This window comes from Stakelama sediminis, assembly GCF_014199335.1.
Lineage (GTDB): Bacteria > Pseudomonadota > Alphaproteobacteria > Sphingomonadales > Sphingomonadaceae > Sphingomonas > Sphingomonas sediminis.
In genome coordinates, this window is record NZ_JACIJI010000002.1 from 461,374 (window position 1) to 517,087 (window position 55,714).

The 55,714-nt window shown below is 61.0% G+C and carries 56 protein-coding genes (2 of these 56 running past the window's edge); 29 read left to right on the plus strand and 27 right to left on the minus strand.

Going from position 1 to position 55,714, the window contains the following annotated elements:
- From FHR23_RS08685 to dapA, 5 genes are all read right to left on the minus strand, one after another.
- On the minus strand, positions 1-166 hold the 5' portion of the coding sequence (locus FHR23_RS08685; protein ID WP_425506356.1) for a hybrid sensor histidine kinase/response regulator. It extends 2,177 nt beyond the left edge of the window; the window shows 166 of its 2,343 coding nt (coding positions 1-166); its start codon is at positions 164-166; its stop codon lies beyond the left edge, outside the window.
- Positions 167-292: 126 nt separating this feature from the next.
- Positions 293-2,383: a M13 family metallopeptidase gene (locus FHR23_RS08690; RefSeq protein ID WP_184002914.1), complete on the minus strand. Its 2,091-nt coding sequence runs from the start codon at positions 2,381-2,383 to the stop codon at positions 293-295.
- 78 nt (positions 2,384-2,461) lie between these two features.
- Positions 2,462-3,025 carry a DUF2062 domain-containing protein gene (locus FHR23_RS08695; protein WP_343043075.1) on the minus strand — a complete coding sequence of 188 codons (564 nt, stop codon included), beginning with the start codon at positions 3,023-3,025 and terminating at the stop codon, positions 2,462-2,464.
- Entirely contained in the window at positions 3,012-3,494 is a 483-nt protein-coding gene (smpB, locus tag FHR23_RS08700; protein ID WP_184002918.1) for an SsrA-binding protein SmpB, read from the minus strand. Before smpB ends, FHR23_RS08695 begins: the two co-directional genes overlap by 14 nt.
- Before the next feature lie 74 nt (positions 3,495-3,568).
- Positions 3,569-4,447 (minus strand): 4-hydroxy-tetrahydrodipicolinate synthase, encoded by an 879-nt coding sequence (gene dapA / locus FHR23_RS08705; protein WP_184002920.1) that lies wholly within the window; start codon positions 4,445-4,447, stop codon positions 3,569-3,571.
- Positions 4,448-4,515: 68 nt separating this feature from the next.
- Here dapA and FHR23_RS08710 point away from each other — a divergent pair, with 68 nt between their 5' ends.
- The 9 genes from FHR23_RS08710 to FHR23_RS08755 all read left to right on the plus strand — a co-directional run bounded on the left by FHR23_RS08710 (position 4,516) and on the right by FHR23_RS08755 (position 13,899).
- Positions 4,516-6,495, plus strand: coding sequence for a lytic transglycosylase domain-containing protein (locus FHR23_RS08710; RefSeq protein ID WP_184003270.1), 1,980 nt, complete (start codon positions 4,516-4,518; stop codon positions 6,493-6,495).
- Between the two features lie 687 nt (positions 6,496-7,182).
- Positions 7,183-7,674: a transcription elongation factor GreB gene (gene greB / locus FHR23_RS08720; protein WP_184002924.1), complete on the plus strand. Its 492-nt coding sequence runs from the start codon at positions 7,183-7,185 to the stop codon at positions 7,672-7,674.
- Between the two features lie 86 nt (positions 7,675-7,760).
- A complete protein-coding gene (locus FHR23_RS08725) occupies positions 7,761-8,495 on the plus strand; it encodes an NYN domain-containing protein (RefSeq protein ID WP_184002926.1) in 735 nt (244 codons plus the stop codon).
- Between the two features lie 4 nt (positions 8,496-8,499).
- Positions 8,500-9,909, plus strand: a complete 1,410-nt coding sequence (astD, locus tag FHR23_RS08730) for a succinylglutamate-semialdehyde dehydrogenase (RefSeq protein WP_184002928.1) — start codon at positions 8,500-8,502, stop codon at positions 9,907-9,909.
- Positions 9,910-10,006: 97 nt separating this feature from the next.
- Positions 10,007-10,795 carry a uroporphyrinogen-III C-methyltransferase gene (cobA, locus tag FHR23_RS08735; RefSeq protein ID WP_184002930.1) on the plus strand — a complete coding sequence of 263 codons (789 nt, stop codon included), beginning with the start codon at positions 10,007-10,009 and terminating at the stop codon, positions 10,793-10,795.
- Positions 10,792-11,088, plus strand: coding sequence for a DUF2849 domain-containing protein (locus tag FHR23_RS08740; RefSeq protein WP_184002932.1), 297 nt, complete (start codon positions 10,792-10,794; stop codon positions 11,086-11,088). The genes cobA and FHR23_RS08740 overlap by 4 nt, the downstream gene beginning before the upstream one ends.
- 1 nt (position 11,089) lies before the next feature.
- A complete protein-coding gene (locus FHR23_RS08745; protein WP_184002934.1) occupies positions 11,090-12,721 on the plus strand; it encodes a nitrite/sulfite reductase in 1,632 nt (543 codons plus the stop codon).
- Positions 12,714-13,139: a DUF934 domain-containing protein gene (locus FHR23_RS08750; protein ID WP_184002936.1), complete on the plus strand. Its 426-nt coding sequence runs from the start codon at positions 12,714-12,716 to the stop codon at positions 13,137-13,139. Before FHR23_RS08745 ends, FHR23_RS08750 begins: the two co-directional genes overlap by 8 nt.
- Positions 13,132-13,899, plus strand: coding sequence for a phosphoadenylyl-sulfate reductase (locus FHR23_RS08755; protein ID WP_184002938.1), 768 nt, complete (start codon positions 13,132-13,134; stop codon positions 13,897-13,899). Before FHR23_RS08750 ends, FHR23_RS08755 begins: the two co-directional genes overlap by 8 nt.
- 13 nt (positions 13,900-13,912) lie before the next feature.
- Here FHR23_RS08755 and FHR23_RS08760 read toward each other — a convergent pair whose 3' ends face one another.
- Complete coding sequence (locus tag FHR23_RS08760; RefSeq protein ID WP_184002940.1) at positions 13,913-15,430, minus strand: replicative DNA helicase; 1,518 nt, start codon at positions 15,428-15,430, stop codon at positions 13,913-13,915.
- A 121-nt stretch (positions 15,431-15,551) separates the two neighbouring features.
- On the opposite strand from FHR23_RS08760, the gene FHR23_RS08765 reads away from it, so the two are divergent.
- Genes FHR23_RS08765 through dcd form a run of 4 tightly spaced genes read left to right on the plus strand, consistent with a single transcriptional unit; the run spans position 15,552 to position 17,791 of the window.
- Positions 15,552-16,034, plus strand: a complete 483-nt coding sequence (locus tag FHR23_RS08765; protein WP_184002942.1) for a UPF0262 family protein — start codon at positions 15,552-15,554, stop codon at positions 16,032-16,034.
- Positions 16,035-16,040: 6 nt separating this feature from the next.
- Positions 16,041-16,730, plus strand: a complete 690-nt coding sequence (locus FHR23_RS08770; protein WP_184002944.1) for a GH25 family lysozyme — start codon at positions 16,041-16,043, stop codon at positions 16,728-16,730.
- On the plus strand, positions 16,727-17,197 hold the full coding sequence (locus FHR23_RS08775; protein ID WP_184002946.1) for a cytidine deaminase: 471 nt from the start codon (positions 16,727-16,729) through the stop codon (positions 17,195-17,197). Before FHR23_RS08770 ends, FHR23_RS08775 begins: the two co-directional genes overlap by 4 nt.
- A 39-nt stretch (positions 17,198-17,236) precedes the next feature.
- The gene (gene dcd / locus FHR23_RS08780; protein WP_184002948.1) at positions 17,237-17,791 is read left to right on the plus strand and encodes a dCTP deaminase; all 555 of its coding nucleotides are present in this window, start codon (positions 17,237-17,239) and stop codon (positions 17,789-17,791) included.
- A 61-nt stretch (positions 17,792-17,852) separates the two neighbouring features.
- Here dcd and FHR23_RS08785 read toward each other — a convergent pair whose 3' ends face one another.
- The 5 genes from FHR23_RS08785 to FHR23_RS08805 form a co-directional block, all read right to left on the minus strand.
- Positions 17,853-18,236: a tetratricopeptide repeat protein gene (locus FHR23_RS08785; RefSeq protein ID WP_221227432.1), complete on the minus strand. Its 384-nt coding sequence runs from the start codon at positions 18,234-18,236 to the stop codon at positions 17,853-17,855.
- Positions 18,237-18,405: 169 nt separating this feature from the next.
- Positions 18,406-18,831: an ExbD/TolR family protein gene (locus FHR23_RS08790; RefSeq protein ID WP_184002952.1), complete on the minus strand. Its 426-nt coding sequence runs from the start codon at positions 18,829-18,831 to the stop codon at positions 18,406-18,408.
- A gap of 30 nt (positions 18,832-18,861) precedes the next feature.
- Positions 18,862-19,341 carry an ExbD/TolR family protein gene (locus FHR23_RS08795; RefSeq protein WP_184002954.1) on the minus strand — a complete coding sequence of 160 codons (480 nt, stop codon included), beginning with the start codon at positions 19,339-19,341 and terminating at the stop codon, positions 18,862-18,864.
- Positions 19,342-19,438: 97 nt separating this feature from the next.
- Positions 19,439-20,233, minus strand: a complete 795-nt coding sequence (locus tag FHR23_RS08800) for a MotA/TolQ/ExbB proton channel family protein (protein ID WP_184002956.1) — start codon at positions 20,231-20,233, stop codon at positions 19,439-19,441.
- A 53-nt stretch (positions 20,234-20,286) separates the two neighbouring features.
- On the minus strand, positions 20,287-20,955 hold the full coding sequence (locus FHR23_RS08805) for a TonB family protein (RefSeq protein WP_184002958.1): 669 nt from the start codon (positions 20,953-20,955) through the stop codon (positions 20,287-20,289).
- 236 nt (positions 20,956-21,191) lie between these two features.
- Here FHR23_RS08805 and FHR23_RS08810 point away from each other — a divergent pair, with 236 nt between their 5' ends.
- On the plus strand, positions 21,192-22,028 hold the full coding sequence (locus FHR23_RS08810) for a hypothetical protein (RefSeq protein ID WP_221227433.1): 837 nt from the start codon (positions 21,192-21,194) through the stop codon (positions 22,026-22,028).
- Positions 22,029-22,041: 13 nt separating this feature from the next.
- Here the strand turns inward: FHR23_RS08810 and FHR23_RS08815 are convergent, their stop codons facing one another.
- Positions 22,042-22,815, minus strand: coding sequence for a polyphosphate kinase 2 family protein (locus tag FHR23_RS08815; RefSeq protein WP_184002961.1), 774 nt, complete (start codon positions 22,813-22,815; stop codon positions 22,042-22,044).
- 7 nt (positions 22,816-22,822) lie between these two features.
- On the minus strand, positions 22,823-24,649 hold the full coding sequence (aspS, locus tag FHR23_RS08820; RefSeq protein WP_184002963.1) for an aspartate--tRNA ligase: 1,827 nt from the start codon (positions 24,647-24,649) through the stop codon (positions 22,823-22,825).
- A 177-nt stretch (positions 24,650-24,826) separates the two neighbouring features.
- Between aspS and rnd the strand changes: the two genes are divergently transcribed.
- Together rnd and FHR23_RS08830 are read left to right on the plus strand one after the other, a co-directional pair.
- The gene (rnd, locus tag FHR23_RS08825) at positions 24,827-26,017 is read left to right on the plus strand and encodes a ribonuclease D (protein WP_184002965.1); all 1,191 of its coding nucleotides are present in this window, start codon (positions 24,827-24,829) and stop codon (positions 26,015-26,017) included.
- Entirely contained in the window at positions 26,010-26,318 is a 309-nt protein-coding gene (locus FHR23_RS08830) for an I78 family peptidase inhibitor (RefSeq protein WP_184002967.1), read from the plus strand. Before rnd ends, FHR23_RS08830 begins: the two co-directional genes overlap by 8 nt.
- An 18-nt stretch (positions 26,319-26,336) precedes the next feature.
- On the opposite strand, the gene FHR23_RS08835 is transcribed toward FHR23_RS08830, so the two are convergent.
- Genes FHR23_RS08835 through FHR23_RS08850 form a run of 4 tightly spaced genes read right to left on the minus strand, consistent with a single transcriptional unit; the run spans position 26,337 to position 31,920 of the window.
- Positions 26,337-27,884 (minus strand): Ppx/GppA family phosphatase, encoded by a 1,548-nt coding sequence (locus FHR23_RS08835; protein ID WP_184002969.1) that lies wholly within the window; start codon positions 27,882-27,884, stop codon positions 26,337-26,339.
- Positions 27,865-30,054, minus strand: coding sequence for an RNA degradosome polyphosphate kinase (locus FHR23_RS08840; RefSeq protein WP_184002971.1), 2,190 nt, complete (start codon positions 30,052-30,054; stop codon positions 27,865-27,867). The genes FHR23_RS08835 and FHR23_RS08840 overlap by 20 nt, the downstream gene beginning before the upstream one ends.
- Positions 30,051-30,686, minus strand: coding sequence for a P-loop NTPase family protein (locus tag FHR23_RS08845; protein ID WP_184002973.1), 636 nt, complete (start codon positions 30,684-30,686; stop codon positions 30,051-30,053). Before FHR23_RS08845 ends, FHR23_RS08840 begins: the two co-directional genes overlap by 4 nt.
- Before the next feature lie 10 nt (positions 30,687-30,696).
- Positions 30,697-31,920, minus strand: coding sequence for a heavy-metal-associated domain-containing protein (locus FHR23_RS08850; RefSeq protein WP_184002975.1), 1,224 nt, complete (start codon positions 31,918-31,920; stop codon positions 30,697-30,699).
- A 61-nt stretch (positions 31,921-31,981) separates the two neighbouring features.
- Between FHR23_RS08850 and purM the strand changes: the two genes are divergently transcribed.
- From purM to FHR23_RS08870, 4 genes are read left to right on the plus strand one after another with little or no spacing between them, the layout of a single operon-like run.
- The gene (gene purM / locus FHR23_RS08855; RefSeq protein ID WP_184002977.1) at positions 31,982-33,088 is read left to right on the plus strand and encodes a phosphoribosylformylglycinamidine cyclo-ligase; all 1,107 of its coding nucleotides are present in this window, start codon (positions 31,982-31,984) and stop codon (positions 33,086-33,088) included.
- The gene (purN, locus tag FHR23_RS08860) at positions 33,081-33,653 is read left to right on the plus strand and encodes a phosphoribosylglycinamide formyltransferase (protein WP_184002979.1); all 573 of its coding nucleotides are present in this window, start codon (positions 33,081-33,083) and stop codon (positions 33,651-33,653) included. The genes purM and purN overlap by 8 nt, the downstream gene beginning before the upstream one ends.
- The gene (locus tag FHR23_RS08865) at positions 33,650-34,027 is read left to right on the plus strand and encodes an MmcQ/YjbR family DNA-binding protein (RefSeq protein ID WP_184002981.1); all 378 of its coding nucleotides are present in this window, start codon (positions 33,650-33,652) and stop codon (positions 34,025-34,027) included. Before purN ends, FHR23_RS08865 begins: the two co-directional genes overlap by 4 nt.
- Positions 34,024-34,722 (plus strand): hypothetical protein, encoded by a 699-nt coding sequence (locus FHR23_RS08870; RefSeq protein ID WP_184002983.1) that lies wholly within the window; start codon positions 34,024-34,026, stop codon positions 34,720-34,722. The genes FHR23_RS08865 and FHR23_RS08870 overlap by 4 nt, the downstream gene beginning before the upstream one ends.
- Here the strand turns inward: FHR23_RS08870 and ndk are convergent, their stop codons facing one another.
- The 3 genes from ndk to FHR23_RS08885 all read right to left on the minus strand — a co-directional run bounded on the left by ndk (position 34,723) and on the right by FHR23_RS08885 (position 37,193).
- Positions 34,723-35,145 (minus strand): nucleoside-diphosphate kinase, encoded by a 423-nt coding sequence (gene ndk / locus FHR23_RS08875; protein ID WP_184002985.1) that lies wholly within the window; start codon positions 35,143-35,145, stop codon positions 34,723-34,725.
- Positions 35,146-35,228: 83 nt separating this feature from the next.
- Entirely contained in the window at positions 35,229-35,669 is a 441-nt protein-coding gene (locus FHR23_RS08880) for a DNA polymerase III subunit chi (protein WP_184003273.1), read from the minus strand.
- A gap of 48 nt (positions 35,670-35,717) precedes the next feature.
- Positions 35,718-37,193, minus strand: a complete 1,476-nt coding sequence (locus FHR23_RS08885; RefSeq protein ID WP_184002987.1) for a leucyl aminopeptidase — start codon at positions 37,191-37,193, stop codon at positions 35,718-35,720.
- Positions 37,194-37,353: 160 nt separating this feature from the next.
- Here FHR23_RS08885 and FHR23_RS08890 point away from each other — a divergent pair, with 160 nt between their 5' ends.
- The 4 genes from FHR23_RS08890 (at position 37,354) to rsmA (ending at position 42,906) form a co-directional block, all read left to right on the plus strand.
- A complete protein-coding gene (locus tag FHR23_RS08890; RefSeq protein ID WP_184002989.1) occupies positions 37,354-39,606 on the plus strand; it encodes an LPS assembly protein LptD in 2,253 nt (750 codons plus the stop codon).
- Positions 39,607-39,709: 103 nt separating this feature from the next.
- Entirely contained in the window at positions 39,710-41,056 is a 1,347-nt protein-coding gene (locus FHR23_RS08895) for a peptidylprolyl isomerase (RefSeq protein WP_184002991.1), read from the plus strand.
- A gap of 3 nt (positions 41,057-41,059) precedes the next feature.
- Positions 41,060-42,076, plus strand: a complete 1,017-nt coding sequence (gene pdxA, locus FHR23_RS08900; protein ID WP_184002993.1) for a 4-hydroxythreonine-4-phosphate dehydrogenase PdxA — start codon at positions 41,060-41,062, stop codon at positions 42,074-42,076.
- Positions 42,073-42,906: a 16S rRNA (adenine(1518)-N(6)/adenine(1519)-N(6))-dimethyltransferase RsmA gene (gene rsmA, locus FHR23_RS08905; protein ID WP_184002995.1), complete on the plus strand. Its 834-nt coding sequence runs from the start codon at positions 42,073-42,075 to the stop codon at positions 42,904-42,906. The genes pdxA and rsmA overlap by 4 nt, the downstream gene beginning before the upstream one ends.
- On the opposite strand, the gene FHR23_RS08910 is transcribed toward rsmA, so the two are convergent.
- From FHR23_RS08910 to guaB, 3 genes are read right to left on the minus strand one after another with little or no spacing between them, the layout of a single operon-like run.
- A complete protein-coding gene (locus FHR23_RS08910) occupies positions 42,903-43,418 on the minus strand; it encodes a tetratricopeptide repeat protein (protein WP_343043079.1) in 516 nt (171 codons plus the stop codon). The genes rsmA and FHR23_RS08910 overlap by 4 nt on opposite strands.
- A gap of 26 nt (positions 43,419-43,444) precedes the next feature.
- Entirely contained in the window at positions 43,445-44,629 is a 1,185-nt protein-coding gene (locus tag FHR23_RS08915; protein WP_184002997.1) for an RsmB/NOP family class I SAM-dependent RNA methyltransferase, read from the minus strand.
- 6 nt (positions 44,630-44,635) lie between these two features.
- Entirely contained in the window at positions 44,636-46,093 is a 1,458-nt protein-coding gene (guaB, locus tag FHR23_RS08920) for an IMP dehydrogenase (RefSeq protein ID WP_184003277.1), read from the minus strand.
- Positions 46,094-46,267: 174 nt separating this feature from the next.
- Between guaB and FHR23_RS08925 the strand changes: the two genes are divergently transcribed.
- The gene (locus FHR23_RS08925) at positions 46,268-47,710 is read left to right on the plus strand and encodes an ArnT family glycosyltransferase (RefSeq protein WP_184002999.1); all 1,443 of its coding nucleotides are present in this window, start codon (positions 46,268-46,270) and stop codon (positions 47,708-47,710) included.
- Here the strand turns inward: FHR23_RS08925 and FHR23_RS08930 are convergent.
- The gene (locus FHR23_RS08930) at positions 47,683-48,522 is read right to left on the minus strand and encodes an HpcH/HpaI aldolase/citrate lyase family protein (protein WP_184003000.1); all 840 of its coding nucleotides are present in this window, start codon (positions 48,520-48,522) and stop codon (positions 47,683-47,685) included. The genes FHR23_RS08925 and FHR23_RS08930 overlap by 28 nt on opposite strands.
- A gap of 49 nt (positions 48,523-48,571) precedes the next feature.
- Between FHR23_RS08930 and FHR23_RS08935 the strand changes: the two genes are divergently transcribed.
- The 3 genes from FHR23_RS08935 to FHR23_RS08945 are packed head-to-tail and all read left to right on the plus strand — an operon-like array spanning position 48,572 to position 51,871.
- Complete coding sequence (locus FHR23_RS08935) at positions 48,572-49,552, plus strand: SPFH domain-containing protein (RefSeq protein ID WP_184003002.1); 981 nt, start codon at positions 48,572-48,574, stop codon at positions 49,550-49,552.
- 3 nt (positions 49,553-49,555) lie between these two features.
- Positions 49,556-50,011: an NfeD family protein gene (locus tag FHR23_RS08940; protein WP_184003004.1), complete on the plus strand. Its 456-nt coding sequence runs from the start codon at positions 49,556-49,558 to the stop codon at positions 50,009-50,011.
- A 33-nt stretch (positions 50,012-50,044) separates the two neighbouring features.
- Positions 50,045-51,871, plus strand: a complete 1,827-nt coding sequence (locus FHR23_RS08945) for a DUF885 domain-containing protein (protein WP_184003006.1) — start codon at positions 50,045-50,047, stop codon at positions 51,869-51,871.
- 33 nt (positions 51,872-51,904) lie between these two features.
- On the opposite strand, the gene FHR23_RS08950 is transcribed toward FHR23_RS08945, so the two are convergent.
- The 3 genes from FHR23_RS08950 to FHR23_RS08960 form a co-directional block, all read right to left on the minus strand.
- Complete coding sequence (locus FHR23_RS08950) at positions 51,905-53,110, minus strand: mechanosensitive ion channel family protein (protein WP_184003008.1); 1,206 nt, start codon at positions 53,108-53,110, stop codon at positions 51,905-51,907.
- Positions 53,111-53,184: 74 nt separating this feature from the next.
- Positions 53,185-53,496: a hypothetical protein gene (locus tag FHR23_RS08955; protein ID WP_246359788.1), complete on the minus strand. Its 312-nt coding sequence runs from the start codon at positions 53,494-53,496 to the stop codon at positions 53,185-53,187.
- A 100-nt stretch (positions 53,497-53,596) separates the two neighbouring features.
- Entirely contained in the window at positions 53,597-55,207 is a 1,611-nt protein-coding gene (locus FHR23_RS08960) for a phosphoenolpyruvate carboxykinase (protein ID WP_184003011.1), read from the minus strand.
- A gap of 205 nt (positions 55,208-55,412) precedes the next feature.
- Here FHR23_RS08960 and FHR23_RS08965 point away from each other — a divergent pair, with 205 nt between their 5' ends.
- On the plus strand, positions 55,413-55,714 hold the 5' end (the start) of the coding sequence (locus tag FHR23_RS08965) for a response regulator transcription factor (RefSeq protein WP_184003279.1). Its footprint extends 406 nt past the window's final position; the window shows 302 of its 708 coding nt (coding positions 1-302); the start codon lies at positions 55,413-55,415; its stop codon lies off the right edge, out of view.

Sequence of the window (55,714 nt, forward strand, 5' to 3'; positions counted from 1 at the left end):
CGGGCGGCGTCACCTCACCGGACAACCTCTGCCAGCCGTACAGGCTTGCCGTTACCAGCGCTCCCGCAGCGACAAAGCCAAGACCGACATACAGGTCACGTACCAGCAAGAGTATGATAACCGATGCCGCCAGCCCGCAAATCAGCGGGATCAGCAACGGAGCCATGGCCCGAAGGCGCGATTCAGATTCAGGGTCGGGTGCGATCGATGCCATAGAATCGCGTGATGTGCGCCCGCACGGACGGGGTCAAGAAAAAGGGCGGACGATCAACGACCATCCGCCCTATTCCTGTTACCAGATGTGTACCCGCTTGTTCGGAGCAAGGTACATCTTCTCACCCGGCTTCACATGATAGGCAGCATACCAGGGGGCGAGGTTACGCACGACCCATACCCGCTCACGCGAGGGCGAATGCGGGTCGGTCAGCAACCGCCGTTCCAGCGTCGCTTCACGATATTTGCGCCGCCAGACCTGCGCCCAGCCAAGATAGAAGCGCTGATCGGCAGTGTAACCGTCGATCACCTTCGGCTTCTTACCGTGCAGCGAGGCGATATAGGCGTCGTGCGCCACGGTCAGCCCGGCAAGATCGGCAATATTTTCGCCCAGCGTCAGCTTGCCGTTCACATGCTTGCCCGGCAGCGGCTCATAGGCGTCGTACTGCGCGACGAGCTGCGCCGTCCGCTCCTTGAACGCCTTGACGTCGGCGGGCGTCCACCAGGTCGTCAGCCGGCCATGCGCATCATATTTCGATCCCTGATCGTCAAAATGATGGCTCATTTCATGGCCGATCACCGCACCGATACCACCATAATTGATCGCAGGGTCGGCATGGGGGTCAAAGAAGGGCGGTTGCAGGATCGCTGCCGGGAATACGATCTCGACCATGCCCGGATTGGCATAGGCGTTCACCGTCATCGGGGTCATGCCCCATTCCCAGCGATACAGCCCCTTGCCGAGCTTGCTCATATTATAGTCATGCCGCCACTGATTGGCGCGAAGTTCGTTGCCGAACGCATCACCCGACCTGATGACCAGCGACGAATAATCGTGCCACTTGTCCGGATAGCCGATCTTCGGCGTGAACGCGGCAAGCTTCTGGAGCGCCTTGACCTTGGTCTGCGGCGACATCCAGTCGAGTTTTTTGATACGCCGTCCCATCGCCGCGATGATGTTCTTCACCATCTTGTCGGCAGCCGCCTTTGCTTCCGGCGGGAAATAGCGCGCGACATATTGTTTCGAGACATCGTCGGCGAGTGCCGAGGACACGAAATCCACACCGCGTTTCCAGCGCGCCTGCTGTTCCGGCGTGCCGGACAATTTCGTGCCGTAGAACGCGAAATGCTCGGTATCGAACGGTGTCGGCAGTACGTCCGAATAATCGTCCAGCGACCGCACCAGCAACTGGTCCTTCAGCACGTCGAGCGGGGTCGCCGCGATCAGCTTCGCCTCCCCCGTAATCGCACTGGGCTGGGCGACGATGACGTCCTTCACGTCGCCTGCGCCCGCTGCCTTGTAATAGGCTGCAAAATCGAATCCCGGTGCCGACTGCTCCAGTTGGGCGAGCGTCATTTTATTGTATGTCTTGTCGGAATCGCGACTTTCGACGCGGGTCCAGTGCGCTTCGGCAAAGCCGGTTTCAAGCTGAAGGATCGCTTTGGCGCGAGCTTCGGCATTGCCCTCACCCGCGAGCGCCAGCATCTTCGCCATGTGCGTGACATAGGCATCGCGGATGTCGGCGAATTTCGGATCCTGCGACAAATAATATTCACGGTCGGGAAGGCCGGTGCCGCCCTGACGCAGGTTCATCGCGTAATAATCGGGATTCTTGTCATCCTGACCGACATAGGTACCGAACGGAATGCTGATCCCGTTGCGGTCGGCGGTAGCGACAAGGGCGGCATAACCGTCCTTGCTATTTAGTGCCTTGATCGTATTCAGCCATGACTGGATCGGAGCCAGTCCTTTGCCGTCGATCGCACGCTGGTCGAGGAAGGTGGCATAGGCGGTTCCGATTTTTGAATTCGGGTTCTTTTCCGCTTCCTGCAGGATCGTCCGCGTCCGCGCCTGCGACAGATCGCTCAGCTTGCTGAACAAACCATAGCTGGATTTGTCGGCCGGAATGACGGCATTCTGCATCCAGGTGCCATTGGCATATTTGTAGAAGCCGTTGCCCGGAAGAACCGCCTTGTCCATGCCGGATTCGTCAAATCCGAAGGCGCCGATCTCCGGCTTTTCGTTCGCAGCCACCGGCGTTGGTGCCGGAGCAGTCACCGTTTTGGGCGCTGCCGTCATGGCAGTGTCGGTGGTCGAAGCGGTAGTAGTGCAACCTGCGGCCAGGGCAGACCCGGCAAGCAGGGAAACAGCAATCAGTGAACGCCGCATGGTGTTCCTTTGCGATATCGAATTAAAACAGATGTCCCCCCAAGGGTTGGGACTGTCTTAACTCCATCACACGCACAGTCAAACCGCTTTGCGACGCCGCTTTTTCCATTTGCGTGCGATCCACAACCGCCACAGGACGGAACTGACCACATATCCCAGCACGCTCGAAACAACTGCAATCGTCACCAATCCGATGATCGTTGCAGGCCCGGCCTGGGCGAACAGCCAGTGGATCCAGCCGGGGCTGTCGTTCACATTGGCTGCGATCGGCGCACCGGGAACCCGGGCATCAAGCTGCAATATCCAGGTGCCCACCTTATAGGCTAGCCAGTAAAGCGGCGCCATGGTGATCGGATTGGTCACGAAGGTGGTCAGCGCGGCCGCCGGAATATTTGCCCGCAAAGGAAAGGCCAGCACCGCAGCCAGCGGAATTTGCGCCAGCGGTACCAGCACCCCGGCCAGCAGCCCCAGCGCCACGCCGCGCGGCACCGAGCGGCGGGTAAAACGCCATAGCGGCGGCGCAAGCACACGATGGGCAACCGGACGAAGCCAGCGATTACCCTCCATGCTCTCCCGTGTCGGGACGGCGCGGCGTGCCCTGCCCTTCGCACGATGGAACAGCGAAGGTTTATCCGCGGTCACGCAATAGCCGCTGCTGCTCGCGCTTCCAGTCCCGCTCCTTGATCGTCTCGCGCTTGTCATGCGCTTTCTTGCCCTTTGCCAGCGCCAGTTCGACCTTCGCCCGACCACGCGCATTGAAATATACTGTCAGGGGAACGAGCGTCATACCTTCACGCGCGACCGCACCGTGAAGCTTGTTTATCTCGCGTTCGTGAAGGAGCAATTTACGCGGACGTCGCGGTTCGTGATTAAACCGGTTGCCGTGGCTGAATTCGGGAACGTTCGAATTGATCAGCCAGACCTCTGAATCGCGCACTTCTGCATAGCTTTCGGCAATCGAACCTTCCCCGAACCGCAGCGATTTCACTTCGGTGCCGGTCAGCGCGATACCAGCCTCATATGTGTCCTGAATCGCATAGTCGAAACGGGCGCGCCGGTTTTCGGCGACGATCTTCTTCTTGTCGAAACTGTCGTGACGCGGTCTGGCCATAAGGCGCGCGATGTAGGACGCCCTTCGCCGGAAGGGAAGTCCTGTCTCACCCGGATCCGTAATGGTCTATGCGTTCAGATCAGTCCGGCGTGTTCCAGTGCCGCATCGACGATTGCGCGCGCGGCATCGCTTGCCGGTGTCATCGGCAACCGCAACTCCGTCGGAAAACCGGGACGCACGCGGCCAAGTGCATATTTGACCGGTCCCGGCGAAGCATCGGCGAACAGCGCGCCATGCAGCGGAAACAGCCGATCCTGATATTCAAGCGCCTTTGCATACTCGCCGGCGGCACAGGCTGCCTGAAACTCCGCACACAATTTCGGGGCGACATTAGCGGTCACCGAAACGCAGCCGACCCCACCCATCGCCATGAATGCAAGCGCCATGTCGTCATTACCCGACAACTGACAGAAATTCGCCCCGCACGCTGCGCGCTGCGCCGACACCCGCTGAACGACGCCGCTGGCATCTTTCACCCCCGCTACCGTCGGACATGCTTCGGCGATCCGGCCCATGGTTTCAACCGCAATGTCGGTGACGGTGCGGCCAGGAACATTATAAAGAATGACCGGCAGATCGCATGCCTGCGTCACCGCTTCGAAGTGCCGGAAAATCCCTTCCTGACTGGGGCGGTTATAGTAAGGCGGCACCATCAGCGCGGCATCGGCCCCCGCCTCCTGTGCGGCCTTGATGTTCTCGATCGCCACCCGCGTATCGTTCGACCCGGCGCCTGCCAGCACCTTCACGCGCCCCGCCGCCTGCTCCACACAGACGCGCACTACACGGAAATGCTCTTCCTTGGGCATGGTTGCCGCTTCACCGGTCGTGCCGCAGGGAACCAGTGCCGCTGAACCCTGCTCGATTTGCCAGTCGATCAGCGCGCGATAGGCTTTCTCATCGAACTCGCCATTGCGGAACGGCGTGACGAGTGCGGGGATAGAGCCTGAAAACATGCGACGAATTGCTCCTGACGGGGAAATATTCACTAGCCAATAAGGTTCGATTCCGTATCATGTCCAGCATGGTAGTAACGGCTTTAAAAAGCGCGCTCCTATTGGCAAGCGCATCCGGAATCGCACTGACCACCTCTGCCGCGCCGCCGCCGCCTGCGCAACCCATGCAAACCGCTTCCGTGACGAACGACGCGGAGCTGGCAAATTCGATCGCCGAATGGGAAAGCCTGCGCAAGTCTGGCAGCACCCGGTTCGCCGATTATGCCGCCTTCCTTCTTGCCCATCCCGGCTGGCCGGATTCGAAACGGATGCGCATCGCCGCCGAAGGCGCGATGGACCAAGGCTATTCTCCTGGTTTTGCCGTACAGTTTTTCAAGAAATACCCTCCGCTGACGTCAACCGGCCGTGTGCAATATGCCGAGGCGCTGCTCGCCAATGGTGACACGGCGGCAGCCGATGTCGCCGCGCGCGACGCATGGCGCGCCGGTGTGATGCGGTCGAGCGACGAGGCGTCGATTCTCGGTGGTTTTGCAAGCGCGCTGACCCCTGCCGATTACGATGCGCGCATGGACACCCTTTTGTGGCAGGGTGCCACCAGTTCGGCCGGACGTGTGCTGGCGATGGTGTCACCGCAGGCGCGTCCGGTGCTTGCCGCGCGCCTCGCCTTCCGCACCAATTCGCCGACCGCCTCCGATCTGGATGCAGCAGTGATCGGCGCCGGACGTGCGGACGCAGGCTTTATCGCGGATCGTGCGGCATGGCTGCGTAACTCGGGCAACAGTCCGGAGGCGCGCACCTATCTCGCTAATCGCCCGACACTGGTTACGCGGCCCAGCGATCCCGAAAAATGGTATGAAGTGCTGCTGGCGAATGCGCGCGCGGCCGAACATGACGGGCAATATGAACTGGCCTATCGGATTGCCAGCCGGGTCGACGACGCCTATCCGGCCGGAACCGACGTCAGCACCAAATCCTATGGCGAGCGCGACGATTATACGAGCCTCGTCTGGCTGGCGGGCACGGTGGCGATGCAGGATTTGCACCGCCCCGCCGACGCGATCGGCATGTTCGAACGCTATGGCAATGCGTCGCAAACTCCGCAGACCCGTTCCAAAGGACGCTATTGGGCGGGACGCGCAGCCCAGGCGGCTGGAAAACAGCAGCTTGCGTCGAATTTCTATCAGCAGGCGGCAGGCTATCCGGATCTCTATTACGGCCAGCTTGCGAAAGAGAGGATGCACGAACCGCTGGTCGCACCGACGCAAACCGGCCCGGCCAATGTCTCCCCCCTACTGCGGCAGGTCTTCTATTCCAGCGAAGTCGTGAAAGCCGCCGAATATCTCGGCCGTACCGGCGACTGGCGCGATCAGACCGCCTTTGTACGCCAGATTGCGATGGATGCGAAAACCGACGACGATCATGCGCTGGCAATCGAACTGTCGCACCAGATCAAGCGTCCCGACCTCGGCGTGATGATCGGTCGCAGTGCGATGAAAAACGGGCTGACCGACTATAACGCAGCCGGATATCCGGCAGTGGCCGTGCCTGCCGGATATCAGAATGACTGGACGATGATCCACGCGATCGCCCGGCAGGAGAGCCAGTTCGATCGCGCTGCAATCAGCCACGCCGGTGCGCGCGGGCTGATGCAGTTGATGCCCGCAACCGCGCGCGAAGCGGCCGGGAAGCTCGGTCTTGCCTATAGCTCGGACTCGCTGACCCGCGATCCGCAATATAATATCCAGCTTGGTTCCAGCTATTTTCAGCGAATGCTGAGCTATTATGACGGCAGCTATCCGCTGGCGGTAGCGGCGTATAATGCCGGGCCGGGTAATGTGAACAAGTGGATCCGCGCCAACGGCGATCCGCGTACGGCAGGTGTGGATATGGTCGAATGGATCGAGGAGATCCCGATCTACGAAACAAAGAATTACGTCCAGCGCGTGCTGGAAAATGCTGTCGTCTATGACCTGCTCAATCCGCAACACGCCAATTCGAAGGGGCCGGACAACCTGTCCTGGTACTTGGGCAAAACCACGCCGGGCTGATTCGTTACGCTTAGGATTTTCCGCTAGGGATTCCTGCTTCACCTGACTGCGAAGCGCTTTCTTCCGATGCTTGTGACTCCGTTGATCGGCAGGTGAGAACGCCCTGACTGACAAGTCGTCGATTTACCTTAGGAAAGGCCGTGTTTACCGATCCGGGAAGGAACGGATTAAACCTTTCGTCTACTTTGTACGTAATGCGAACGGGCGAAGTCGCAGGGTGACCGATCCGGAGCGGTACCAATAACGATACCTGAAAGGCCGATAAACCGGGAAATGCCAGGCATTTTTCGGAACGATGACGTTCATCCCAACTCCTATGGAGTATGAAGATGAAATCACGACTTAAATTTGTACCTTTTGCGATCGTCGGCGGTATGGCCCTGATCGCTTTTGCATCCCCCGCAAGTGCGAAAGAGCCGATGCGTGCCGGCAGCGCCATGCAGTCGGCCCGCATGCATTCAGTAGCGCTGCACGGGCCGACATCGAAATGGGTGACCGGTTGGACCGATCCCCGCGGATGGTATCATGGCAATGGATACGGTTACGGCCGCAGTCATGGGCACGGCTACGGGCACGGGCACGGGCACGGAAATGGCCATGGCAATGGTGGCGGCCATGGACACCCTGCAGCCCCGGCTGAATGAATAGGGTCATGACAGAAGCCGCTCTTGCAGCTAATTTTCTGTCATGGCCCTTTCTCCCAATTACATCACCCCTAAAGGCTATTCCGTCCTGAAAAGCGAATATGATCGGCTGTTCGCGACGGAACGCCCGCAACTGGTGGAGACGATCGCCTGGGCAGCCGGCAATGGCGATCGCTCGGAAAACGGCGATTATATTTATGGCCGCAAGAAATTACGGGAAATCGACCGCCGGCTCGGCTGGCTCGCACGCCGGATGAAAGCAGCGAAGGTCGTCGATCCGGCACAACAGGTGAACCGCGACCGGGTCTTTTTCGGGGCAACGGTGGTCATCGCTGATGAAGACGATACTCAGCGCGAGATAACCCTGGTCGGCGATGACGAAGCAGAGGCAGGGGCAGGCCGGGTAGGCTGGAACGCCCCTGTCGCCCGTGCGCTTCGGGGTGCAGCCATCGGCGATTTGCGCCGCGTGATGCTCCCCGGCGGTGAACGCGAAATGGAAATCCTTGAAATTTCCTATCCCGACCCGGCCGCATAAAACGCCCGCTGACAGCCGTCATGGCGTCATTGCGACTTCCTCAATCTGAAAATGGACTTGTGCGCCATCCCCGTTAGAAGGGGCGCATGGACTCGAACACGAACCTGGGGGGAAATGTCGCGTTGCTGATCGACGCCGACAATGCCTCCCCTGCATCTCTTGATCCGGTGCTTACGGTGTTGGCTGAACTCGGCACCGTCAACATCCGGCGCGTATATGGCAACTGGCGCAAACCGGCGTTGAAAAGCTGGGCAGAAATGACGCTCAAATACGGGATCGAACCCTATCAGCAGTTCGACATTACCAAGGGCAAGAACGCCACCGACATGCGCATGACCATCGACGCGATGGACCTGTTGTTTCGTGGCCGCGTCACTGGTTTCGGCATCCTTTCTTCCGACAGCGATTTCATGCCGCTCGCCATGCGGATCGGTCAGGAAGGACTGCCGGTCTATGGCTTCGGGACCAGCAAGACGCCCGAAGGGTTTCGCAAGGCCTGTCGCCGTTTCATCGACGTTACGGCGCTGATCAAGGCGCATGAACAGGAAAGCGCCGACGACAGCACGGTTGCCGCCAATCATCAGAACGGCACGGTCGATGACGAGATGCTGAGGCTACTGATCGACGCCTATAACTCTACCAAGCGGGATGAGCGCGGCTTTGCCAACCTGTCGGCGGTCGGACAGCGGGCCGGTAACCGGTCGAGTTTCGACACACGCAATTACGGTTTTACGCGCCTGTCGGACCTGATCGAGGCAGTCCCCAATTTTCAGGTCGAACGCCGCGACAACGGCCAGATCTTCGTGAAGCGAGTACGCTGACGCCATGACGACGCTGACTTCCATCGAACCGGCAACCGGTAAGACCTTCTGGCAGGGCGAGGCTGGCGATCCTGATGCGGAAATCGCCCTGGCGCGAGCTTCCTGGGCGGGTTGGGCGGCGCGGTCGCTTGCCTACAGGATCGAAACACTACGTCGCTTCGCCAATGTCGTGCGGCACAAGGCAGACGCGTTTGCCGATGTCATCGCGCGCGAAACCGGCAAGCCGCTTTGGGAAGCCCATACCGAGGTCACTTCGGTGATCAACAAGGTCGATATATCGGTCACCGCCTATTCTGAACGCACCGGCCAGCGACGGCTCGACGCGCCGATGAACAGCCGCATGGCGCTGCGACACAAACCGCATGGCGTGCTGGCGGTGCTCGGCCCGTATAATTTCCCCGCACATCTGCCTAACGGACACATCGTCCCGGCCCTGCTCGCGGGCAATGCGGTTGTTTTCAAACCGTCTGAAAAAACGCCTGCAACCGCTGAATTTCTGGTGGAATGTTTTCATGAAGCAGGCGTGCCGGAAGGGTGTATCCGCCTGCTGCTCGGTGGTCCGGAAGAGGGTAAGGCGCTGGCCGGGCATGACGGTATCGACGGGCTGTTATTTACCGGCTCGGCCCGCACCGGCATCGCGCTCAACCGGCAGTTCGCCGACCGTCCCGAGAAGATTCTCGCGCTCGAAATGGGCGGCAATAACCCGATCATCGTCTGGGACACGCCCGATATCGCTTCAGCAGCCGTGCTGATCGTGCAGTCGGCCTTCACCACGGCGGGACAACGCTGCACCGCCGCGCGACGCCTGATTGTCGATCAGGCGCTGTTCGATCCGCTGATGGAAGAGCTTAATCGCCTGCTCGACCGGTTGATCGTCGACGAACCCCATGCCGACCCTGCGCCGTTCATGGGGCCGGTGATCGACAACGATACCGCCGACATGCTGACCGAAAGTTTTCTGGCACTGACCATGCGAGGCGGCAAACCGCTGCGCTATCTGGAGCGGCCGGTGGACAATCTGCCGTTTCTCAAGCCGGCACTGGTCGACATGACCGATGCCCGGGAAAAGCCCGATATCGAACTGTTCGGTCCGTTGCTTCAGGTTATTCGCAAGGACAGTTTCGAAGACGCTATCGTCGAAGCGAATGCCACGCGCTATGGCCTTTCGGCATCGCTGGTCAGCCAGAATCCGAAGCTGTACGAACAGTTCTGGGCCAATATCCGGGCGGGCATCGTCAACTGGAACCGGCCGACCAACGGCGCATCGTCCTCTGCGCCATTTGGCGGGATCGGCTGGTCCGGCAATCATCGCCCCAGTGCCTCCTATGCCGCCGATTATTGTGCTTATCCGGTGGTTTCCAACGAAGCCGACCAGGCACGTGCAAGCATCGGCATCGGCCTTAAAGACGGTTGATCCGGGCCATGCCGTTTCAGCGGCATGAAAGTTTCCCTTAGCCCCCGCAAAGGAACCATCTGTTGCCGGTTTCGGCCTCCATGCGCATTTTCCACGCATGGAAAGCGATATTGATAGAGTTTCGGGTGGCAGGGTTATCCTGCTGGGCGCGGGACCGGGCGATCCCGACCTGCTGACCGTTCGGGCGGTGCGTGCGCTGGCTGCGGCGGATGTGGTCGTCCATGACGGTCTGGTCGATCCGCGCGTTCTGGCACTGGCACCGGACAGCGCACGACGCATTTCCGTCGCCAAGCGCCGCGCGCGTCATACGATGCCACAGGATTCGATTTGCGATCTGCTCGTCGAGCTAGCCCGGATTGGCGCGACCGTCGTGCGGGTCAAGGGCGGCGATCCGTTTATTTTCGGACGCGGGGGTGAAGAGGCAGAGGCGGTGCTCGCCGCCGGTCTGCCCGTCGAGGTCATCCCCGGCGTGTCCGCGGCGCTCGGCTGTGCGGCAGAAGCAAGGCTCCCGCTCACGCACCGCGACTGGTCGAGCGCCGTCAGTTTCGTGGCCGGTCAGTGCAAGGGGCTTCGCGATCAGGACTGGTCGGGGCTGGCGGGCAAGGGCCGTACCCTCGTCATCTATATGGGCGTCGCGACCGCTGCCGATATCGCCGAAAAGCTGATGAACGACGGGGTCGCACCCGACATGCCGGTGGCGGTGCTGGAACGCGGTACCCTGCCCGGTTCACGCGCTCTGCGGACGCTGCTCGCCGATCTGGGCGACATGATGGCCCGTGAAGCGGTGCAAAGCCCCGCCATCCTGGTCGTCGGCGAAGTGGTGACGCTGTCCGCCGCCGAGGACCGACTCACACAATGGGCGAAGCAGGCGGAGGCGCTGGTATGAAGTTGCTGAGCGGCAATGATCTGAAAAGCGGCAAGGTCGTTTGGTGGACCGGGCAGGACTGGTCGCTCCATATCGAGGATGCCGTCGATACTGGCGATCAGGGTGAAGCTATCGCCCATGCCGAAGAGGGTGCGCGGCGCGTTAACGTCCCTTATGTGCTCGATGGCGTCATGACGCCGGAAGGGCCGCGCCCCGCCCATATCAAGGATCGTATTCGTGCGCTTGGTCCCACGGTGCGCCCCGACCTGACCCTCAAACCCGCCGACCCCGATGCCGGCAACTGGGTGATCTGACATGTATCGTTATGACCAGTATGACCAGTCCATCGTCGATGCGCGCGTCGAGGAGTTTCGCGATCAGGTGGCCCGTCGCCTGTCGGGCGCGCTGACCGAGGACCAGTTCAAACCCCTGCGGCTGATGAACGGCCTCTATCTGCAACTCCACGCCTATATGCTGCGCGTCGCCGTACCCTATGGCACGCTGAACGGACGGCAGATGCGGATGCTGGCGTCGATCGCGCGCAAATATGATCGCGGTTACGGGCATTTCACCACGCGCCAGAATATTCAGTTCAACTGGATCGAACTGGCCGACACGCCCGATATTCTTGCCGATCTGTCGACAGTCGAGATGCACGCCATCCAGACCAGCGGCAACTGCATCCGCAACATTTCTTCGGACCAGTTCGCCGGTGCCGCCGCCGACGAAGTAACCGACCCGCGGCCATGGGCCGAACTGCTGCGCCAATGGTCGAGCTTCCACCCGGAATTCACCTATCTGCCGCGCAAGTTCAAATTCGCGGTGATCGCGTCTGACGAAGATCGCGCGGCCATGCGCCTGCACGATATCGGCATCCGGATCGTCGAGCGCGACGGCGAACACGGCGCGCGTATCTTTGCCGGTGGGGGCATGGGGCGCACTCCAATGGTCAGTCATGAAATCAAGGAGTTCGTGCCGCTTTCTGATCTTCTGCCTTATCTGGAAGCCTGCCTGCGCGTCTATAATCGCTATGGGCGTCGCGACAATATGTACAAGGCACGGATCAAGATCCTCGTCAACGATCTGGGAGCGGAGGAATATGCCCGTCAGGTCGAAGAGGAATTTGCCGGGCTGAAGGCACTCGACCTCGACCCGCCCAAGGCGGAGTTCGACCGGATCAGCGCCTATTTCGCGCCACCCGCATTCGAAACCAGCCTTTCCGACGATATTGATCGCCGCGATCCCGACTTCGCGGTCTGGCTGGACCAGAATGTGCGTACACACAAACAACCCGGCTATGCGATCGCGACGATCAGCCTGAAGCCCGTCGGGGGGATTCCCGGTGACGCCACTGCTGAACAGATGGAGGTGATGGCGGCGCTGGCCGAACGCTACAGCTTCGACGAACTGCGCGTCACCCACAGCCAGAATGTTGTGCTGCCGCATGTCCGCAAGGCGGACCTGTATGCCGTCTGGCAGACGCTGCGCGAGGCCGGGCTGGCGGAGGCCAATCTCGACCTTATCAGCGATATCATCGCCTGCCCCGGCCTTGATTATTGCAGCCTTGCGAACGCCCGCTCAATTCCCGTCGCGCAAAAGATCGCGACCCGCTTCGCTGACCAGAAGCGGCAAAAGGAACTGGGCGAACTGAAGCTCAAAATTTCGGGCTGCATCAACGCCTGCGGGCACCATCATGCGGGGCATATCGGCATATTGGGCGTCGATCGGAAAGGGACAGAAAACTACCAGTTACTGCTCGGCGGATCGGGTGCGGAAGATGTCAGCCTCGCCAAAATCACCGGTCCCGGTTTCGATGAAGACGGTATCGTCGACGCCATCGAAAAAGTAACCGACCTGTATCTCGAACAGCGCACAGAGGGCGAACGCTTCGTCGATACCTATCGACGCATCGGCATGCCCGCGTTCAAGGAGGCGATCTATGGCTGATCTGCTGCACTACCGCGAAGACGGTCCACACGAAGAGCCTGCGGTCACGCTCGATGCCTTTCTGGATCAAAGCAACGCGACTGCCGTGCGGCTGGAATCCGATGAGGATGCACGCGCGCTGCTTCCCTATCTCGATCGTCTGACGCTGATCGAAATCAGCTTTCCGACGTTCAAGGACGGTCGCGGCTATTCCGCCGCACGTATCCTGCGCGAAGCGGGTTATATCGGCGAACTGCGCGCGCAGGGCGACGTGCTCGTCGATCAGATTCCGCTGATGCGCCGCTGCGGATTCGACAGCTTTCACCCGCAAGCGGAAGTTGACCGAAAGGCACTCGCTGCCGCTTTGGAACGTCAGGAATATGTTTATCAGCGCGCAGCCGATGCGCGCCAGCCGGTCTGGAAGCTACGCCATGGCTGATACGGCATTGCGCAAAATCGATCGTCTGGACGTGCGGCCGCGCTTTACCGTGACCGATGTGCACCGGCTGAACAACCTGTTTCGCGGCACCGATACGATGGAGATGCTGCGTACCGTGATCGGGGAGCAGATGGCAGGCGATGTGGCAACCGTCTCCTCCTTCGGCACCGAATCCGCAGTACTGCTGCACCTGATCGCGTCTGTAGACGCATCGCTTCCAGTCCTGTTTCTCGACACCGGCAAGCATTTTCCGGAAACCATCGCGTATCGCGATACGCTGACGGCGTTTCTGGGGCTGAAGGATGTGCGCATCCTGTCCCCCGACGCGGAAGCGCTGAAACAACGCGATGAAACCGGTCTGCGCTGGTCCTACGATCCCGATGGCTGCTGCGAGATCCGCAAGGTCGTGCCGCTGGAAAAGGCTCTGGCGGGTTTTGACGCCAGCTTTACCGGGCGCAAGGCATTTCAGGCATCGACCCGCAACGCCCTGCCGCGTTTCGAACTCGACGGCGACCGGCTGAAGATCAATCCGCTGATCGACTGGACACGGGAGGATATCGCCGCCTGGTTCGACAAACACGACCTGCCGCATCATCCGCTGGAGACGGAGGGCTATCCCTCAATCGGCTGCGCACCGTGCACCAGCAAAGTCTTACCGGGTGAAGACCCGCGTTCGGGGCGCTGGCGCGGATGGGACAAGACTGAATGCGGCATCCACACCCCGGTTGCCGATGGCGACCCGGATCAGCCATCGTTCTGACCCCGGATCGGGATTATTCGTAGCTGGTGTCCATCCCGGCATAGCCAAGGCCGGCATAGTCGCTGAACCGCGTGATTTCCGGTTCGAAACGCAGAATCACCTTGCCGGTGGCACCGTGACGTTGCTTGGCGACAATCAGTTCGGCCAGCCCGTCGACACGCTGCATTTCCATCGTCCATTTGGCGTGATCTTCGATGATCTTGGGATCGTCCCCCTCCCCTTGCGGCACTTTCGGTTCACGCGCAGCAACGTAATAATCCTCACGAAACACGAACCAGACCATATCGGCGTCCTGCTCGATCGAACCGGATTCGCGCAGATCGGATAGCTGCGGGCGCTTGTCCTCGCGGCTTTCGACCTGGCGGCTGAGCTGTGACAGCGCCAGCACCGATACGTTCATATCCTTAGCCAGCGTTTTCAGGCCGCGGCTGATTTCGGAAATTTCCTGAACGCGATTATCGGTAGAGCGTCCCGACCCCTGCAACAGTTGCAGATAGTCGACAATCACCAGCCCCAGCTCATCGCCCAGCTTACGCTTCAGCCGCCGCACGCGCGTATGCAGGCCGCTGATCGTCAGCCCGGCGGTATCGTCGATGAACAACGGCAGATCGTTGAGGTCGGCTGCGGCATCGGCCAGCCTACCGAACTCCGCCTTGCTGATCCGTCCCATACGCAGCGCTTCCGAGCTGATCCGCGACTGTTCGGCCAGTACGCGGGTGGCAAGCTGGTCCGCCGACATTTCGAGGCTGAAAAACGCGACCTTCGATCCCACCGATCGTTCGGGCGGAATCCCCGCCACCTTGTCATCCATCCAGCGACGCGCGGCGTTATAGGCGATGTTGGTCGCCAGCGATGTCTTACCCATGCCCGGACGTCCGGCAAGGATCATCAGGTCGGAATGGTGCATACCACCGATCTTGGAATTGACGCTGTCCAGACCGGTAGTGATGCCCGACAGGTTGCCGCCCGAATTGAGCGCACGATCGGCCTGGCGAATTGCCATCTTGCTCGCTTCGCTGAACGATTTGACGGCATTGGCGGTATTGCCTTCACCCGCCACTTCGAACAGCAGTTCCTCCGCCTTTTCGATCTGACTGCGCGGATCGACGGTTTCGCTGGTGTCCATCGCGCGTTCGACCAGCGTGCGGCCCACCGTCACCAGCGCGCGCAACATGGCGAGATCGTAGATCTGCTGCGCGAATTGCCGGGCACCGATCAATCCGGCACCGCTGCCGGTAAGCTGCGCGAGATAGGCCGGGCCGCCCAGCGCCTTCATCCCTTCATCCTCCGCGAACATCGGGCGCAGCGTGACCGGGTTGGCAAGCATGTCGGCCACCCGCAACTCTTTGATCCGGCTGTAAATCCGCGCATGGACCGGTTCGAAGAAATGCTCCGCCTCAAGCCGGTCGATAATGTCGTCGGCAAGGCGATTGTCGATCATCATCGCGCCCAGCAGTGCGGCCTCCGCCTCTACGTTGGAGGGCAGGCGAACTTCTTCGGGCTGAGTCGGGGCAATCGGATTGGTGGCCATGCATTCTTTTCCCAGACCGACCCTGTCTGCTCAAGGCATCCGGGAAAATTTACCTGTGGATTAATCGGGAACGCGCCGCTTAACCGTTGCCATCGGCGCGCAAAATCTGCATCGCAAGCATATGGGCGATCCGCGGATCATAGATATCAGCCTCGACGAGCACACCATCCTGTGGCGCAACGCCGATATCGAGCAGGAACGCAAGATCGCCGTCTATGACCTGCTTGAAGAAAACCACTTCGCACTGCAACGGTCTCAGGCGGATGGTTACGCCGGTCCGTACAAGGTGAAACTGCGGGTTCAGGAAGGCCGCCTGGCAATTGATGTGATGCGAGAGGATGATTCGCGTCTGGAAACCCATATTCTGGGTCTTGCCCGGTTCCGCCGGGCCATCCGCGACTATTTCGCAATATGCGACAGCTATTTTCAGGCGATCCGGCAGGCGACGCCGCAACAGATCGAAACCATCGACATGGCCCGTCGCGGTATCCACAATGATGCTGCCGAACTTTTGAAAGAAAGGCTGGAGGGCAAGATCGAAGTGGACTTCCCGACCGCTCGCCGTCTTTTCACGCTGATTTGCGTGCTGCATATCAAGGGGTGATGGAGCGTGCCGTTACGAACGAAAAGCGGTCGCGCCGCTTCGATTTTCGCGATTCTGGCGCTGGCGGTGCTGCTCTTTGCGGCATGGCGCTACGGCACGCACTGGCGCCCGGACCCGAAACGCTATCCGACGCAAGGTATTGATGTCAGCGCCGCCAATGGTGCGGTCAACTGGCCGTTGGTCCATCTGCACGGGGTCGATTTCGCCTATATCCGTGCCACCGATGGTGCGACCACGCGCGATGCCAAATTCGCTGACAACTGGGCTGCCGCAAAAGCCGCAGGCATACCGCGCGGCGCGGAACATGTGTTTTCGCTGTGCTCCAGCGCAGACGATCAGGCGGCGAATTTCGTGCAGACCGTTCCGCGTGAAGCCGATGCCCTGCCCTCTGCCCTGCGACTCGCCTTTGAACCGGATTGCAGCGAACGACCGCCGCGCGACGCCGTCGTAAAACGCGTTGCCACGTTCCTGCGCTTTGCCGAGCACCATATGGGAAAACCGATGCTGATCGACATTTCTCCCGCATTTGAAAAACAGTACCGGATCAGTGAGGACATCGCCCGTCCGGTCTGGAGCGAGCGAAACTTCCGCGCACCCGATTATGCTGCCCGCCCCTGGAAAATCTGGCGCGCCAACGCGTATCGCAACATTGATGGCGTGCCGACCAGCGTAGATTGGGATGTGATTGCACCATGACGGACGACCGAATTGAAGCGTTGATCGGCGCAGCCAGGGAGGCTGCGCGAAACGCCCATGCCCCTTATTCGCGCTTCGCCGTTGGTGCCGCCTTGCTGATGATCGACGCCAGCATCGTCACCGGCGCGAATTTCGAGAATGCAAGCTACGGCCTGTCGCTTTGCGCCGAAACTGTGGCGGTGGCCGCCGCGAATGTGCAGGGACGGCTGTGTGATGTGGTCGCTGTCGGGATTGTCGGCGGCGGTATGGCGGGTACCGATATTCCCGGCGATATGCCGATACGGCCCTGCGGGCGCTGTCGACAGGTGCTGAACGAGGCTGCTCAGATGGGCGGACGCGATATCACCGTTTACTGCGCAGGCCTGGAAGGCGATGCACGTGAAACCCACACGCTTTCCGATTTGCTGCCCTATGCTTTCGGTCCCGGCGATCTGGGTTTCGGCGCGAAATCAGGCAAGGGCGCGTAATGCTTGCCGCCTGCGTTCGCGCTGCCTAGACCATCGGCCATGAGCATCTTGTCCGACCGCTGGATTCGCGAACAGGCGCTGAATCACGGCATGATTGAGCCCTTTGTCGAAGCCCAGCGCCGCGAAGCCTGTATCAGCTACGGACTGTCTTCGTACGGCTATGACGCGCGCGTCGCCGACGAATTCAAGATTTTCACCAATATCGACAGCGCGGTCGTCGATCCGAAGAATTTTTCCGACAACGGTTTTGTCGATCGTCAGACCGATGTCTGCATCATTCCGCCGAACAGTTTCGCACTCGCCCGGACGGTCGAATATTTTCGGGTACCTCGCGACGTGCTGGTGATCTGTCTCGGCAAATCGACCTATGCACGCTGCGGGATCATTGTGAATGTGACGCCGCTGGAGCCCGAATGGGAAGGGCATGTGACGCTGGAATTTTCGAACACCACACCGCTGCCCGCCAAAATCTATGCCAATGAAGGTGCCTGTCAGTTCCTGTTCCTGAAGGGCAATGAGCCGTGCGAAACCAGCTACGCCGACCGGGCAGGAAAATATATGGGGCAGCGTGGTGTCACCCTGCCCAAACTGTGATCACAGATCGGCATCCCCGGCCGCACAGTCGGCCAACAGGTTCTGATACATCGCGCCCGTGTTATTGATACGAAGCAGCGCTGGTATGCAGAGGTAGTTTTGCAATGCCGGCGCGAGCCAGATCATAGGAATGGGCGGACCGGCCATTCGCCAGATTCATCAGCACATCGGGGCGGCTGAGAACCTTTTCATACAATATCCGTGCCTGCTCTGCCCGACCCGTATAGGCATATAGCGTTGCCAGGTTCAGCAACACTTCTTGCCGGTCCGGCATAGCTGCATAGTCCGCAAGCAACTGCCTCTCCGCGGTGGTATAGTCCCCCTTGGTCAGGGCGGCATTGGCATATCTGCCCGCATCCTGGGCAGATGCCGGAACGGAAATCAATGTCATTGAAGCTGCGCCAGCCGCAATCGTCACCACTGAACATATTCGGTGAAACGGCATCTCTCATCTCCTGCTAGAGATATTTCATTTTTATGACAGTAACGTGTCATAATTATTTCATATCCGCAAGTGTGAGCATAGTTCGTTGTTTACACCGTTGCAGGTACAACAAAAAAGGGCGACCAGATGGCCGCCCTTATCCTGCAAGCTATATCGTCTGACCAATCGATCAGAAATCGTTACGATACTGCTCGTTACCGACAAATCCCAGCTTGGTCACATTAGCGCGCTTGATGATCGCAAGCACTTCATCGACCTTTGCATAGCGTGCATCAGGCGCCGGCTGGAAATGCAGTTCCGGCTGTGGGTTCATCATCACCGTTTGGTCAAGATACTGACGCAGTTGCAGTTCGTTAACCGGCGTGCCGTTCCAGGTGATGGTGCCGTCCGTGGCAATCATCACCTTATTCTTGTCCGGCTCGACCGTCTGCGCATTATTCGAATTCGGTTGCGGCAGATCGACCTTCACTGCGTGGGTCTGTACCGGGATGGTGATAATGAACATGATGAGGAGCACGAGCATGACGTCGATCAGCGGCGTCGTGTTCATCTCCATCATCGGTTCGCCGTCGTCGCGGCCACCACTCATTGCCATGGGTATAACTCCTAAACTTGCCCGTCAGCCCTATGACGCGTTGGGATTTTCGGGTTCGGAAATGAACCCGACCTTCGCGAAGCCAGCGGACTGCATGGTGTAGATAGTCGCGCCGATGCATTTATACGGTGCGTTGACGTCACCACGAATATGCACTTCCGGCAGCTCATCGGGGGTGATGTTGGCCGGACCGCCAAGCCGTTTAACATCTGCCTCCAGCTTATCGACAGCGCGCTTGAGCAGCGCCTTGCTGTCCATCTTCTGAAGGTTCCAATAGACCTCGCAAGCACCATCCGGGCCAGCTCTGACCGAAAGCAAAACGTTTTCCGGCTTGGTCTGGGTGGGTTCGAACCGAACATTCGGAAGCTGAAGTTTGATCTTCTGCACCACGACCGGAACCGTGATGAGGAAGATGATCAGCAGCACCAGCATGACGTCCACCAGGGGCGTCGTGTTGATGTCCGACATCGGGGTGGTATCGGCGGATTCTCCGCCTACACTCATCGCCATGTGCGCGTAATCCTATTCACTCGCATTCCAGAAAGCGCGGCATCCGAAAACGGGCGGGACAGCAAACCGGTCACGGCAGACATCCCGCCCCCTTTCATCAGCTGCGCTTCGGCACGCCGCCGGTCTGACCGGAGGTAGCCGTAGCCGGCTTAGCGGCCGGAGCCGGCTTCTTCACCGTGTTCGGAGCGGCAGGGCGAACCTTACCTTCCGAAGCCAGGAAACCCAGCACGTCGTTCGAGAACGCGCTCAGGTGCTCGGAGATCGACTTGTTGCGACGCTGCAGGAAGTTGTAGGCAAGCACCGCAGGAACCGCGACGACCAGACCAAGGGCGGTCATGATCAGCGCTTCACCGACCGGGCCCGCGACCTTGTCGATCGATGCCTGACCAGCCGCACCGATCGCGAGCAGAGCGCGGTAGATGCCGACAACCGTACCGAACAGACCGATGAACGGTGCGGTAGCACCCACAGTCGCCAGGAAGGCGAGACCGCTGTTGAGCTGCGAATTGATCGACGCTTCCGAACGTGCCAGCGACCCGTGCATCCAGTCATGTGCCTCGACCGGATCGGTCAACTGGCCGTGCTGGTCCTGCGCGGCAAGGCCGTCATCGACGATCTGGCGATACGCGGAGTTCTTTTCCAGCTTGGCAGCACCTTCACGCAGGCTGTTCGAAGCCCAGAAGGTACGGCGGACGCGACGGCCCTGATTAATGATCTTCTGCTGCTCGAACAGCTTCGTGAAGAAGATGTAGAGCGATACAAGAAGGAACACCACCAGCAGAATGAATACGCTCCAGGAGATTACACCCCCCTGGTTGAGTGCTGGGAGAAGGCCATATTCCGCGGCTCCGTTTGCGGCCGCGTCGCCTCCGGCGAGAATGGTCGTGAGCATATCAGGTATCTTCCTTCAGAATAGAGCTAATTACGTTGTGTCGTTTGAACCGATCAGTTTTCCAGCTTCCAGGTAACGCCCTGGACCTTGGTCTCCGGAATCTTATTCCCGTTGGGATCCTCGGCAGGCCGGTAACGGAAGCGACGCTCGATCAACCGACAGGTCTGATCATCAAGCGCGCTCGATCCACTGGAACTTACCGTAGAACAACTTTCCACCCGACCATTGGTACCGATCGTAAAGCGGACGACTGTGCGCCCCTCGTCCCCCGCACGACGCGCGGCGGGCGGATAGTCGTCGTTACTGATCGAACCACTGCGCAACTGAGCCGGCTTTGCTACCTTGGGCGGTGCCGGCGGTGCAGGCGGCGCAGGGGGTGCCGGGGGCGCGGGCGGTGCTGGCGGCTGGCTCGGCGGAATAATATCCGAGGTTCGGATAACCGGCGCAGGCGCAGGAACCTTAACAATCGGCGGCTGCACAACAACAGTCGTCGGGGGAGGCGGGGGTACCGGCGTATTCGGCGGCGGCGGCGGCGGAGGTTCCTCCGGCGGCGGCGGCGGCGGTGGCGTGATATCGAATGTCGAAAGGTCCTTCTGAACCTTTTTGACATACTGATATGCAAGGCCGGTGACGAAGGCATAGCCAGTAATCGCCACAATGACCGCAACGAAAACCATTGCGATCACCCGGCTACCAGCGACATTCCGGTCAGCATAAGCCATTCAGCTACGTCACTCCTTAATAATATTCTTACTCATACACCATATACGTGACACAGGAATGCGTCAGGCACAAACACCTGCACTGATCCCGGCATCTCGCAGAGCATGAGGACCGGTATCTATCGCGGCGTTTCCTGTGACGCAAACGCTTTTGTCAGCAAAATTCATCCTAGATTCACTCAATGGCATAAATATTTCTAGGCGAAGCCATTCGAAAAAATTAAATACCCCGGATCATGACCCCATACGCCATTCTCCTTTCGACTGCTCTGGTCTCCGCCTTTGCTCCTACAAATGCGCAGCCTGCACAAATGGTTGCCGATCAGAGCACCGCGACATCCGCAAATGCGTTTGTCGCCACTGCGCAGCGAACGCTCGCGGCTCCCATCATTATCGACGGCGCGATCAATAGCGCAGTTCGCATTCGGGGCGCGGAAGCGGCAGGACTGGAGCCGGGATTTGAACGTTTTTACGTCACCGTCGATGTGCTTGCCCTGATCAAGGGGCAGGCTGGCTTGCCTCCGCAAGTCGGTTATGTGGTCGATGTACCGCTGGACCAGAATGGCCGCACCCCGCGCCTGAAGAAATTGCGCGTACTGGCCTTTGCCCGCCCGGTGTCGGGGCGCCCGGCCCAGTTGCAACTGATCGGTCCCCATGCGCAGCAGCCCTGGTCGCCTGCTCTCGATGCCATGATCCGAAAAATCGCAAAGGAGGCTGTCGCGCCGGAGGCACCGCCGCAGATCACCGGCGTCGGCAACGCCTTTCACGTCCCCGGCACCATCCCCGGCGAGGGGGAAACGCAGATTTTCGTGAACACCAGCAGCGGCGCGCCGATTTCTCTGTCGGTTTTGACTCGTCCGAACACCGGCAAGCACTGGGCAGTGGCGCTGGGCGATATTGTTGACGATGCCGCCAAGCCACCGCCGCGCGATTCGCTATTATGGTATCGGCTGGCCTGCGGCTTGCCGCGCCATCTGCCTGGCAGCAGCCTGAGCGGTCAGAATCCTGCCAACGCAGATGCCGCGCGGGAGGATTATCAGTTCGTGCTCGATGCGCTGGGGCCGTGCAACTGACCGCAACCGGGGCCTAATCGCCCAATGCTTCTTTCGCGACGCGTTCGACTTCCGGATCAAGTTCCGGCGGCACCATCGGCACCTGCGCTTCCAGTTGCTCGGCAATCGCGGTGAGCGCCGTGATGCGGGCGGCTTTCTTGTTATTGCCGTCGATCACGGTCCAGGGCGCAATGTCCGTATCGGTGCGCGCGAACATTTCGTGCATCGCCGCCAGATAGGCATCGCGCTTTGACCGGTTGCGATAGTCGTCGAGTCCGGTCTTCCAGCGTTTCCAGGGATTGTCGATCCGGTCTTTCAGGCGCTTGTCCTGTTCCTTCTGCGTGGTGTGCAGAAAGATTTTAATGAGCGTCGAACCGCGATCCACCTGCTGTTTTTCAAATGCGTTGATTTCATCATAGCCGTATCGCCATTCGGCCTCACTGGCATAGTTCTCGACGCGTTCGACCAGCACGCGGCCATACCAGCTCCGGTCAAACACATTGATATGCCCTTTGGCCGGCAGCCTGCGCCAGAAGCGCCAGAGGAAATGATGCGCCAGTTCCTCCGGCGTCGGCGCGGCGATGGGCCACACCTCGAAATAGCGCGGATCCCATTCGGCGGTCAGGCGCTTGATCGCGCCGCCCTTGCCCGCCGCATCCCAGCCTTCGAACATAATGATCGCGGGCCGTTTGTGGATGATATGCGCTACCTGAACCCGAAAGAGACGCTTTTGAAGATCGTCCAACGCATCATGATAGTCGCCGTCGAACTTCTTGCCCTTTTCATAGTCGGCCAGATTGATCGTCATGCTGCGGTCATCCCGCGTCGGGCGCCACGACTTCGGGCACGTCCTTTTTCGTGCCCTGCCCCGGCTGCTCGACAACCCGGATACTCAGCTCGCGAAGCTGTTTGGAAGAGGCCGGTGCCGGCGCGCTCATCAACAGGTCCTCGGCACGCTGGTTCATCGGGAACAGCGTGATCTCACGCAGGTTCTGCGCACCGCAGATCAGCATAACGATGCGGTCGACGCCCGCGGCCATCCCGCCATGCGGCGGCGCGCCATACTGGAAAGCACGGTAAAGGCCACCGAACCGTTCTTCGACGTCTGCCTTGGACAGACCGACCAGTTCGAACGCCTTGACCATGGTTTCGGGCGACTGGTTCCGGATCGATCCCGACGCAATCTCATAACCGTTACAGACCATGTCGTACTGATAGGCCTTGATCGACAGCGGGTCTTCGCCGTTGAGCGCATCCAGCCCACCCTGCGGCATGGAAAAGGGATTGTGCGCAAAATCGACGCGCTTTTCGTCCTCGTCCCATTCGTAGAACGGGAAATCGACGATCCAGCACAGTTCGAACCGGTCCTTGTCGATCAGGTCGAGCTGCTCGCCGACACGGATGCGCGCAAGGCCCGCAAGCTTCGCCGCCTGCGCTTCCTTACCGGCGGCGAAAAACACGCCGTCATTGTCACCGAGACCAAGTGCAGCGATCAGCTTCGCGGTCGCTTCCTCGCCATGGTTCTTGGCGATCGGACCGCCCGGCGCGCCGTCCTTGATATTGATATAGCCAAGCCCCGAAAACCCTTCGGACCGCGCCCAGTTGTTCATGTCGTCGAAGAATTTGCGGCTGCCCGCCCCGGCACCCGGCGCAGGGATGGCGCGAATGACGCCGCCGCTCTCGACGATTCCGGCGAAGATACCGAAACCCGAACCATGGAAATGGTCGGTGACGTCGCTGATCTCGATCGGGTTGCGCAGGTCGGGCTTGTCGGAGCCATATTTCAGCATCGCCTCGGCATAGGGAATGCGCGGGAAGCTGCCCGCAGGGGTTACCGGACGGCCATCGGCAAAGGCCTCGAACACGCCGGCGACAACCGGCTCCATCGTGTCCCACACCTCTTCCTGCGTCACGAAGCTCATTTCCAGATCGAGCTGGTAGAATTCGCCCGGCAGACGGTCTGCGCGCGGGTCTTCGTCGCGGAAGCACGGCGCGATCTGGAAATAGCGATCGAACCCCGCGACCATCAGCAGCTGCTTATATTGCTGCGGCGCCTGCGGCAGGGCGTAGAACTTGCCCGGATGGATACGGCTGGGCACCAGAAAGTCGCGCGCGCCTTCGGGGCTGGACGCGGTCAGGATCGGTGTCGAATATTCGGTGAAACCGGCACCCTCCATCCGCTTGCGCATGTCGGAAATCACCTTGGTGCGCGTGACGATATTGGCGTGGAGCGTTTCGCGCCGCAGATCGAGAAAGCGATAGCGCAAGCGGATATCTTCCGGATATTCCGCTTCGCCCGCTACCGGCATCGGCAATTCCTGCGCCGAGGACTGCACCGTGACCCCGCGCGCGAACACTTCGATGGCACCGGTCGGCAGGTTGGGATTGATGGTCGCGTCCGACCGCTTCATCACATTGCCGTCGATCGTCACCACCGACTCGACCCGCAGGCCATCAAGAACGGGAAGCGCTGGCGAATCGGCATCCGCAACGATCTGGGTCATGCCGTAATGATCGCGCAGGTCGACGAACAACACGCCGCCATGGTCGCGTTTACGATGGACCCAACCCGAAAGGCGAACGGTTTCCCCGACATTTCCGGCGGAAAGCTGACCGCAAGTGTGCGTGCGATATGCGTGCATGATTCTGTTTCGACTCGCTATCTATTAAGTGACCCCGGCCCGAAACCCATCCAGGTCGTCCAGCGACGACCATAAGCTGTGGGAAATCCGACACGGCGGTTTCAAATTCGTATCGCCGGGCGAATCCTCGCCACGCAGCACTTTGTCAAGGCGCGTGCACCGGTATATGGGGGATGGATGCATATTCACGGACTGATTGAGGATAGCGCCGCCCTCGCCAATCTCTGCTCGCGGCTCAGCAATTCGGACTTCGTTACCGTCGATACGGAGTTCATGCGCGAAAACAGCTACTGGCCCGATCTGTGCCTGATTCAGATCGCCAATGAACAGGAAGCGGCGGCCATCGATCCGAAAGCGCCGGGCATCGATATGACGCCCTTGCTCGACCTTCTGACCGAGAACGAGGAAGTGCTGAAAGTCTTCCATGCCGGCGGGCAGGATCTGGAAATCGTCTATAATCTGACGGGCAAAACACCGCATCCGATGTTCGATACGCAGATTGCCGCGATGGCGCTGGGTCAGGGGGAGCAGATCGGCTATTCCAATCTGGTCGATGCCTGGCTCGGCATTCAGGTCGACAAGGGTGCGCGCTTTACCGACTGGGGGCGCAGGCCGCTTGACGAGCGGCAGATCAGCTACGCCATCGCCGACGTCACCCATCTCGCCCGCATCTTTCCCAAGATGCTGAACAAGCTGCGCAAGACCGGGCGCGGTATGTGGCTGAACGAGGAGATGGAGCGGATCGCCAACCCGTCCAACTATTTCAACGATCCCGATCTCGTCTGGCGCCGGGTGCGGATTGCCAGCCGCAAGGCCGATGTGCTCGGCCGGCTGAAGGCACTTGCCCGCTGGCGGGAACTGGAGGCGCAGAACAAGAACCTGCCGCGCGGGCGCATCGTCAAGGACGAAACGCTGGCCGATCTTGCCCTTCACCCGCCGAAGAAACAGGGCGACCTTTCGCGGGTGCGCGGATTGTCGGGCGCATGGGCGTCCAACGATATCGGCGGCCGGATGCTGGATGCACTGGCCGATGCCACTCCCCTTCCCGCCGAAGAAATGCCCAGCCGCGACGAACGCAAACCGGCGCTCGGCAAAGAGGGCGCACTGGTTGCCGACCTGCTGAAACTGCTGCTCAAAATCCGTGCCCGCGAAATCAGCGTTGCGGCGCGCCTGCTGGCCCGGTCGGACGATCTCGAAGCACTGGCCGCGGGCAAACGCCACGACCTTGCCATTCTTGAAGGTTGGCGGTTCGAGGAATTCGGCCGCGATGCGCTGGCCCTTGTCGAGGGGCAGCTGGGCTTCACGGTGCGTCACGGCAAGCTGAAAATGACACGCACCGAGCATGAGGATGAACCCCAACATGCTTAAATGGAGCGCGCTGATCGGGTTGCTTGCCGCTGGCGGCTGCGTCGGGACCGCCGCGGAAAAGCCGCAGGGACGCGACCTGCCGCCGGTGATGGGCGCGGGCAAATGCTACACCGATTCCCTGCAAAACCTGATCGGGCAGCATGCGACCAGCGATCTCGCCGCCGATGCGATGAAACGCAGCGGCGCGCGCGAACTGCGCTGGCGTCAGCCCGGTACGGCGGCGACGATGGATTATCGCTCGGGTCGGCTGAATATCTTTCTCGACGAAAAGAACAACGTTGTCCGCTTCAGTTGCGGATAAAGCAGCCCTTCCCGCGTCTTAATCAACCGCTTCAAAAACCGGCTCCATATTCATCGCGCTCGCCAGTGCCTTGTGCCGCTTCTGGACGGTCTCGCTATAGAGTGCGGCGCCGTCCTTCCGCGTTTTCAGGACGAGTTGTTCCGCATCGTCCCGATACAGGCTTGACCGCTGCAACGGCCCGGCAACCCCGCCGCTCCAGCGCTGCCCCAGCCGCATCGCCAGTCCCCAATGCTTGGCATGTTCCAGGTCGTCGATCGGCGCGAGCCGGGTGAGCGGTTCGGGGGTATCCAGTCCGCCGCCCAGACAGGTGAACAGCGCCTGCCCGATCATCGCCCTGCCCCAGGCATCGATTGCTACCCAGTTGCCATGCAGTGCGATTTCCAGTCCGCGTTCGGCACGGAATTCGGGATTGGCACGCCAGCCGACATCGGCCAGCAGGCAGGCAGCGTGCAGCATACGCTCGCGTTGGGGATTTTCGCTGGCGAATAACGGAGTCAGCCAGTCGTCGAGCAGGTCGCCATGCTCGGCGAACCGGCCCAGCCTGCGCCCCTCCTCGCGCGCGGCGGCGATCAGCGGATCGTGCGCACGCTCTTCCGGCGAAAGCCCTTCGTACAACAACCCTTCGCGCAGGCCGAAAGCCGAAACAATCGTTTCCCTGCTCCCGAGTTCTGCCAGCAACACCGACAGCAACGCACCGGCATCGCCCAACGTCGGAACGCGCCCGCTCGACAGATTGGGAATCGCGCGTAACCTGCCCTTCGAAATATGGGATACCGTCCTGCGCAGCCGCTCGATCGCCTCACAAGTCATGTGATAGCCATGAATTACCGGCAGAGGGTAATGGGCTAGATACATATCGAGCCGGGCCAGCGCACGCCACGATCCGCCGACCAGATAAAGAGGCAGCCCTTCGCCACGCCCGCGCCATCCCGCCTCGGCAAGCAGTGCGCCTACGCGCTTTTCCAGCCCTTTCTTACCCTTGCTGCGCAGATCCGGAATGCGCAGCACACCAAGCGGAAACGAAGCCCGCTCATGCAACGCACCTTCTCGCACCCGGATCAGTTCGAGCGAACCGCCGCCCAGGTCGCCGACAATCCCATCGGCATCGGGAATTGCGGACAGCACGCCATGGCCTGCCGCCATTGCCTCCTGATCCCCCCCAAGCAGTTCGACCTTCAAATCAAGCCGCCTGGCAATTTTCAGCAGCTCGCCGCCGTTCTGCGCGTCGCGTACAGCGGCGGTGGCCACGGTACGGACGCTGTCGACCTCCATCTCCCCCACCAGCGCGGCAAACCGCTTCAAAGCAACTTCCGCCTGTTCCAGCGAATCGGGATGAATCATTCCCGTTTTCGGCAAGTCGCGACCGAGACCGGCCAGCACCTTCTCATTAAACAGGATATTGGGGAGACGTCGCGGCCCTTCATAGACGACAAGCCGGATCGAGTTGGAGCCGATATCGATAATCGCGCTGCGGGCGCGGGCCGGTTCGGTCTCCGCAGTCGATCGGGGCTTACGGCGCAGCAAAGCGGTTACCGGCGAAGCGATGCTAACTCTCCCGCTCGGCATGACGCCTGCGCCGCAGCGACAGCTTTTTAGGCATGGATTCTCCACTTTCCAGGGCGGCGCCGCGGCCCGACAGCGACGGATTGGTCATGAAATAGCGGTGCAGATTGAATGGCCGCGAACCCTTTTCAAAGCGTTCATAGGTGCCGTCAGGATGCAGTTCCCAGCTTTGTTCGGTATCGATCAGATTGGCGACCATCACCTGATCGAGAATCTGGTCGTGTACGGTCGGATTGGTGATCGGCAGCATATATTCGACCCGCCGGTCGAAATTGCGCGGCATCCAGTCAGCCGAGGAAATGAACAGGTCGGCATGATCATTCGGCAACGATTTTCCGTTCGCAAATGCCCAGATACGGCTGTGCTCCAAAAAACGGCCGACCACCGATTTCACATAAATATGCTCCGACATCCCCGGCACGCCGGGTCGCAGGCAACAGATGCCGCGGATAATGAGTTCAATCTCGACCCCGGCATTGCTGGCCTCATACAGCTTCTCGATCATCGCCGGATCGACCAGCGAGTTCATCTTTGCCCATATCGCGGCAGGCTTCCCGGCCCGCGCATGCGCTATTTCCCGGTCGATCAGTTCGATCAGGCGCGGCCGGATATCGCGCGGTGAAATCGCGATGCGTTCCAGATCGCCGGGTTCGACATAGCCGGTGATATAATTGAAAATCTGCGCTGCATCGTGCCCGATCTTCGGATCGGCGGTAAAAAAGCTCAGATCGGTGTAAATCCGCGCGGTGATCGGGTGGTAATTACCGGTCCCGAAGTGACAATAGGTGCGAAGCTGCCCCGCCCCTTCCCGACGGACGACCAGCGAGACCTTTGCGTGCGTTTTCCAGTCGATAAAGCCATAAACGACCTGCACGCCCGCCCGCTCCAGCGCGGTTGCCCAAAGCAGATTCTGCTCTTCGTCGAACCGAGCCTTCAATTCGACAACCGCCGTCACCGACTTGCCCGCTTCCGCCGCGGCAATCAGCGCCTGAATGACCGCCGATTGCTTGCCCGCACGATACAATGTTTGCTTGATCGCCACGACATCGGGATCCTGGGCGGCCTGCTTTAGAAAGGACAGCACCACGTCAAAGGTTTCATAAGGGTGGTGGACGACGATATCCTTGGCCCGGATCGCCGCGAAGCAATCGCCGCCATATTCTCGGATGCGTTCCGGAAACCGGGGGCTGAACGGCGGGAATTTCAGATCGGGCCGGTCCTCCTCAACCACCATCGACAGGTCGCCGATGGCCAGAAAACCGCCCGTTTCGGTCAGTAACGCATCGATACCGCCCAGTTCGTCCTTCAGCACCGCTTCCAGTTCGGCGCTCATGCCGGTTTCCATTTCCAGCCGGATCACACGCCCGCGTCGGCGGCGTTTAATCGCACTGCGGAAATAGAGGACCAGATCCTCGGCCTCTTCCTCCACCTCGATATCGCTGTCGCGCAGGATACGGAACGCAGCCGTCGATTCGACGCGATAACCGGGGAAGAGCAGCTTGGAGAAACGCTTGACCAGTCCCTCGACGGCGACATAGCGGGCTTCTTCCCCTTCGATCCGCACAAATCGCGGTGCAGCGGCGGGCAACAGCACCAGTTCACGGACCTGCTCGCCATCGGCTTCGCGCACCAGATCGAGCACGACGCTCAACCCGCCATTGGGAATGAACGGGAAGGGATGCGCGGGATCGAGCGCCTGCGGCGTCAGAATAGGGAAAATCTGATCGAGAAAATACCGCTCCAGCCAGTCGGCAGCCTCCCCTTCGACCACCATCGGGTCGAGCACATGAATGCCCGCCTTGGCCAGTTCGCCATGCAGTTCGCGCCACACCGCCTGCTGATCGTCGACCAGTAAACCGGCATGTTCGGCAATCGCCGCAAGCTGTTGCGATGGCGTCAGCCCGTCCGCCGAACGCTGCTCGACGCCCTGAAGCTGATGTCCCTTCAGCCCGGCGACGCGCACCATGAAGAACTCGTCGAGGTTCGATGCCGAAATCGACAGAAAGCGAAGACGTTCCAGCAAGGGGTGCGCCGGATTGGACGCCTCTTCCAGCACGCGCCGGTTGAACGCCAGCCAGGACAGTTCACGATTGAAAAACCGCTTTTCTGCCTCGGCCGGGTCGAGGATCGGAACATTCTCGTTCGCAGTAGTCGGCGATGGCTTTTGGGTCATTGCATCCTTCCAGCCATAAGGGGCAGGCGATCGAACAGCAGTCCGGTTTCTTCCAATGTGGACCGTGCGGCACGGATCGACAAGCGCCGCCGCCGGTTTTCCTGCCGCGAATCGTCCAGCACATCGACCGCGCGCAGCAGCGCGACATAGCTGCGCTCGGTCCGGGTGGAGAGCCATTCGATCACTGCATCATCGACCGCCATTTCCCGTCGATCGAACCAGTATCGCAATAGCGCCGCGATCAGCGCATCATCTGGCGGATCGATCCGGGCAACCGGCGTGGCTGCCAGACGCGAGCGCAGGTCGGGCAACCGCACACGCCATTCCGGCGGCGGCGCGTCCGCAACCATCAGCAGCGGCTTATGCTCGGCCTGCGCCTGATTCCACGCATGGAACAAGTCGGTTTCGCTGACCTGTTCGGCATTGTCGATCATGCGTCCGCCGGTACGCAGCGCGGTCATCCGGGCGAGCAGGCTGCGTCCGGATTTGCGCGGCCCGACGATCAGTGCGGCCATAACCGGCCAGGCACCGGGATGTTCCAGCATCCGGGCCGCATTTTCGTTGGCGGCACCGATCAGGAATTCGTCGCTCGCGCCGCCGGGCCTGCCGAGCGGAAGTTCGAGCTGGGTCATTGTTCCGTCGTCAGCCTCCATTCCGGCTGATGCGAAGCGAGTTGTTCCCCATCGTCACCTGCCAGCCCCGCGCCTTCAGTGACGATGCCAGTTCGCTGATCGTTCCGGCATAGTGCACCTGCATCACCGATACGCCACCCAAGGCCAGACTGTTGGTGATGGCAGAACGTACCCCTGCCACGCCCCGAATCGCCTGCTCGGTTTCGGTTACCGCACCGGCAGACGGCGTCGGGAACTGGATACTGACAGCGATGGTAGGCGCTGCCGCAACATCCGACGTGCTGGTCGATCCGGGTTGCCCTGCTGCGGGCTGCTCGCCCGGAAGCGGGGTCGGAGTCGACGTCGGAGTGGGCGTTGGTACAGGCTGCGGGTTGATCGTCAGCAAATGGTCGACATGCAAGGTCCCGTCGGACAACGCTTTCTCATAGGCGGCATCGAGGCGCTTCACGCCTTCGTCAAGCAATGCTCCCAGCCCGCTTGCACTATCCACCCTCAGGCGAAAACGCGCAATTTCGTCATTGTCCGGCCCATGTCCGGCAATGAAGGTGGCGATGATCGGTCCGCCGGGCCATTGGCGTTCGAGCCGCACCTGCGGGATCAGCACATCGTCCGCGCCATACTGGTTGAGGATCGAGCGCCACCAGTTGCGGTCCCTGCGCCCGACCTGCCCTGCATTCAGCAGCAGTGCATCCGGACCGTTTCCTGCTACGCGGATATAATCGATCCGACTGTCGCCGGTACGAAAACGCCGCCACGCCGCGTTCCACGGCGTGTCCCGTTCCAGCGAAGTTCCCACCCCGCCGGACCATTGCAGCGGCAGCAGCAGCATCGGCGACGATCGGGCAATCTGCGTTGCAACCCCTAAAATCGACCCGGCACGCGCGCGATCGAATTGCACGCCAAGGGTGGCGACATAGCGTTTGTCGCCCACCTCTTCATGTTCGATCACAATGCCGCTGACGATATCGTCTAGCGTCGAATCGGGCAGGCGTGAGGAATGCCCGGTGATTCGCCTGGAAAGAATTTCCCACCCCTTGCGCTGGGCAAGCTTCCAGCCGTCCTGACGCGCATCCACGTCGGTTTTGGCGGTGACATCGATGGGGATGCCATCCACTTCGAAACTCCCGGCGTTGCCGGAGGGCGAATCGCTTTGGGCGAGTACCATGCCGCCCACGCCCAGAAGCGCGACGAACATGACCAGCCGAAGCGGACGAAGAATGCGACTTATTGCCATCTTTCGCCTTTTGGCGAAGCGAACGTGGAAATCCAAGCGCGTTCTGGCTAGGCGGATACACATGAGCGACGACAGCAAGGGCGATGGCCCCTATACTTACGCCCGTGCGGGCGTTTCGATTGATGCCGGAAACGCGCTGGTGCGTGCTATCGGCCCCCTTGCGCGCAGTACGCGCCGCGCCGGGGCCGATGCCGATCTGGGCGGGTTTGGCGGCCTGTTCGACCTGAAGGCCGCGGGTTTTACCGATCCGCTGCTGGTCGCCGCCAATGACGGCGTGGGGACAAAGCTGAAACTTGCCATCGACTGGAATCGCCATGACGGCGTCGGCGTCGACCTTGTCGCGATGTGCGCCAACGACCTGATCGTACAGGGTGCCGAACCGCTGTTCTTTCTCGATTATTATGCCAGCGGAAAGCTGGACAATGCAGTTGCCGAACGTGTCGTAGCCTCCATCGCAGAAGGGTGCCGTCAGGCCGGATGCGCGCTGATCGGCGGAGAAACAGCGGAAATGCCGGGCATGTACGCAGACGGCGATTACGACCTTGCGGGCTTTTGCGTCGGCGCGGTGGAGCGCAACCGCCTGCTCGACCGGACACAGGTTCGCGCCGGGGACGTCATTCTCGGCCTCACCTCGTCGGGGGTGCATTCGAACGGCTTTTCGCTGGTGCGTAGACTTGCAGCCGACAAGCACTGGAATCTCGACGCGCCCGCCCCCTTTGCTGCCGACACGGCGCTGATCGACGTGCTGATGGCACCGACTCGCATTTATGTCGAAAGCCTGTTGCCGCTGTTGCGCGAAGGGCGCATTCACGGGCTGGCGCATATTACCGGCGGCGGCTTGCTGGAAAATATTCCGCGCATTCTTCCCGATAACTGCCATGCCCGCATCGATGCCGGTCACTGGCCACAGCCTGCCCTGATGGCCTTTCTGCAACAGCAGGGTCAGATCGAACCGGAAGAGATGGCGCGCACCTTCAACTGCGGCATCGGCATGGCGCTGTGTGTCCCTGCCGACGATGCCGCTGCGATCGCCCAGGCGCTGCAAGCGGCGGGGGAGACGGTCTATTCCATGGGGACCATCGAAACCGGACAGCGCGGATGCACCGTTTCCGGCGACACGGGCATCTGGCAAGCAAATGCCGCATGGAGCGCTAGCCACCATGACTGACAAGCATCCGGTCGGCGTCCTGATTTCCGGGCGCGGCTCCAATATGGCCGCGCTGGTGGAAGCGTCGCGTTCCCTCGATTGCCCGTACACCATCGCCATCGTTGCCAGCGACAAGCCGGACGCGCCGGGCCTCGCCTGGGCCGCCGAGCACGGCATAGTAACCTTCGCACAGTCGCCAAAGGGAATGCCAAAGGTCGAATATGAAGCGATCATCGACGCGGCGCTACGCGATGCCGGGGCGAAGACGATTGCACTCGCGGGCTATATGCGTCTGTTAAGCGACGCTTTCGTCGCGCGCTGGCGGGGCCGGATCATCAATATTCACCCGTCGCTGCTGCCCAAATATAAGGGGCTGGACACCCATGGCCGCGCCATCGCCGCCGGAGACGAATCCGCCGGGTGCTCCGTCCATATCGTCACCGAAGAACTCGATGGCGGCGCGGTGCTGGGGCAGGCGGAAGTACCAATCGAACCCGGCGACACGCCGGAACGCCTTGCCGAACGGGTTCTGGAAAAGGAACATATCCTCTATCCAAAGGTTCTGGCAGAATTCGTGACGCAATGACCCCGGAAGCCGAAACCGCCCTCACCCGACTGCGCCCGCTATGCATGGCGATGCCAGAAGCTTGCGAAAAACTGTCGCACGGGATGCCTGCCTTTCACATCGAACAGGGCAAGATGTTCGCCTATTTCTGGCACAACCATCACGGTGACGGTGAACTGGCAGTGATCGTCAAAACCAGCGGCCCTGATGAGCAGGAAATGCTGCTCGACATGGACCCGGACCAGTATTTCAGACCACCCTATCTCGGGCCATCGGGCTGGATCGGGTTGCGACTGAATCGACCGGATACGGACTGGGATCGGGTGGCAGACCGCGTGGCGATCAGTTGGGAACTGGTGGCACCCCGCCGCCTGCTGGAGGCCGGTGGCCGATGAACCAAGACCCTCCTTCCGATACCGCCCCGGAAAAGCCTGCCGCTCCAGATCCAAAACTGCCCAAACCGGACGCGTCGGCCGAACGCAACCGCAAACGCTGGTTCACGCTGGCGGAGATACTCGGCATCGCCGCGCTTCTGATTTCAGGCGCGACGCTCTGGAACAATGTCCGGATGCGCGAGAGTCAGGAAGCGGCGCGCAGCGAAGCGCAGGTGCGCGAAGCCCATGCAAAGCAGATCGCTCGACGCGACGCCTCGCTGGTCACGCTGGACGGCACGGCCAGGCATGATGGGAAAGTGCTGGCGCTACAGGATATGGCCGGGCATCGGATTCAGACGATGCAGGTCCGCTTTCCCGCGTCCCTTGATATTGCGGCACAACGGCTCGTTCTCGATCCGGAGATCAAGGCCTCGTGGTTCGCATCGAAAATTCTGGACCTGACCGATGGCGGGCCGGACAGGGTCGAAGGACAGCTACCGGTGGAAATCACATCCGAATATTGGGATCACGACAACCGCGTCACCGATAGCGCGATCTATGACGTGGTCTTCAATACCGAAGGGCGGCTGATCGGCGGACGCAAACTAAAGCTGAAGGGCGTTGTGCTGAATCAGCGCGTTAGCGGCGATGCAGGCGCCCGCCTCGACAATCTATGGACTGCCGAACGCAAACGCCTGCAATCGAAGAAGAAATAATCAGCCGACGATTTCGTCAGGCTTGAAGAAGAACGCGATTTCGGTCGCCGCATTTTCTTCCGAATCCGAACCATGGACCGAATTGGCTTCGATCGATTCAGCATAGGCCTTGCGGATCGTACCTTCATCGGCGTTCGCCGGGTTGGTGGCACCCATCACCTTGCGATTGCGCGCAACGGCATCTTCACCTTCCAGAACCTGTACGACGACAGGGCCGGAGATCATGAAGGCAACCAGATCCTCGAAAAACGGGCGTTCCTTGTGGACGGCGTAAAAGCCCTCGGCTTGCTGACGGCTCATGCGGATGCGCTTGGACGCGACGACGCGCAGGCCCGCTTCCTCCAGCATCTTGGTAACCGCGCCGGTCAGGTTGCGGCGGGTCGCGTCGGGCTTGATGATCGAAAAGGTACGGGTCGCGGCCATGGCCGGGAAGCTCCTGTTATAAATGGTCGGAAAAAGTGGCGCTGCCCTAGTCTCACGAGGCGCAGGATGCAAGCCGCAAGCGTTCAGGCTGCCTGATCCCAGCCGCCGCGTTCATTCTGTTTCCAGTAACGACGCTCCACCCCGTCAACATCGCCCAGTTGACGCCATGCAGTACGGGCAGCCGCGATTTCGTCTTCGCTGAAAAAGTGGAACGTGCGGGCGAACCCCAGCGCCTCTTCGCGCCAAACACCATCCGCAAGCGCGATATTGCTCGCCCCGTTGGCTGCCTCCGCCCCCTCGCCGATCAGTATCGGCTGAAGCGAATCTTCTCCGCGTCCGGCCTGGGCATGGGGCAGAAAGCTCTCCGGACTGAACGCCCATAGCGCCTGATCCAGCAGGTCGCGTTGCGCCTCCTGTGCTGAAACCACCAGCAGGCGTTCGCCACCGGATACCACCTTATCGGCAATTTTCGGCAACACGCGTTCCAGCGGCGTGACCGTCAGATGATAGAAATCGACACGCATCGTGCGCAATGGCCGGGAGTACGCGTCATGCGCGCACTCCCGAAACCATCAGCCTTCGAACCGGTCGGCGACCAGCCGGTCGAGCACGCGCACGCCGAACCCGGTCGCGCCCTTTTCGTAATTCGGCCCCGCCTTGTCGGACCAGGCCATTCCGGCAATGTCGAGATGCGCCCACTGTACGCCGTCATCGATAAAGCGCTTCAGGAACTGCGCCGCCGTGATCGATCCGGCCGCACGCGGGCCGACATTCTTCATATCGGCAATCGGCGAATCGAGCAGCTTGTCATAGGCATCGCCCAGCGGCATCCGCCACAGCTTGTCGCCCGACGCCTGACCGGCGGCGAGCATTGCATCGGCGAGCGAATCGTCATTGGAAAACAGGCCGGCATGTTCATGCCCCAGGCTGATGATCATCGCGCCCGTCAGGGTGGCAAGGTCGATGATCGTCTTCGGCTTGAAATTGCGCTGGACCCAGGTCAGCGCGTCGCAAAGCACCAGACGACCTTCGGCATCGGTGTTGATGACTTCAATGGTCTGGCCCGAAAGCGACGTCACCACGTCTCCGGGGCGCTGGGCATTACCGTCGGGCATGTTTTCGACCAGTCCGCATACGCCCAGCACATTCGCCTTCGCCTTGCGTAGCGCCAGCGCCTTCATCGTGCCGATCACGGCACCTGCACCGCCCATGTCCCACTTCATGTCTTCCATGCCCGGTCCGGGTTTCAGCGAGATGCCGCCACTGTCGAAGGTCACGCCCTTGCCGACCAGCGCCAGTTCGACATCGCCCGAACCCTTACCGTTCCAGCGCATGGCGAGCAGGCGTCCTTCGCGCTCCGCACCCTGGCTGACACCCAGCAGCGCCCCCATGCCCAGTTCGCGCATCTGCGCTTCGTCCAGCACCGTCAGCTCAATGCCCAGTTCGGCCAGCGCCTGTGCTTCTTCGACAAAGCTCTCGGGGAACAGGATGTTGGCGGGCTCCGTCACCAGCTTGCGGGTCAGTTCCATGCCCTGAGTCACCGCATCGGCATAGGCCCATGCTTCGGTGCTGCCGTCCGGCGCATTGGCGATTGCGATCCGCTCCAGCGTCGGCTTTTTGCCGGCAGGGAGTTTGGTGCGATAAACATCGTGACGCCATGCCTTTTGCGCAGCACCGGCGACGAAGCGTGCAGCCTGTTTCGCGCTGACCGCACCTTTGAGCGTCGAAAAATCGACCGTCATCGTCTTCACGCCTGAACTGATATAGCGCGCCGCGATCGCGCCCCCCGCGCGTTCGTAAGACGGTTCATCCGCATTGCCGACGCCGACCAGCGCGATTCGCAGCAAGGTGCCCGCATCGTCGGCGAACACTTCACACGTGGTGCCGCTGTCCCCTTCGAATCGGCTTTTTTCAGCCGCCGAAGTCAATAATTTTCGGGCCTGTTCCGACAGCGTGCTTTGCGAAAGTGCTGTCAGTCCGCCACGCTGCACCGGAAGGACAAGAAGATCGGAAGTCTCTCCCGGTGTTGCTGCAAAATCGATTTCCATGCGGATTTTTCCTTCTATGGGGGGAATATGGATTGGCTATGGCCGCCATGTAGGGCCTTGCGAGCGAAACGGCAAAGGCCGAAGCATGGATTGCAGTATAGGGCTGCCGGTGCGATAGGGGCCTGATGTTCAGCCCGAGCAGGGGGAGTAGTTCAGTACCGTGACGCGCAAGGCATTGCTGCTTTCGTGCGCCCTGCCCTGGGTGCTGGGACTGACCGGCATCGCGCGGGCACAGGATCTCAATCCGCGCCCGGTTCAGGTGCCCGCACCAGCGCCTGCACCGCCCAAAAATGCCGCCGGGCAGGATCAGATTCAGTTCAGCGCCGATCAGCTCGTATATGACAGCAATCAGGATATCGTGACTGCTTCGGGCGATGTCCTGCTGAACCGCGACGGCGACCGCGTACGCGCCGACAAGGTGGTCTGGAACCGCAAGAGCGGCCAGGTGGTGGCGACCGGCAACGTTGTCGTTACCAATCCCGATGGCGACGTCGCCTATGGCGACCGTACCGAACTCACCGATACCCTGAAGCAGGGGATGGTCGAAAACCTGCTGGTGGTGCTCAATGAGGGCGGTCGTATTGCCGCGCAAAAGGGCGAACTGGAAAAAAGCGGCGCCATCCATGTCGAGCACGCCGCTTATACCGCCTGTTCCGTCACCAACTCCGACGGTTGCCCCAAAGAGCCGTCATGGAAGATCACTGCGGCAAAGGTCGTTTACGACCCCAATACGCACCGTATTCATTACAGCGGTGCCAGACTGGACCTGTTCAATGTCCTGTCGATCCCCTTGCCCGCCTTCTCTCATCCGGTCGGCGACACCAGCGATTCGGGCTTTTTGACGCCCAACATCCGATATGACCGCGTGAACGGTGTTGAAGCCGCGGTCCCCTATTTCATCAGTATCGCCCCCAATCGCGATCTGACGGTAACGCCGCATATCTTCACAGCGGCGCTGCCGATGCTGCAACTCGACTATCGGGAACTGAACAGGCTCGGCGCGTTCGACGTCACCGCTTATGGTACCTATAGCAGCAAATCGGACGACCTGCTCGTCACACCGACGCCCGCCAACAGCGTCAATGCCTTTCGCGGCTATATCGAAGCGAACGGACGCTATCAGCTATCGCCGGAATGGAGTGCCAGCGCAGCCTTGCGGGTAACGACCGACAAGACGTTCCTGCGGCGCTATGACATTTCCAGCGACACCCGGCTGCGTAACAATATCGGTGTCGAGCGGATCGACCGGAACAACTATTTTTCCATTGAGGGCTGGGCGGTGCAGACGCTGCGCCTCGATGAAAACGGGGCGTTGCAGCCCTTTGCCCTGCCGGAAATCGACTATCGGCGGCGGATTGCCAATACGCCGATCGGCGGGACGCTGAACATCCAGCTCAATTCGCTCGCTCTCAGCCGTACCGAGGGGCAGGATACACAGCGCGCCTTTGCGTCCGCCGAATGGGACTGGCGCGGTATCACCCGCTGGGGACAGGAGGTTCAGCTTACCGCCTATGCGCGCGGTGATATCTACCACAGCTCGAACAACGATACGACGAGCGTGGCGGCCTATCGCGGCGATCCGGGGTTTCAGGGACGCGCGATTGCCGCCCTTGCGCTTGACGTCAAATGGCCGCTGGTCGGGCAGTTCCTGGGAGGAACGCAACGCCTGACGCCCCGTATTCAGGTCGTCGCATCCCCGCCGATCCGCAACATGGAAATCCCGAACGAGGATTCGCGAGCGGTCGATCTGGAAGATTCCAATCTTTTCGCGCTCAATCGCTTTCCGGGCTATGACCGGTTCGAGGATTCGACCCGGTTCACCTATGGTGTGGACTGGGACGTCAATCTGCCCGAGTTCTCGCTAAGTGCGACTGTGGGACAGAGCTATCGCCTGACATCGGAGCCGAGCCTTTTCCCGGAGGGAACCGGCCTGACCGACCGGCTTTCGGATATCGTCGGACGGACGGAAATTCGCTACAAGGACTTCGTCTCGCTGGTACATCGCTACCGGCTGGACAAGGACAACTTCGCCATTCGCCGAAATGAAATCGATGCCACGATCGGTTCGCGCAAAACCTATGCGCTGGTCGGCTATCTCAACCTCAACCGCAACATCACGCCGACGCTGGAGGATTTGCGGGACCGTGAGGAACTGCGCACGGCGGGACGCGTGGCGTTCGGCCGCTTCTGGTCTGCCTTCGGCTCGATCATTATCGATCTTACCAATCGCGATCAGGATCCGCTATCGCTGTCCAACGGATTCAGCCCGATCCGGCACCGATTGGGCATTGCATATGAAGATGACTGCCTGAAGCTTGGCCTGACGTGGAAGCGCGACTATGAGGATACCGGAGACGCGAAGCGGGGGAACAGCTTTTTGCTGACACTGTCATTCAAGAATTTGGGGCGCTAAGCGACGGTTCAGGCAAACCGTGCGACAAGAACGATGTAATACGGCGCGCCCGGCGCGACGCGAAGTGAGGGTTATTATCCAGGTGAAGCATTTGATTCCGAACATGAAACGATTTGCACGCATCGGTGTGCTGATGACGGGGATCGCCACGGCAACGGCGTTGATGGCGCAAACGGTTCCGGATGAACCGACGCAGGACGCAACCGCCGATACCGGGCTTGATCTCCCCGCCAATCTTCAGATTTTCGGGCATCAGGATCCCAATATCCGCAAACCGACGGCGATCGTGAACGGCAGCGTCATTACCGGCACCGATGTCGATCAGCGGCTGGCAATGGTCGTCGCGCTCAACAAGCTCAAACTCGATCCCAAGGATGAGGATCAGCTCAAGCTGCAGATCTTGCGTTCCCTGATCGACGAAACGCTGGAGATTCAGGCTGCCAAGCAGGACGATATCAGCGTATCGACCGACGAAATCGCGCAGGCCTATACACGCGTTGCGCAGCGCTTCAACAAGACGCCGCAAGAGCTGTCCCAGTATCTGAAGGAAATCGGTTCTTCGGCCTATTCGCTTCAGCATCAGATTCAGGGCGAAATTGCCTGGAACCATGTGCTGGACCGAAAGGTATCGCCCTTCGTCAATGTCGGCGATGCAGAGGTGAAGGCGATTCTCGACCGTCTGAAAGCGGCCAAGGGGACCGAGGAATATCACCTCAAGGAAATCTATCTGCCTGCCACTGCGTCGAACGAGCAACAGGTCATCGAATCGATGAAGCAGATGCTCGAAAAGATGAAGCAGGGTGTACCCTTCCAGTATTTCGCCAAGAATTATTCGCAGGCGACAACGGCTTCACAGGGTGGCGACCTTGGCTGGGTGCGTCCCGCCATGCTGCCGAACTCTCTGGCGGATGCAGCCGCCAGCATGAGTGTCGGTCAGGTCGCCGGTCCGGTACAGGTTCCCGGCGGTTTCTCTCTGATCTTCCTTCAGGACAAGCGTCAGGTGCTGACCGCCGATCCGCGCGACGCGGTGCTCAGCCTGCGTCAGGTGACGATCAGTATCCCCAAGGATTCGACCAAGGAGCAGGCTCAGTCGATCGCGCAGAACTTCGCCGCGGAGACTCAGAAAATTCAGGGTTGCGGCGGCGTCGACAAGATCGCCCAGCAACTGCATGCCGAAGTCGTCGACAACGATTCGGTGCAGGTGCGCTCGCTTCCGCCGCAACTGCAGGACATCATGCTGAAAATGAAGGTCGGGGAAGTGACCCCGCCCTTCGGTTCGCTGGAACAGGGTATCCGCGTGCTGGTGCTGTGCGGTCGTGACGATCCCAAGGCGGCTTCGCTGCCGTCGGCAGAGAGCATTCGCAACGCGGAAGAGCAGCAGCGGGTGAACCTGCGTGCCGAACGCATGCTACGCGATCTGCGGCGTGACGCCGTCATCGAGTATCGCTGAGCCATGCCGGAGCGCGATCCGGCCACGATCCGCCCTCTGGCGGTAGCGCTCGGCGATCCGGCCGGCGTCGGTCCCGAAATCGTCGCAAAAGCCTGGGTCGCGCGTGACGTCCACTCGCTGGGGCCGTTCTTTGCCGTCGGTGAAGAAAAGGCGCTGGAGCAGGTGTGGGACGGCCCGATTGCCCTGATCGACGATCCCACGCAGGCGCCGCAGCATTTCGATCGTGCGTTGCCCCTGCTATCGACCGGGATCCGCTGCGACATAACGCCCGGAAAGCCGGATATCGACAGTTCGCGATGCGCTTTGCAATCGCTGGAAGTAGCGGTCGGGCTAGCACGTTCGGGTGCTGCGGGCGCGCTGGTCACGGCACCGGTATCAAAAGCACAGCTTTACGAAATCGGATTTACCCATCCCGGCCAGACGGAGTTTGTGGCAGAGCGTTGCGGCGTGTCGCGTGACAATGCGATCATGATGCTGGCAGGCCCGACTCTGCGCGTTGTACCGATCACCACCCATATGCCGCTGGCGCAGGTCAGCGATATTCTGTCGGTCGACCTGATCGTTACCAAGGGGCTGGCGACAGCGCGCGGGCTTACCCGCAATTTCGGCATCGAACGGCCGCGTCTGGCCTTTGCCGGATTCAACCCGCATGCAGGGGAAAGCGGCAAGATCGGACGCGAGGAAATCGATTATCTGATTCCGGCAATCGAGCAGCTTAGGGCGAAAGGTGTGGACGCCACCGGCCCGTTCGCCGCGGACGGCATGTTCCATCCGCGTGCCCGTGGTACCTATGATGCCGCCCTATGCCTGTATCACGATCAGGCACTGATCCCCATCAAGACGCTGCATTTCGATGAAGGCGTAAACATCACGCTGGGGCTACCCATCGTCCGTACCTCCCCCGATCACGGGACGGCGTTCCCGATCGCCGGTACCAATCAGGCAGAGCCGGGCGCGATGATTGCGGCCATTCGCCTTGCCGCCAAGGCAGCCAGACGCCGTGCCGTCAGCCCGGTATGACCTCCCCCGCCTTGCCTGACCTGCCGCCGCTGCGGGAGGTCATCCGCAAACATGGCCTGTCGGCCAGCAAGGCACTGGGGCAGAACTTCCTGTTCGATCAGCAGTTACTGGGGCGCATCGCGGCCATTCCCGGCGACTTGCAGGATGCCGAGGTGCTGGAAATCGGCCCCGGCCCCGGCGGTCTCACCCGCGCGCTGCTGGCAGCGGGAGCACGGGTCACGGCCATTGAACGCGATACGCGCTGTATCCCGGCGCTTGCCGAACTGGAGCATGTCTGGCCGCGGCGGCTGCGCGTGATCGAAGACGATGCGCTGAACATCGACGCCCCTGCGCTGTTCGAAGGGCGACCGCACATCGTCGCCAACCTGCCCTATAATGTCGGCACCGCATTGCTGGTCCGCTGGCTCTCGGCGGAGTGGCAACCATGGTGGCAGAGCCTGACGCTGATGTTTCAGCGCGAAGTGGCGGAACGGATCGTCGCGCCGCCCGGCACTTCCGCTTATGGGCGCCTCGCCGTACTTGCTCAGTGGCGCAGCAGCGCCCGTATCGCCATGCCGGTCCACCGCTCGGCCTTCACCCCGCCGCCCAAGGTCATGTCGGCGGTGGTCCATATCGTGCCGGGAGAAGCGCCGGAGGGCGTGACCTTCGCCAAACTCGAACAGTGTACTGCCGCCGCTTTTGGCCAGCGGCGCAAGATGCTGCGCCAGTCGCTCAAATCCGTTCCCGGCGCGGTAGAGGCGCTGCCCGCAGTCGGTATCGACCCCGCCCGACGTGCGGAAACTGTAAGCGTGGACGAATTCGTCGCGCTGGCGCGGCAGCTTTCCGTTTAGTCTTTGGTGGTATCCGGCGTTGCCGGTTTCGCGGTCTGCTGCGCCGTCTTGACCGGCGGCCCCTTGGCGATCACCGCCGCAAGCTGATCGGCCGCCCCGCAATCCTTGCCGCAAATCTTGCGCAGCTTGGTCAGATTTTCCTGCGCCTTGACGACCGCGCCCTTGGCGACCATCGCCTCGCCCTGCCCCTTCAGCGCCACCTGATCATTGGGATCGAGCTTCAGCGCCTCGCGATACATACGGATCGCCTGACCGGGCATTCCCTGATCACGCGCAACCTTCGCCAGCACGATGAACGCCTGACGGTTGCGCGGATCAACCGCCAGCGCGGTTTCCAGCGCATCGGTGGCAGCTTCGAACTTACCGGCCTGTTGCGCTGCCTCACCCTGTTTGAGCAGGGTCAGCGAACGCGGATTGATCTGGTTGTCGGGCCGCTGTCCATACAGCGATGTCGAAACGCTGAGCAGCGTCAGGGCTATAGCGGCCGAAACCGTGGTGATACGCATCATCATCTCCGGAAATGTACGCCCGCCCGCTATCACGTGCAATGCAGCTTCGCGACAAAAAAGCCGTCTGTCCCATCATGGGCGGGGGTCAAGCGCATGCCGTCAGCGTGGCGGGTTCCCAACGGCAATGCAAGCGTTTCCGCATGCCAGCCGGAATGATCGGCAAGGAACCGCTCGATCTGATCGCCACCTTCCGCGTCCAGCAGCGAGCAGACGATATAAGTCAGGCTGCCGCCGGGACGGATCAGCGATGCCGCAACGTCAAGCAGCCGGGCCTGAAGCCGGGTCAGCGTTTCCAGCCGCTGGGACGTCAGCCGCCAGCGCGCCTCGGGATTACGGCGCCAGGTGCCCGTCCCCGAACAGGGCGCATCGACCAGCACGATATCGGCCCGCCCGGTCAGATCCTCCAGCGCTTCCGCCTCCCGACCGGGGTTGAGCAGGCGCGTTTCGGCAATCGTCACGCCCGCTCGTTCGGCACGCGGCGTAAGACGGGAAAGCCGTCCACGATCCGCGTCGCAGGCGATCAACCGTCCCTGGTTCGCCATCAGCGCGGCCAGCGCCAGCGTCTTGCCGCCGCCACCCGCGCACAGATCGACGACGGTCATGCCGGGCGCGGCCCCTGCGGCAAGCGACACTGCTTGACTGCCCGCATCCTGCACTTCGAACGCCCCGTCGTTCCACAGCGGGTGGCGCTCGATCTGGCTGTCGACCGGCAAGCGCAGAGCCATCGGCAATCCGGCGATAGGCCCGGCGCCCTCCAACGCGCTTCGAACGCTATCGGCATCGGAGCGTAACGGATTGACGCGAATATCCAGCGGCGCACGGTCGAGTAGCGCTTGCAAATCCGATATGGTCAGGCCCGCCGCGATCAGCCGTTCGGTCAACCATTGCGGGGCGACACCGGTTTCAGCCACCGGCTCGCCATCGGCAACCGCTTCCGGCGCATGCCCGCCAGCACCGAAATGCGCCATCAGTTCGGGTGGATCCCGTGCCAGTGCCAGCATCGCCGCGCGACCGCTTTGCGGACGCTCTCCCAGCAGGCGGATGGCATCGTAGACCAGCGCCCGCACCGCCCGCCGATCCTTCGATCCGGCATAGCGGCGCTGGGCGAAATAGCGGGCGATAATCGTATCCGCCGCCGCCCCGCCATCGCGCGCGGCGACGATCACGGCGTCCAGCAGTTCGATCGCCGCCTGGGTGCGTGCGGCCGGAGTCATGTCGGGTCAGCGCGTCGGATAGTTGGGCGCTTCGCGCGTGATGGTGACGTCATGCACATGGCTTTCGCGCAGGCCCGCACCGGTGATCCGCACGAAGCGCGCACGCTCCTGCAACTCGGCAATGGTATGCGATCCGGTATAGCCCATCGCTGCCTTTACGCCGCCGACAAGCTGGTGAATGACATCGCGCGCCGGTCCCTTGAACGGCACCTGCCCTTCAATCCCTTCGGGCACCAGCTTGAGCTGGTCCTTGATATCCTGTTGGAAATAGCGATCGGCAGAGCCTTTCGCCATCGCACCCACCGATCCCATGCCGCGATAAGCCTTATAGGCGCGGCCCTGATAGAGGAAGGTTTCGCCCGGTGCCTCCTCAGTCCCGGCGAGCAGCGATCCGACCATCGCCGCGCCTGCCCCGGCGGCCAGCGCCTTGGCCACGTCGCCGGAGGTCCGAATTCCGCCATCGGCAATAACGGGCACGCCCGACTTCTTCGCTTCGGCAGCCGATTCCAGCACCGCAGTCAACTGCGGCACCCCGATCCCGGCAACGACGCGCGTGGTGCAGATCGACCCCGGTCCGATACCGACCTTGATGCCGTCCGCGCCCGCGTCGATCAGTGCCCGGGTCGCTTCCGCCGTCGCGACATTGCCCGCGATTACCTGTACCGAATTGGAGAGCTTTTTCACCCGCTCGACCGAGCGCGCAACATCGCGATTATGGCCATGCGCGGTGTCGATGACGATCAGGTCGACCTCCGCATCGACCAGCGCGGCGGTGCGTTCGAAGCCCTTGTCACCGACCGTTGTCGCCGCCGCCACGCGCAGCCGCCCCGACGCATCCTTGGTGGCGTCGGGATAGGTCACCGCTTTCTCGATATCCTTCACGGTAATCAGTCCGATACAGTGATAGGCGTCATCGACGACCAGCAGCTTCTCGATCCGGCGCTGATGGAGCAGGCGGCGCGCCTCTTCCTGTGTCACGCTGGCCGATACCGTAGCCAGATTTTCGCTGGTCATCAGTTCGGATACCGGCTGCTTCGGATTTTCGGCAAAGCGCACATCGCGATGGGTCAGGATGCCGACCAGCTTGCCCGATGCTTCGGTCACCGGAATGCCGCTGATCCGGTGACGGTTCATCAGCGCCTGTGCCTCGCTGAGCGGTGCGCTGGATGCAATCGTGATGGGGTTGACGACCATCCCGCTTTCAAAGCGCTTCACCTGTCGCACGGCATCGCATTGTTCGAGCACCGACAGATTGCGGTGCAGTACGCCGATCCCGCCAAGCTGCGCCATGACGATCGCCATCTCGGCCTCCGTCACCGTATCCATCGCCGAAGACAGGACGGGAATGTTGAGCGACAGGTCTTTGGTCACCCGCGTCCGCGTATCCGCCATGCTGGGCAGAACTTCGGATTCCGCCGGGTACATGAGAACGTCGTCGAAGGTGAGGCCGAGGGGGATTTCCATGAAGCTGCCAATGTCCTGAGTCGGAGAATGGCGGTCCATGTAACCAAGCATTGCCGCTTTCGCTAGTGGGTCGGTGCAAACAGTCGGATGAAAGGGAAAAAGAGCGTTAACGCGTTCGCAACCGCCCGCCAAAGAGGATAAGAGCGGTTTCGAAAGCGTTCTCCCGGAGTGTTCATGCCGACACTGTCCCGCAAACCGTCTGTCGCCTTCGGCGTCGAAGCATCGATTTCGCCCGTTACGCGATCGGTACTGTCAGTGCTGTATGCCGCGCTTACGCTTTATGCTGCCTTCTCGGCCCCCGCGTTAATCGGAGAATATGGCTTTTCCCACCCGGCATGGCTGCTGCTCGGCATATGGCTGGGAGCGCTTGCCCTTGCCATTCCGATTGCCCGCCATGCGCCTTCCCGGTTGGGCATTGCCCTGCTGGGAACGCTGTGCGTCGCCCTGCGGCTTGATCCTCTGTTCCACGCCTGGAACGCATTGCCCGGTGGCGACGCGCGCCTTTATCCGGAAATCGCCCGCCACCTGCTCGATGGCCGGGGGTTTTACGTATATGAACCCGTTATCGGGATGCGCATGGTCGCCTTCTATCCTCCGGCCTATGCCATGCTGCTTGCCGGATGGGGAGCGATAGCAGGGCTGTCCGCAGCGTCGCTCTTCGTTCTCAACCTGCTGTTCGATGCTATGGCGGCGTGGCTGATCGCGCGGCTGGGAAAACGGCTGGGCCGTCCGGGTGCAGGGCGCGCCGCCGCATGGAGCTACCTGATCTGGCCGAGCACATTGCTGGCCGCCCCCTTCGCCCAGAAAGAGGCGCTTTGCATCATCCTCGTACTGGGCCTTGTCCATGTCTGGTTTTCGGCGGCTACGTCCCGTCAAACCACCTGGAAAGCCGTTGCCGCTATCGGGATACTGACCGGACTATTGGCACTCACTCAACCCGGTTGGGCGACGCTGTCCCTGCTGATCGGTCTCGTCCTCGTACCGCAGGCAGGGTTACGTAAAATTTTGCGTGCGGGCATCCCGGCCGCCGGAGTGACCATGCTGGTCATGCTGCCCTGGTGGGTTCGCAACGCCATCCAGCTTCATGCCTTCGTCCCCCTCACCTCGGCGGGCGGGGTCAGCCTTTGGGTCGGCAACAATCCCGGTGCGACGGGGGACTGGCTTCCCACCCCCATCGACAAATGGCATGCGCACGAGCTGGGCTATGCCCATGACACCGCCAGACTTGCCTCGCAGTGGATCGCCGCCAACCCGTTGGAGTTCATGCGGCTGACCGCGACGAAATTCGTTCGCGCTCTCGGCGTGGAACATGCCGGCGTGGTACGCATGGCCGCACTGTCCCCCGCTCCTTCCGGCAGCTTACTCGCAACCCTGCTCCCGCTTGCCGTGCTGCCCTATGTCGCGCTGCTTGGCGCGACCTCTGCCGCACTTGGAGTGCTCCGCCAACGGCTGCCCCCGATTTTGCCGCTGTTGCTCCTTGCGGGCATTGCGCAATGCGCTCTGTTCGGGGTGTGGTTCGAATTCGGCGAGCGGCACCGCCTGTTCCTGTTGCCGCTGATGCTGCTCGCCTGTGCGTGCGTACTGTTTCCTCAGCGAGAACAGGGCAAAACCGCCTGACCGTCGACGCGCGCGAGCAGGGCGCGGGCCCGTTCGACATGCATGGCTTCGATCATCCGGTCGCGAAACCGCTCCGCTCCGCCCGAAGCCGCTTCGATCAGGGCGCGGGCCTCTTCGATTTCCGCATCGGTCGGCCCGAAAGCGCGCGCCGCGACGGCAATCTGGTTGGGATGGATCAACGTCTTGCCGTCAAAGCCCAGCGCCCGCCCGGCCAGACATTCGCGCTCCAGTCCCTCGGCATCGCCCAGCGCATTGAACACACCGTCCAGTGCCCAGCAACCGTGCGCCCGTGCCGCCAGCACAATCGTCTGAAGCGCCACACCGATTGCGTCGCGCGGCGCATTGTCGGGAATATGCAGTTCGGCCCTCAGGTCGTTGGTCCCCGCAATCACGCCGACCACTTCCGGCAGTGCCGCGATATCGGCTGCGTTCAGCACGCCAAGCGGCGTTTCGATCATCACCAGCAACGGCTTTTGGAGCGCGCTTGCCACAAGGGCAACGCTCTGGGCGGATTCCGCTTTGGGCAGGATGGCGAAATCAGCTTTGCTTTCTGCAATCGCCGCCACATCCGCATTGTGCGCGGAATGCCCAAGCCCATTCACCCGAATGGCACAGGGCCGCGCTCCGAAGCCCTGCCCGACCGCGCTGACCGCAGCGGCACGGGCATCGTCCTTGGCTTCCTCACGCACCGCATCTTCCAGATCGAGCAGCACCATATCCGCATCCAGCGTTCGCGCCTTTTCGATGGCACGCGCATTCGACGCGGGAAGAAACAGCGCCGTGCGCGGTGCGATTGGATGGACTGTGCTCATGGGAAGGCTATGGTGGCAATCAACATCATTTGCCAAGGGGAGTCGGGCCATGGCGTTCATTACTTTTCTGCTGCTGCTGGCAGTTATCGTCATCCTGTATCTGTTCGCCAGCGTGAAGATCGTGCGTCAGGGCTATCAGTGCACGATCGAGCATTTCGGGCGCTTCACCACCGTCGCCCGCCCCGGCTTCAACTTCTACCCCGCCTTCTTTTATCGCATCGGGCGCAAGGTCAACATGATGGAGCAGGTGATCGATATTCCCGGTCAGGAAATCATCACCAAGGACAATGCGATGATCTCCACCGACGGGGTGGTGTTCTTTCAGGTTCTGGACCCGGCCAAGGCGGCCTATGAGGTGTCGGACCTCTATAACGCGCTCATGAACCTTGCGACAACCAACCTGCGCACCGTCATGGGCTCGATGGACCTCGACGAAACCCTGTCGAAGCGTGACGAGATCAATGCCCGCCTGCTCGCCGTGGTCGATCATGCGACGACGCCCTGGGGCGTGAAGATCACCCGCGTCGAGATCAAGGACATTCGGCCGCCGCGCGACATCGTGGACGCCATGGCACGCCAGATGAAGGCCGAACGCGAAAAGCGCGCCAACATCCTCGATGCGGAGGGCGATCGCGCGTCGCAGATTCTGCGCGCCGAGGGTCTGAAACAATCCGCAATCCTGGAGGCCGAGGGCAAGCGCGAAGCCGCCTATCGCGAAGCCGAAGCACGCGAACGCTCGGCCGAAGCGGAAGCCAAGGCGACCAGGCTGGTGTCCGACGCCATCGAAGACGGTTCGGCACAGGCGATCAACTATTTCGTCGCGCAGAAATACGTCGATGCAGTCGGCAAGTTCGCGACCTCAAACAATGCAAAGACCATCCTGTTCCCGGTCGAGGCGACGCAGTTGATCGGCACGCTGGGCGGTATCGGCGAACTGGCGAAGGAGGCGCTCGACAAGACGCCGACCGTGCCGACGACACCGACAACCCCGGTCACGCGCCGTACTGTGCCCCGGCGCAACGACGCTTAAGTCATGGACTGGTTTTCGGGTGCCGGGCTGTGGTGGCTGATCGCGGCATTGCTGCTGGGGATCGCCGAACTGCTGATCCCCGGCGTGTTCCTGATCTTCATCGCCATTGCCGCTGCGATTATCGGCGTCGTGACCCTGTTGTTTCCCGAGCTGGGTCTTGCCGGTCAGTTCGGCGGGTTTGTCATCTGGACCATCGTCACCGTGCTGATCGGCAAGCGCTGGTATCGGGACTATCCCGTCGACACGCTCGATCCGAAGCTGAACGACCGGGTCGCGCGCCTGATCGGCGAAACGGTCGAGGTCACACAGGCAATCGAAAACGGCCATGGCCGCGTGCGCGTCGGCGACGGCGAATGGCCCGCCCATGGTCCCGACATAGCCAGCGGTGCACGCGTCAGGGTCGTCGGCGCCGATGACGGCGTGCTGCGCGTCGAACCGGTGCCACCCGCTCTTTCCTGACCGTATCCCTTCTTTGTTTTTTCGGAGTTTTTCATGCCTATTGATCGTCGTGCGCTGCTGGCCGTTCTAGGCACCGGTGCCGCTTTGCCCGCGCTTCCGATGCGCGCATTCGCCGATGCGACCGGCCCCAATGCGAAGGCGGAGGCGCTGCTGTCGCAAATCGCCGAAACCATGCTTCAGGATTTTCCCGAACAGGCAACCGGGCTGGGCATCGACACCGGCGCGCGCGCACCGTTAAAGGCACGACTGGTCGATCACAGCGCGGCGGGGCAGCATGTCATCGCCGACCATCTGCGCACCCATGTCGCCGCCATCGACACGCTCGACATGAATGCGCTCGACGACGCCACGCGTACCGATGTCGATGTCGTGCGCACCGCCTTCACACTGGCGCTCAAGGGCTTTGCCTTTCCCTATGGCGATATTTCGGTCGGCAGCTATCGCAATTCGCCCTATGTGGTCATCCAGAATGTCGGCAGTTTCCTCGACGTGCCGCAATTTCTCGATACCCAGCACACGATTGAGGAGCGTGGTGACGCCGACGCCTATCTCACCCGGATGCAGGACTATGCGGAAGGGCTGGACGGTGAGACCGAGCGCCTGAAATCCGCGCGCGCAATGGGCGTGGTCGCGCCCGACTTCCTGCTCGACAAGGCCATCGCACAGTTGAAGATCGCGCGCGGCGACGATGTCGCCAAATGGAGCCTCGTCAAATCGCTGGTCAGCCGCGCCACCGACAAACATATCCCGGGCGACTGGCAGGCACAGGCCGAAGCGATTGCGTCCGCGCAGATCGCGCCGGCGCTCGACCGGCAGATCGAGGAAATGGAAAAGCACCGTGCCGTCGCGACGCATGACGCGGGCGTCTGGAAACTGCCGCAGGGCGACGCCTATTACCGCTGGGCGCTGCAGGCGGGCACCACCACCACGATGTCGCCCGATGAGGTGCATCAGATGGGCCGCGAACAGCTCGCCGACCTGCAATCGCGCATGGACGCCATCCTGAAAAAACAAGGCTATACCAAAGGCACTGTCGGCGAACGCATGACCGCGCTGGGTAAAGACCCGAAATATCTTTTCCCCGACAATGATCAGGGCCGCAAGGAGATCATTGCCTTCCTTCAGGGGCGGATCGACGATATCCGCAAACGTATGCCGCAGGCGTTTCACACGCTGGTTCCAGGCAATGCCGTGGTGCAGCGCATGTCGCCGGAGGTCGAGCCCGGCGCACCCGGCGCCTATGGCGGGCCCGGATCGATGGACGGCAAGGTGCCGGGACGGCTGTGGATCAACCTGCGCACCACGAAAATCTGGCCGCGCTATGCGCTGCCCGACCTTGCCTATCACGAAACCATCCCCGGCCATGTCTGGCAGGGCGAATATACGTTCAAACTACCGCTTATCCGTTCGATGCTGGCCTTCAACGCCTATTCGGAAGGCTGGGCACTTTATGCCGAACAGCTTGCCGACGAACTGGGCGTCTATGACAGCGATCCGATGGGGCGGCTGGGCTATCTGCAAAGCCTTGCGTTCCGGGCATGTCGTCTGGTCGTCGATACCGGGCTGCATGCCAAACGCTGGAGCCGGGAGCAGGCGATCCGGTGGTTCGCCACCACCAACGGTTCCACCGTGGATGAGGTGACGGGCGAGGTTGACCGCTATTGCTCCTGGCCGGGTCAGGCCTGCGGCTACAAGGTCGGCCACACCACCATCAACCGTCTGCGCGACAAGGCAAAGCAGCAACTGGGTGGCAAATACGACTTCAAGGCATTCAACGATACCGTGGTGCTCGGCGGCGGCGTCCCGATGACGGTGCTCGGCCGCAATGTCGACCGCTATATTGCGGGCGCCCGGACCTGAATATCAGCGGTACCCGGTGCGGCACCGCCATTTCTATTCATCGCGTGGAACCGGATCACCCTCGTCCGTGCGGTCGGTACGTTCGCTGATATCGCTGACATCGCCAAGCCCGCTGCCTTCTGCAGAGGTCTGACGAGCCGTACCGTTGATCCGTGCGTTGCGTTCATCCTCGATACTCGTACCCGGTTCCAGCCGGGTACGATTGCGCGGCAGAGCTTCCGGCATCTCGTCGCGGATGAACGCCAGCATCGCTTCGCGAATGTCGCAGCGCAGGTCGAACGCGATGGCGGCATCAGCGGCGGTCGCCAGTACGCGCACCTCGATCGCTTCCGGTTTGACGTCCGTCACCTGCAACACATAGCCGCGCCCGTCCCAGCGCGGATTCGACTTCACAACCTCCTCATATTTAGCACGCAACCGTGAAATATCGGCGGTGGGATCGAGGTAGAAAAAAGCCGAGCCCAGCAATGTCGCCGTCTGGCGGGTCCAGTTCTGAAAGGAGTCGTCCAGAAACTTGCTGACGGGAACCACCAGCCGCCGTTCGTCCCAGATCGCGACGACGACATAGGTCAGGCGGATTTCCTCGATCTTGCCCCATTCGCCGTCAATGATGACGACATCGTCGAGCCGGATCGGCTCGGTAAACGCCATCTGGATACCGGCAATCAGGTTCTTGAGTGCCGGTTGCGCAGCCGCACCCACCGCCAAAGCGACCAGCCCCGCCGACGCCATCAGGGTGACGCCGACGCTGCGGACACCCGGAATCGACAGCAGCATCAGGCAAATAGTAACGAACCCGACGACCAGCGTGGCGATGCGGGTCAGAATCATACTGCGCGTACGCCGCCGCCGTGCCCGCAGATTGTCGGCGACCGAAATGTCCCAGTGCAATTCGACGATACGTGCCCAGGCCCGGATCAGCGCAATCACCAGCCAGCCGACCAGCAGTGGCACGATCAATCCTGCCGCCTGTTTCCATATGGCGTTTGCCTGTGCGCCCAGGCTGAGGGCACTGCGGATAAAGGTCAGCGCCAGCGCGACCAGTATCCAGCGCAGCGGCCCTCTTCCTACATCGACGAGGACATCCCCGCTTTGACTGCCGGTGCGCTTCGTAATGCGAAGCAGAATGCGGATTGCCACGAAATGCACGAATAATGCCGCGCATATGGCGAGGACAACCAGCCCGATGTCGAGTATCGGAGCCGGGAGTGTCCAGCCTGCTACTTCTATTTTAGCCATAGGGTGTCAACGCATGCCGAACGATAAGTTCCGCACTGCAGCATTTTTGACAATATGGCTGAAACGGTTGGCGATCAGCTCTTGCCGAACAGGCCCGAAGCCATCCCGCCCAGCGCGCCGCCAATACCGCCCTGTTGCCCTTCCAGCAGCTGCGCAAAGCGGCCCAAAGCACCTTCGCCGCCGATCTGCTCGATGATTGCGATGATCTTGGCGACCGGCAAGCCCGTGGAATCAGCGGCCGTCTGTGCTGTATCGCCCGGTGCGGTGTGGGCCTGAGCCAACGCCTGTACCGCGGCCTCGGCCTGCTCAGGAGAAATGCCGACCTTTTCCGCCAGATTCTTGAGGTCGATATTTCCTGCAACCTGTCCAAGCAGTCCATCGAGCATGCTCATGCGACAATCCCTTCAATACGACTCCGAAACAATGCATCCATTATCACGAATGTGCTGCGGGTGCGAGGACAGAACAGGAAGCCGGTGCCTAGAGTCAGACGGTTTCCTGTGCCTTGGTAGGTGCCGCTTCCAGCACACCGGCATCGATATGATCCGCGAACTGCGCGAAATTTTCGACGAACAGGTCGACCAGCTTTGCCGCGGTGGCATCATATTCGACCGTATCGGCCCAGGTTCCGCGCGGATCAAGGATCGCTGAATCCACACCGGGAACGGCGACCGGCACCTGAAATCCGAAATTGGGGTCGATACGAAACTCGACATTGTTCAGACTGCCGTCCAGCGCCGCATTCAGCAGCGCACGGGTCGCCTTGATCGGCATCCGGCTGCCGACACCATATTTGCCACCGGTCCAGCCGGTATTGACCAGCCAGCAATCGACCCCGCCCTTGTCAATCCGTTCTTTCAGCAAATTCCCGTAAACGGATGGATGGCGCGGCATGAACGGCGCGCCGAAACAGGTGGAAAAGGTCGCCTCCGGTTCGGTCACGCCGATTTCGGTGCCTGCTACCTTGGCGGTATAGCCCGACAGGAAGTGATACATCGCCTGATCGGGGGTCAGCTTCGCGATGGGCGGCAGCACGCCGAACGCATCCGCCGTCAGCATGACGACGTTCTTCGGCACCGGTCCCATATTCTCTGTGGACGCATTGGGGATGAAATCGATCGGATAGGCACCGCGCGTATTTTCGGCGAGCGTCGCATCATCGAGATCGAGCTCTCGGCTTTCCTCGTCCATCACGACATTTTCCAGCACCGTTCCGAACCGCTTCGTCGTGGCGTAAATTTCCGGTTCCGCGTCTTCGGAAAGGCGGATCATCTTGGCATAGCAACCGCCCTCGAAATTGAACACGGCGGTATCGGACCAGCCATGTTCGTCATCGCCGATCAGGGTACGGCTGGCATCCGCCGAAAGCGTCGTTTTGCCGGTGCCGGACAGACCGAAAAAGATCGCGGTATCGCCCTCGGGACCGATATTCGCCGAACAGTGCATCGGCATGATGCCCTGCATGGGCAGCATATAGTTGAGCAGCCCGAACACCGATTTCTTCATCTCACCAGCATAGCGGGTACCGCCGATCAGGATCAGCTTTTCGGTGAAATTGACCGCAATGACCGTTTCCGAACGGCAGCCGTGGCGCTCGGGATCGGCGCGAAAGTCCGGCAGGTCGATGATCGTATATTCCGGCTCCATCCCGGCGAGTTCGCCGTCTTCGGGACGGACCAGCATCGTGCGGATGAACAGATTCTGCCAGGCGAGTTCATTAATGACGCGTACCTTGACCCGGTGTTCGGGTTGCGATCCGCCATACAGGTCGGCGACGAACAGCGTGTCGCGTTCCTTCAATGCGGAGAGAAAATCGGCCTTCAGATTGGCGAATGCTTCCGGGGCCATAGGCTTGTTGACCTTGCCCCACCACACGCTTTGTTCGGTTTCGTCGTCGCGGACGATAAACTTGTCATTGGCCGATCGTCCGGTGTGCTTACCGGTTTCGACAACCAGCGGTCCGTGCTTTGCCAGTCTGCCCTCACCGCGTTTCAATGCCTGTTCGACAAGCTGCGGCGTATTCAGGTTCCAGTGCAGTTCGGCATTCGTTTCGATGCCCATGGCACGCAGTCCGAGAGCGGGTGTGCGCTCGATCATATCCTCATTCTCCCCAGTAGCACCCGGTTTTGACGGGTTGCGTAACTATATTTTTATTGCGCGTCCCGCTTAGAACGCACGCTCGAACCGGTCAAACACCGACCATATAAAACAGCGAAAACACTGTACGCTTCATCGCATCGGTTGAGCGCGATGGAACTTTGCACTACTCCCAAAGCCTCAGTCGGCTGTGTTCGGGTGCATGATGACGGATACGATCGCGCTCGTTGATGACGATCGCAACATCCTTACCTCGGTTTCCATCGCGCTTCAGGCGGAAGGATTCGTTACGCGCCTCTATTCGGACGGGGAAACGGCCTTAAAGGCCCTGATCGACAATCCACCCGATCTGGCCGTGCTCGATATCAAAATGCCGCGGATGGACGGACTGGAGTTGCTGCGGCGATTGCGGGAAAAAACCCAGCTTCCGGTAATCTTTCTGACCTCAAAGGATGACGAACTGGATGAGGCGCTTGGCCTCGCCATGGGAGCGGACGATTATATTTC

Bases quoted from the DNA above. Each gene is read 5' to 3' on its own strand.
- FHR23_RS08690 (WP_184002914.1), bottom strand. From the start codon at position 2,383: ATGCGGCGTTCACTGATTGCTGTTTCCCTGCTTGCCGGGTCTGCCCTG.
- smpB (WP_184002918.1), bottom strand. From the start codon at position 3,494: ATGGCCAGACCGCGTCACGACAGTTTCGACAAGAAGAAGATCGTCGCC.
- dapA (WP_184002920.1), bottom strand. From the start codon at position 4,447: ATGTTTTCAGGCTCTATCCCCGCACTCGTCACGCCGTTCCGCAATGGC.
- FHR23_RS08710 (WP_184003270.1), top strand. From the start codon at position 4,516: ATGGTAGTAACGGCTTTAAAAAGCGCGCTCCTATTGGCAAGCGCATCC.
- greB (WP_184002924.1), top strand. From the start codon at position 7,183: ATGGCCCTTTCTCCCAATTACATCACCCCTAAAGGCTATTCCGTCCTG.
- FHR23_RS08725 (WP_184002926.1), top strand. From the start codon at position 7,761: ATGGACTCGAACACGAACCTGGGGGGAAATGTCGCGTTGCTGATCGAC.
- astD (WP_184002928.1), top strand. From the start codon at position 8,500: ATGACGACGCTGACTTCCATCGAACCGGCAACCGGTAAGACCTTCTGG.
- cobA (WP_184002930.1), top strand. From the start codon at position 10,007: ATGGAAAGCGATATTGATAGAGTTTCGGGTGGCAGGGTTATCCTGCTG.
- FHR23_RS08740 (WP_184002932.1), top strand. From the start codon at position 10,792: ATGAAGTTGCTGAGCGGCAATGATCTGAAAAGCGGCAAGGTCGTTTGG.
- FHR23_RS08745 (WP_184002934.1), top strand. From the start codon at position 11,090: ATGTATCGTTATGACCAGTATGACCAGTCCATCGTCGATGCGCGCGTC.
- FHR23_RS08750 (WP_184002936.1), top strand. From the start codon at position 12,714: ATGGCTGATCTGCTGCACTACCGCGAAGACGGTCCACACGAAGAGCCT.
- FHR23_RS08755 (WP_184002938.1), top strand. From the start codon at position 13,132: ATGGCTGATACGGCATTGCGCAAAATCGATCGTCTGGACGTGCGGCCG.
- FHR23_RS08760 (WP_184002940.1), bottom strand. From the start codon at position 15,430: ATGGCCACCAATCCGATTGCCCCGACTCAGCCCGAAGAAGTTCGCCTG.
- FHR23_RS08765 (WP_184002942.1), top strand. From the start codon at position 15,552: ATGGGCGATCCGCGGATCATAGATATCAGCCTCGACGAGCACACCATC.
- FHR23_RS08775 (WP_184002946.1), top strand. From the start codon at position 16,727: ATGACGGACGACCGAATTGAAGCGTTGATCGGCGCAGCCAGGGAGGCT.
- dcd (WP_184002948.1), top strand. From the start codon at position 17,237: ATGAGCATCTTGTCCGACCGCTGGATTCGCGAACAGGCGCTGAATCAC.
- FHR23_RS08785 (WP_221227432.1), bottom strand. From the start codon at position 18,236: ATGCCGTTTCACCGAATATGTTCAGTGGTGACGATTGCGGCTGGCGCA.
- FHR23_RS08790 (WP_184002952.1), bottom strand. From the start codon at position 18,831: ATGGCAATGAGTGGTGGCCGCGACGACGGCGAACCGATGATGGAGATG.
- FHR23_RS08795 (WP_184002954.1), bottom strand. From the start codon at position 19,341: ATGGCGATGAGTGTAGGCGGAGAATCCGCCGATACCACCCCGATGTCG.
- FHR23_RS08800 (WP_184002956.1), bottom strand. From the start codon at position 20,233: ATGCTCACGACCATTCTCGCCGGAGGCGACGCGGCCGCAAACGGAGCC.
- FHR23_RS08805 (WP_184002958.1), bottom strand. From the start codon at position 20,955: ATGGCTTATGCTGACCGGAATGTCGCTGGTAGCCGGGTGATCGCAATG.
- FHR23_RS08810 (WP_221227433.1), top strand. From the start codon at position 21,192: ATGACCCCATACGCCATTCTCCTTTCGACTGCTCTGGTCTCCGCCTTT.
- FHR23_RS08815 (WP_184002961.1), bottom strand. From the start codon at position 22,815: ATGACGATCAATCTGGCCGACTATGAAAAGGGCAAGAAGTTCGACGGC.
- aspS (WP_184002963.1), bottom strand. From the start codon at position 24,649: ATGCACGCATATCGCACGCACACTTGCGGTCAGCTTTCCGCCGGAAAT.
- rnd (WP_184002965.1), top strand. From the start codon at position 24,827: ATGCATATTCACGGACTGATTGAGGATAGCGCCGCCCTCGCCAATCTC.
- FHR23_RS08830 (WP_184002967.1), top strand. From the start codon at position 26,010: ATGCTTAAATGGAGCGCGCTGATCGGGTTGCTTGCCGCTGGCGGCTGC.
- FHR23_RS08835 (WP_184002969.1), bottom strand. From the start codon at position 27,884: ATGCCGAGCGGGAGAGTTAGCATCGCTTCGCCGGTAACCGCTTTGCTG.
- FHR23_RS08840 (WP_184002971.1), bottom strand. From the start codon at position 30,054: ATGACCCAAAAGCCATCGCCGACTACTGCGAACGAGAATGTTCCGATC.
- FHR23_RS08845 (WP_184002973.1), bottom strand. From the start codon at position 30,686: ATGACCCAGCTCGAACTTCCGCTCGGCAGGCCCGGCGGCGCGAGCGAC.
- FHR23_RS08850 (WP_184002975.1), bottom strand. From the start codon at position 31,920: ATGGCAATAAGTCGCATTCTTCGTCCGCTTCGGCTGGTCATGTTCGTC.
- purM (WP_184002977.1), top strand. From the start codon at position 31,982: ATGAGCGACGACAGCAAGGGCGATGGCCCCTATACTTACGCCCGTGCG.
- purN (WP_184002979.1), top strand. From the start codon at position 33,081: ATGACTGACAAGCATCCGGTCGGCGTCCTGATTTCCGGGCGCGGCTCC.
- FHR23_RS08865 (WP_184002981.1), top strand. From the start codon at position 33,650: ATGACCCCGGAAGCCGAAACCGCCCTCACCCGACTGCGCCCGCTATGC.
- FHR23_RS08870 (WP_184002983.1), top strand. From the start codon at position 34,024: ATGAACCAAGACCCTCCTTCCGATACCGCCCCGGAAAAGCCTGCCGCT.
- ndk (WP_184002985.1), bottom strand. From the start codon at position 35,145: ATGGCCGCGACCCGTACCTTTTCGATCATCAAGCCCGACGCGACCCGC.
- FHR23_RS08880 (WP_184003273.1), bottom strand. From the start codon at position 35,669: ATGCGTGTCGATTTCTATCATCTGACGGTCACGCCGCTGGAACGCGTG.
- FHR23_RS08885 (WP_184002987.1), bottom strand. From the start codon at position 37,193: ATGGAAATCGATTTTGCAGCAACACCGGGAGAGACTTCCGATCTTCTT.
- FHR23_RS08895 (WP_184002991.1), top strand. From the start codon at position 39,710: ATGAAACGATTTGCACGCATCGGTGTGCTGATGACGGGGATCGCCACG.
- pdxA (WP_184002993.1), top strand. From the start codon at position 41,060: ATGCCGGAGCGCGATCCGGCCACGATCCGCCCTCTGGCGGTAGCGCTC.
- rsmA (WP_184002995.1), top strand. From the start codon at position 42,073: ATGACCTCCCCCGCCTTGCCTGACCTGCCGCCGCTGCGGGAGGTCATC.
- FHR23_RS08910 (WP_343043079.1), bottom strand. From the start codon at position 43,418: ATGATGATGCGTATCACCACGGTTTCGGCCGCTATAGCCCTGACGCTG.
- FHR23_RS08915 (WP_184002997.1), bottom strand. From the start codon at position 44,629: ATGACTCCGGCCGCACGCACCCAGGCGGCGATCGAACTGCTGGACGCC.
- guaB (WP_184003277.1), bottom strand. From the start codon at position 46,093: ATGGAAATCCCCCTCGGCCTCACCTTCGACGACGTTCTCATGTACCCG.
- FHR23_RS08925 (WP_184002999.1), top strand. From the start codon at position 46,268: ATGCCGACACTGTCCCGCAAACCGTCTGTCGCCTTCGGCGTCGAAGCA.
- FHR23_RS08930 (WP_184003000.1), bottom strand. From the start codon at position 48,522: ATGAGCACAGTCCATCCAATCGCACCGCGCACGGCGCTGTTTCTTCCC.
- FHR23_RS08935 (WP_184003002.1), top strand. From the start codon at position 48,572: ATGGCGTTCATTACTTTTCTGCTGCTGCTGGCAGTTATCGTCATCCTG.
- FHR23_RS08940 (WP_184003004.1), top strand. From the start codon at position 49,556: ATGGACTGGTTTTCGGGTGCCGGGCTGTGGTGGCTGATCGCGGCATTG.
- FHR23_RS08945 (WP_184003006.1), top strand. From the start codon at position 50,045: ATGCCTATTGATCGTCGTGCGCTGCTGGCCGTTCTAGGCACCGGTGCC.
- FHR23_RS08950 (WP_184003008.1), bottom strand. From the start codon at position 53,110: ATGGCTAAAATAGAAGTAGCAGGCTGGACACTCCCGGCTCCGATACTC.
- FHR23_RS08955 (WP_246359788.1), bottom strand. From the start codon at position 53,496: ATGCTCGATGGACTGCTTGGACAGGTTGCAGGAAATATCGACCTCAAG.
- FHR23_RS08960 (WP_184003011.1), bottom strand. From the start codon at position 55,207: ATGATCGAGCGCACACCCGCTCTCGGACTGCGTGCCATGGGCATCGAA.